Genomic DNA, 57,671 nt, shown 5'->3' on the forward strand with positions numbered 1-57,671 from the left:
TGATCGCATTACGGTCAGAGAAGGTGTACATATTCGAGATGTTAAGTCAGAAGACTTCGCCGAAGCACCATCACTCATTGTCATTGATGTCTCATTCATCTCACTCAGTATTGTGCTTCCAATAGCTGCTCAATTGCTTGCCCCGAAGGGCGACATTGTTGCGCTCATTAAGCCTCAGTTCGAAGTAGGAAAGGAAAATATCGGAAAGGGTGTCGTCCGCGACCCAGAGTTACACAAAGCCGTACGTGAGCGCATCGCGCTCCTCGGCAAAGAACTCGGATTCAAAGTACATGGCCCTGTCGATTCACCTATCGAAGGCGGAGACGGAAACATTGAGTTTCTTATCCATCTCGCAAGGTAATAAAAACACCGAACATCGTTCGGTGTTTTTATTCTGTTGGATGAGCGCTTGGTGGTCCAACGATTGCCTCTTCCTTTGCAAGGCAAGCATTATAGATAGATACTTCATCGTTGTATGCAGTAATGATGCCTTTGAGATTCACGAGAAGGTCATTATGCTGTCCTGCGGTCGTATTGTATTGTTCAATTGCGGCATTTGTTTCTGCACGAGAGGCCGTCCCCGCATCAATTGTTGCTTTAAGGGCATTAAGTTGTGCGGTCAGTTCATCAAGTTTTGCTTCAGAATTTTTGATGAGAGTTTCTTTTTTTGGATCAGGTAGAGCACAGTCTGGAGGTGGCCTACCGAATTCTTGTACCGCATACCAAACTTGTCTTCCCTCATAGGCTCCCATGATTGCAGCGACACCAATCTCTGTGTACGCTTTTTTGAGAATATTTGCACGATGTCCGGGAGAGTTCATCCATCCATCCATCACATCACTACTACTCTTGAAGTCACCAAGCGCGAGATTCTCTCCGACTAACGAATATGCATAACCATGAATGGCTGCAAGGTCGCTGACGTTTACGCCATCTGGGGATTTGTGTGCAAAGTATTGCTTTGCAATCATGTCCTTAGCCTTAGCAAGCGCCTCTTCTGCAAGTTTTGGATTCCATGTGAGCGCTTGTGCACCATCTTTTGCACGCTCTTGGTTTGTGATCACGATAATTTCTAGGGCATCTAGCTTTGATGGCGTAAGGGCACTTGGTTTCGGTGCAATCTTGACGATGGGTTGAGAAATCGCAGCCTTAGGAGCTTGGTTAGTTGTAATAGGGGTCTTTGGGGTTAGGGGGGCCGCGAGGGAACCATTGGTCGGGTCAGAAGTTTTGTTTGAATCTATTGTGCTGGTTGCAACGAAGGACGTCGTTGGTACTTGGACAACGATTCCAGGAGAAAATACCCCCACAACTGAGGTGAAAATAAAGAGTATGATTTTCGTAACCCAAGAGGAGAAATTCATAGAATTAAGTATAACATGCTATAATGCTAGCCATATGGCAAAGAATACAAAAGCAGCAGTACCGGCAGTTGCAGTAACAAAAGAGGCAGCACCGCTTACCATCATTAATAAGCCTGAAGCGAAAGTAGCACGTGATCCTCATACTCATGAAGATATTCTTGTCGGCGCAAAGCATCATAATCGCACTTCACGTATCGCATCGGAGTTTGAGAGAGGATTGCAATTCATCCGTCGTTATGAGAAGTCAGTGACGATTTATGGCTCAGCACGTTTCAAGCCAAACAATGTGCACTATAAGGATGCGCGCGCACTCGCCGCACGCTTTGCAAAGGAGGGTTATGCAGTCGTGACGGGAGGAGGTCCGGGTATTATGGAGGCAGGTAATCGCGGCGCACGTGAGGCGGGTGGTGCTTCGATTGGACTCAACATTGAACTTCCATTCGAACAGATCATCAATCCGTACGTCACTGATTCGATGTCGTTCTACTACTTCTTCTCACGAAAGACGACGATGTCATTTGCATCTGAGGCTTATATCTACTATCCGGGAGGATTTGGTACACTCGATGAGCTCTTCGAGATTCTGACACTCATTCAGACAGGTAAGATTCGTAAGATTCCGATCTTCCTTGTTGGTTCTGACTTTTGGGCACCACTTGAGGAATTTATCGAGAATGTCATTATGCGCGATCACGGTGCCATCGACAAGAAGGACTTGCAGCTTTATACCGTCACCGATGATCACGATCTTATCATCAAGTCGGTATTGTCTGCTCCAGTTTATCGATAGAAATTATAAAAACCGCATGACTGCGGTTTTTATAATGTATCGCGTAATCTTGCGGTGAAGAAGATGGTGAAGAGGATCGCAATACCAGAGAGCATCAAGAGCTGAGAAATATCTACAATACGCAAAGACAGTAGTGTCGCACCGATTGTGGGGACAATGAGCCAAGCAAGCGGGCGGGCGCGTCTATAGAATGCGATGAGCGAGGGATGCGCGTATTCAATGCGCTTAAAGAAGAAGGCGTCTGACATTGATTCCGTTGCAGTTGCACCGATGCGTGAAATGATGAGTACAAGTGCCCAGAGCCAGAAGGTCTGCTGGTGTTCCGCGAGCATTGGGATAGCAATCAGCGATACACCCATCAGCGAAATGCCAGTGATAATCATTTCCTTCTCTCCCATGAATTTGTCAGCGAGCCAGCCAAATGGAGTAGGAAGGATGACGAACATCGCGAGTGCAATTGTAATGATGTACCCAAATTTATCATAAGTGAAGCCAATATGTTCCACAAAATAGAGTGGAATATAAATGGTCATCATGACATAAAATGTTTGCAGTGCGAATTGTGCAGAAAAAACAGGAATCAAGTCTGGTGCTGCAGTATGAAGCTCCTTACTTGGTAGCAGTGGAACATCTTCATAGCCCGGATCACTGAAGTCCCTGAATGATGCCCAGATAATGAATGGAATCGGGAGTGCTGCGAGTGCAGCTGCTATATAAACATAGCTCATTTGATATCCCTCCGCGATCACTCCACTGAGTGCGGGGGAGAGCATAAAGCCCAACGAACACATTGCAAAGAAGATTCCATGGAGAAAGCCCATTTTTGCCTCACTCACATATCGTGATACATAGATATCTAGTGCAGCAAAGAGAATTGTTGTATCAAGGGTTATGAGGAGATAGGTAAGCACTGTCAGCGGGAGTGGAATAGGCAGTGCAATGAGTAGTAGTCCAAGTGGGAGTGTTATTGAGGCGAAGAGCGATACCTTCGTGTTTCCATATTTGCGAAGTAATCTTGGTGCGACGAGGAAAAACGCGAGCGCAATCGCAGCAGTTGCAGCAAAGATATATCCAACGAAGCGGTCAGGCTCTGGGGTGATTGGCATGAGCGCGCGTGCAAGATAGGATGAATCAATGAACGTTGTGAAGCCCACTTGAAGAGAGACGAGGAGGCCAATAACGGAGAGTACAATCAGAGATTTTTTTCCTGTCGGTGTGTTTTCCATTGGTGAATTATAGCATGAACATGCCTTAGAATATGGGGATATAGAGGCCATCTCATATGTTATACTAGAAGGGACATTTATGTTTGATTATTATATCCAGTCCTATAATGATTTTGTTGCATCGCCGTATTACGAGCCGACGTTGGTGTTCTTGGGCTATGCGTATAACGTAGTTACTGCTTTTGCATTCATTTGGGCGCCACTTTGGATGTGGGACGTGCTGGAGCCCATGCTCCAAAAGCTTAAGCGTGCAGAATTTCTCAAGAAGCTGGAATTTACGACATTGGAAATTCGCGTACCTCGAAACATAGATAAATCTCCGCTTGCTATGGAACTCGTTTTGCAGGCTTTGCATCAGCCATTCAAGCCAACTAACAGACTGGAGAAAATCACAAAAGGGAAGGTGAATTCTTGGTTTTCCTTAGAGATGGTCTCTACAGAAGGTGCGGTACATTTCTATGTCTACACTCCAAAGGAGTATGTGAAACTGATAACGACACATCTCTATTCTCAGTATCCTGATGTTGAGGTGCATGAAACTCCCGATTACGTAACGAAAGTTCCATTTGGTCGCGATAAGGAAGAATGGGATCTGCACGGTACCGAATTCATTCTTTCAAAGGCAGATCCATACCCTATAAAGACTTACGTTGACTATGGTCTTGATAAGCTTGATCTCAAAGAGGAGTTCAAGATTGATCCAATGACCGTTGTTCTTGAGTATCTTGGTTCTATTGGACGTGGTCAGCATGCGTGGATTCAGATTATGATTCAAGCGCACGAGGAGCGTTATGAAGTAAAAGGTCAGTCTCGCGATTGGGATAAGCTCATCATTTATCAGGATTATGAGGGCTTCAAAAAAAGTAAGCCTAAAGGAAGAGACTGGGGTAAATTCTTTGAAGGAAAGTGGTGGGAAGTTGGCAGTGAGGATTGGATGAAATTCGTTACGAATAATTGGTGGACTCCTGCAACTCAGGATTGGAAAAAAGAAGCAGACAGCCTTATTAAGGCGCTCAAGGAAAAAGCGGGAGATAAGATGTCTGCCGTGCAGCGAAAGGAGATAGAGGCTATGGAGCGCTCTGTTACAAAGAATGGATTTGATGTTGGTATACGTGCGCTTTATATTGCGCGCAAGGATAAATATGATCCATCAAATATTGCAGGTCTCATGGGCGTGCTTAAGCAATTTTCATCCGTAGAACTAAACGGTTTCAAGGATAATAATGTTACGAAGATCGACAAAAAGCAGAAAATCTATAACGATGCAGATCTTGTAAAAGCAAAAAAGAAAATGTTTGATAAGTATTTGCGCAGAGGATTCTTCTATGAAAAGGGAAAGCCTTTTGTTCTCAATACAGAAGAGCTTGCGACAATATTTCACTTCCCAGGAAGAGTGTCAGCAACACCAACATTCAGTCGCATCGAATCACGCAAGGCCGAGCCGCCAAGCAACCTTCCAATCTAGCTTCAAAGCTAGATTGTATTGCTCATTCAAGACCAATTATGGATAATATTGTTGACCTTTCCACAAATCTGCAGAATGGCGTGCCGTCAGTGCCGCCCCCAAAGCATGCTTCGCATACAGTGTTTTATGTTATTACCTCAATACTTCTTTTGTTAACATCGGCAGGACTCGGTGTGTTTTATGCATTTATGTTCACTCCACCGGTAGATTTCGTTCCTCGTACTATTGTGCGTATTCCCGATGGAGCAAGTGTCCAAGAAATTGCTACGGTGCTTACAAATGCACATATTATCAAGTCGCCAGAAGCTTTTGCTGTACTCGTGCGTATTAAGGGTGATGATACACGCATGCATCAAGGTGAGTATTATTTCGAATCGCCGACAGCACTTCCATATGTCATTGATCGTATTGCAGCTGCTGATTTTGGTATTGAAAATGTAAAAGTGCTCATCCCTGAAGGGTATACCAGGCAAGAGATGGCAAAGGTATTTGCGGCTGAATTCCCAGATTTTTCTGCTGACGCATTTATGAATGAGACCAAGGATATGGAGGGATATCTATTTCCTGACACTTACCGTTTCTTCCGTACCGCGACGAGCGGCCAGGTGGTAAGTGATATGAGAAAGACTTTTCAGCTCAAGACTGCGGACTTACAAAAGGAGGCACAGCTACAGGAAAAGAGATGGTCTGATATTGTAATTACTGCTTCTTTAGTAGAGCTAGAAGGGAAGACTGCTGAGGATCGTGCGAAGATCGCGGACATCATCTATCGAAGAATTGCGGCGAATATGCCCCTGCAGCTCGATGCCCCATTTCTATACATCATGAATAAAGCCTCGCTCCAGCTCACTCAGGAAGATCTTTATACGCAGTCTCCCTATAATACGTACCGCAATAAAGGTCTTCCGCCGACCCCGATTGCTTCGCCAGGACTTATGAGTATCAGTGCTGCACTGCATCCCATTGCGAATGAATATCTCTATTATCTTTCGGATAAGGCAGGCATAATTCACTACGCTAAGGATTTTAATGAGCACCGAAAAAATAAGCAGCTCTATTTGAAGTAGTGATAATACACCCATATGCTTGGGTGTTTTTGTTTTTCTGTGCACATCGGGCTGATATTCTTATGCTATAATTGAAGCATATATGTCCTTCTTTAGAGGTCTTTTCTCTGGTAATAGTGTTGCGCGGCACATACTTGTCGTCGATGTAGGCTCTGGTTCTATCGGAGTAGCTTTGGTGCGTTTGGAAAAGAGTGCAACTCCAATGATTTTGGGTACCGCACGTCAAGTCATACCATTTCAAGAGAAACTTAATGTACAGCGTTTTGTTACGCTCATGCAGGAGTCGCTCAATGCTGCGACCGATGCAGTCATGGAGCATAATAAGGATATTATCCCTCATACGGTTATGTTTGGACTTGCTTCTCCTTGGAATACATCCCAGACAAGGCTCGTTCATCTCGACCAGCCCGATGACTTTCTGGTTACCGAAAAAGGATTAAGACAGATCATTGAGAAAGAGGGAGGCATGTTCACTTCTGCGCCTTTTGACCCTAATGGACCAAAGGAGCTCATGAAGAACGTACTCATTGAGTCACGCGCAATGCAGATCAAACTTAATGGATACGAAGTTGATTCACCAATTGGACGACGGGCTCGAGAGCTTGATATCGCACTCTATTTGTCGGTGATGCCCGAGCGTATTAAGGATTCGTTCTCAGATACAATTGGTAGGCGTTGGCCGCATGCCGACCTACGTTTCCACTCATTCATGTATGCTGCTTTCAACGCAGTTCGCGATACATTTGCAGAGAGCGCCTCGTTTGTGGTGGTTGATGTTGCTGGTGAGGTAACCGATGTTGCCCTTGTGCGAGATAACGTTCTCCTTGAGTCGCTCTCTTTCCCGCTTGGCTATCATGCAATTACTCGAATGACGATGCGAGAGCTCGGACTTCAAAGCGCTGCGGCGGACACTGAAGTTGCACTCTATCTTGAGGGTAAGTCGAGTGTAGAACGAGCGAAGCAAATGGAGCAGATCTTTGCAAAAGTTGTGCGCGAATGGAAGCTTTTATTTATCGGCGCACTTACACAACTTGGAGAGCAATATCCGATTCCTCATGTTATTTACCACTTTGTGGATGAAGAATACGTTACTTATTACGGGGACGCTATGCGTGAATCAGGGAGTAGGGTATTTGGTGAAGAACAGGGTGACTTTACCGTTCATTCTCTTGATGAAGAGTTCCTTCTTCGCTTTATGAAGCTTGCTGAGGGTCAGCGTGCAGATATCTTCTTGTGTGTTATTATTATGATATTAGACAAGCTTCTTGAGGCTGATTTGAAGCATTAATTCTAAGCTATGATCAATCGTACTGATTCACTCGAAGGTGGTAATGAGACTCCGGCGCCAAAGCGTCGCATTATTCGACATATTGTAAGGCGAGTTCCAAAGCAGCAACCTGTTGCTGATGTTTTGCCGATGACTGCAGCTGATGCAGTTGCTGCACAGGTGCTTTCAAAGAATGCGCAGGCTGAGCAGAAAGAGCCAGAGGTAGTCTTGCCCTTGAGCCCCGTGCGTACACCAATGACGGGCCGCGTACTTGAGCCGAGTGAGGAGGCGCATGCATTACTATCTGCCGATGAAGATGAGAAGCCATTCCCGGTAATTGAGTATCCTGCAATGCCAACAATTGAGCCGAAGAATATGGTGCTCGAGCAGTTTGCTGCGCGCAAAGAGAAGAGTCGCGATGAGTTGAAAGCAGCGACACCTACTGTTCCCGCTGCAACGGGCCGCAGTCCTATTGAAAGCATTTGGCCATATATTGCCGCTGCAAAACAGCATACAAGTGAGTCTCGCGATGAGCGTGAGGTTGAAATGCCAAGCGCAAATGATCGTCAGCGTTCTGAGAGTGTCTCAGAGTTTGAACCGGAGCATAACTATTTTGCTTGGATACCTTGGGTACTTGGACCTATTATCGTTATTGCGCTCATTATTGCGGGAGTGTCATACTTTTCGGGTGCAACAGTTGTGATCACGCCGAAGACTGCGCAAGCGGATCTCCTTGCAGATCTTTCTACGGTAAAGAATGGTGATCCAGTAAAGGAATATCCACTTTCTGTGCTCGCAATCGAAGATAAGGTATTTGTTGATGTTCCTGCTACAGAGTCAAAGACATCAGTGGCAACAGCATCAGGCAAGGTGACTTTGTTCAACAAGCAGACTGTTGCCCAGAAGCTCATTAAGACTACTCGTTTTGAAGCCACAGATGGAAAGATTTACCGCATTCATGAGAATGTAACTATTCCTGCAGCAAAGGCAGGGAAGCCAGGTACTCTTGATGTTGTTGTTTATGCAGAATCATCTGGCCCAGACTATAATCGAAAGGGTCCAGCTGAATTTACGCTTCCTGGATTCAAGGGTAAGCCACAGTTCACTCAGGTAGGAGCAAATCTTACTGGCGAAATTTCTGGTGGTTCAGCAGGTGTAAAGAAGTCTGTTCCAAATGATGTGCTTGATGAGGTTGCTCAGAAGCTTAGAATTGAGCTTGAGAATAAACTCCGCGCTCGTGCGACACAGGAAATACTTCCAACACAGATTGGATATGAAGCCTTGTATCAGTTTACCTATAAGGAACCTGTACTCGAGGCGTCAGATGCGCCTGAGAAGGCACGAGCAGTGCTCGCAGGTACACTTTCCGCACCAGTATTTGATCGCGCAATGCTTACTAAGGCACTAGCGAAACTGGCGCTTAAGGATTATGTAGATGAGGACATTTCTCTTGCGCATATTGAGTTGCTTCCTATTAAGTATGTCGAGGGACAGAAGGTTGATCTCATGACCGATGAAAAGGTGACGTTCCATGTAGAGGGAAGTGCAAACTTCATTTGGAAGGTAGATACCGATACATTCACTCGTGCTTTGCTTAATGTTTCAAAGGATGATGTGAAGAAAGTGATGACGAGATTCCCAAGCATTGATCATGTTGATGCGACATTGAGGCCTTTCTGGAAGCAGTACTTCCCGGGGAGTGTGAAGGATTTCGTGGTGACGGTGAAATAGGATAATATAAATGCAAAAAGCGCCGAGCGGCGCTTTTTGGTTTTGATGCGAGGGGAGCCAAAAACCGTTCCGGTTTTTGACTCATTGAACGCTTCGCGTGCATGAATCAGAGTCGAGTTCCTCGCCCCTTCGTCTCTAAGTATTCTGCTCCAAGCATTCGCAGAATACTAAGAGCGAGTAGGGCCAGGGCTCACCGACCGTGCACGCGGCTGGATTTCTCACGGCCCTAGCAAGGGCCGGACAAATCAGCGCCGGGTGACGGTGCCCGGCTCCGCCCTTCGAGTTCTCGAGGGGGTGGCAGCACATAGCAAAAAAGACGCTTTCGCGTCTTTTTTGTATGCTGTCCCCCCTCGAGGACTCGAACCTCGGACCGTCTCGTTAAGAGCGAGCTGCTCTACCAACTGAGCTAAGGAGGGATGGGGATATAGTACCAAATCTACAAAATATTGCAAGTGTTTTACATAAAGAAAAAGGTGTACAACGCTGTGTTGTACACCTTTTGAGGTGGTCATGCGCGGCCTTATTCATCGAGGAATTCCTGCATCTTCCAGAGCTCGTCGCGCATGAGCGTGAGGATCTTGGGGTTCTCGATGCGGCCGTGGCCGTGGCGGTATTCACCGAGCTTGTCGGTGCAGATGTGCTCACCGGTGGTCTGATTCACGCGGTGCTTCTTCTTGACGAGGCACGAGCACTCATCCTTCTTTGGAATGAGGATTTCGACCGTAAAGGTCTCGGTCGGCTCACTCACATCGTCGGCGCGGGTGCGGGCGACATGGGTGACGAGGCCGACACGAAGCTTCTGGGTCTTGTGCTTTTTGGCAGCGTCGCGACTGAGCACGACGTTCATGCCGGCATTGATGGGGTCAAGAACGATGGGAAGCATGTGCACTCCTTTGATATGCGTGATTGAGGAACTGCTTGTCGCATAGTAACATACAGTATACAAATGTCAAGGAATGAAAAAGGCTCGCATTGTGCGAGCCTCGTTGGCCGGAGCCAGGGAAGTACTAGTCCTGATCCTCAGGAAAGGTGATCTCCGAGAACATTCCCGTGGGGATGTTCTGGACATCATGGGTCGGCGTGGCACCGAACCGCTTGCTGCACTCCTTGCACGTGGCCAGGCCATGGCGGTGATTGAAGCGGAGTTCTCCCTTGCAGGAGTCGCACTTCTTTTTGATCACAGGCTTGGCCATCGTGACGGTCGTGACGCCATCCCGATAGTGGGACTTCACGAAGCCGACGGAGCTCGAGAGCTTGAGCTTGGCGACGATCTCTTTCGAGAGGACGACCATGGTGCCGGGGGAGAGCTGAGAGTTCATCAGAACCCTTTCAAGGAAAATGGAACGGAACGTCCGATCCGTTGTTACAATAGCATGGATTAGGGTGGAAGTCAATAGGTGGGGATACGATACGAGGGGAGCCGAAAAACCCTGCGGGTTTTTGACTCATGGAACGCTTCGCGCACAGGAATCGGAGTCGAGAGACTCGCCCCTTTGTCACTAAGTCTTTTGGCGTAGTAACGCCAAAACGACTAAGTGCAAGTAGGGCCAGGACTCGCCGACTGCGCGCACGGCTGGATTTACCACGAGCGAAGCTCGGGTAAATCCGCGCCGGTGCGGCAGTAGCACCGGCTCCGTCCTTCGAGTCCCGCTCCGGGTCTCAGTGGTTAACAAAAAAGAGCTTACGCTCTTTTTTGAACCACTGTGCCCGGGGCGGGACTCGAACCCGCACGCCCGTGAGAGCGGGAGATTTTAAGTCTCCTGCGGCTACCATTACGCCACCCGGACAGTGCTTCTATCGTAACCGAAAATGAGCAATATTGCAAAGAAAAACCGCCCTGATGGGGCGGTATGATGCTTAGCAGACGGGATGTCCGAGGCGCATACGCACCGCTTCAATCACAGTCTGAATCGATGAATCTTCAAGGGGGTTACTAATGGTGAAATTGGCACGGCTACCAATGTCTGAGGTAAATTGTTCATTCAACGCTGAGTCTTCTTTGAGGAATTGTTCCCAAGTCATTGTATCCTCACCAGACTTCTCTTTTCTTTCAAGGAGGCGTTTGAAGCGCACTTCTTGGGGTGCGGTGACATAGATAATGAGGTTCTGCTTGAAGCTGCGCACTGCCTCCTCGTCGGTTAACCAGCGCACGCCATCTAGGAAAAGAATTTCCTCTGTCATATTCTTTGCACGCGCAACGAGTGCACGGGAAAGTGTTCCTTTCCCAAAGCCACTATCGAGAAGTTGTGCCATGACCTGAAGGTTTTCTCGAGACTCTGTGATGCCAAAAGTCTTAAGCCCTTCGGCGAGTATACTTGAAAATCGAAGTTCTTTGAATGAATGCGGAAAGATTGCGCTCCGAATGAGTCTCATGGCAGTGCTTTTGCCCGCACCGTTTTCCCCGACGAATCCAACACAGATCGGTTCAGACATAGATGCTCCTGTAGAGTACTTCTTTATCCAATATAGCGTGAATGATGTATTTTGCAATGGAATGTGTGATAGTGGTATACTATTGTATATGGATAACACTGCAAATTTCATTTTCGGGATTGATGTGACGCGTAATGATATTACTCCGACCGAGGTTCGTGATGCGCTTATTCCTTGCTTTGCTGCTGCTCATCGCATGGCGCTTTTGGAACAAGAGAAGCCTGGCAATCTTTCACCACGAGAGTTTGATGGAATGAGTCTCGCAAATGCGGAACTGGTAATCAAGAAATTCTTCTATGAGCTTGGTGCTGATTATGATCATCCGACAAAAAAGAATCTAGAGGATGTGATATTGAAACTAGCAGAGTATTCAAAGAATTTTAGAAGTGATGCGGTGATTAAGCAAAATAAGCAGGAGATGTGGAGGTTGATTGATAGGTTGAGTTAGAATACAGAATTACAATACAAGGGCACTCAAAAACCTTGGGGTTTTGAGTGAAGGAGCGCAAGAACGCGCGAAATCGGAGTTCGGGAATCGGTCACAAGTTTCTAAGTTTTCTTCTCCGCACTGCTCGAAGAAAACTAAGAACTCGCGACCCCGACTCGCCGACTGCGCGCACGGCTGGATTTATCACGGCTCAGAGAGCCGGATAAAATCAGCAGCCGGTGCGGCAGTAGCACCGGCTCCGTCTTTCGATTCCCGCCCGTGCTGAAAAATGAAACAATCCCAAAGCTTTCGCTTTGGGATTGTCATTTTGAGGCACGGGCGGGAATCGAACCCGCGCATGTCGGTTTTGCAGACCGAAGCGTTACCACTTCGCCACCGTGCCGTCCCGCTACTATAGCAGTTTTTAAGGAAAAAGCAAAAGAGGCCGAGGCCTCTTTTTACTTCTCTTCTGTAGTTAGTTCTTCTTCATCAAGGAGCTCCGTCACACGCTGTCTATTGTATTCACCTTCATCGATGAGAAAGCGTACATAAGGGATGACATGCAACTTTGCTCGCTTCTTCATGAAGTCGCGAAATTCTTCGCGACCACGGTTGAGGAAATCGAGTGCACCTTTTTCTGCAGTGCGAGGCATCACGGAGAGCATGATGTTTGCCTGCTTCAAGTCATTTGAAAGCATGATACGCGTCACTGTAAGGAGCGACTGCCTGTTGGTATGTCGTGCGACATACTGTGCGGCAAGGTCCTTGATGACGTGTGCCATACGCTCATCCTTGATTTGGTAGATCTTGTCTTTTTCCATTATTGTTTGCGTTCAATGATAAATGGAACAAGAATATCGCGTTCTGCAATGGTCATGCGAGCCTCTACCATGAGACCACAGTCATTGCCTTCAAGTACTTCGGGAGATTTCATCTTTGATTGCTGGAGCTCGAGTACGCGGCCTTCACCAATCTCTACGCCACGGCGCATGATTGTAAAACGTGCATCACGAGTGATCTTTCCAGACTCAACTCGTCCTCCAAGAACCTGCTTATCCTTCTGCTCAGAGAAGAAGCGCAGTACCTTTAGTTCGCCAAGCTTTGTCTTGACCTCGACATGGGGAGCACGCTCCTTGATGAGGCCATCGATGAACTCGGTGAGCTTGTAGATGATATTGAAATCGTGTGCAGGAACGTTATTGCGCAAGATGAGCTCAGCGGCAAGGGGATCGGTCTTAACGCCAAAAGCGATAATGACTGCACCTTCTGCGCCGACTGCGAGCTTTGCGTCGTTCTCACTGATATTTCCAACGCCCTTCGAGATGATACGGAGCTGGACTCGTTCATGGCTAAACTTCGCAAGTTCACCCTCGATTGCCTCGAGTGTTCCTGCAACATCCGTTCGGATGATAAGTGGAATGACCACGGTATCTTTGTTGCGATTTGCGGTGAATGTCTTACCTGCGGGTGCAACTGGAAGCGTTGCTGCTGCCTCGGCCTCTTTCTTCGTCATGACCATGGTGACCGTTGCGCCCACCTTTGGTACGCTTGACCATCCTGTAATACGAATAGGTGAAGAGAACGTTGCACTGTCGATTGGCTTACCGAGATAGTTCTCGATTACGCGGAGGGGGACATATGAACCTTCGCAGACTGCGAAGCCACCTTTCTTGATTGTTCCATTGAGGATAATGAGTGTTGCGGTTGCACCCTTCTTTGGATCCATACGTGACTCAATCACAACAGCTTCGAGGGGAGCATCATACTCACCAGTAAGCCCTTCGAGCTCTGCGGTAAGGAGGAGGAGGTCGAGAAGTGCATCGACGCCAGTACCGCTCTTGGCAGAGATTGGTGCGAACGAAATATCGCCACCGTAACCTTCAACGAGAATGTCTGCTTCGGCAAGTGTCTGCTTTGTCTTCTCGATATTTGCATTCGGCTTATCGATCTTATTTATCGCGACCACAAAAGGAATACCCGCTTCCTTGATGGCTTTGTATGCTTCGATTGTTTGTGCCTTCACTCCGTCCTCGGCAGAGACAACGAGTACTGCGATATCAGCAACCTTTGCGCCACGAGCTCGCATTCCGGTAAACGCCTGGTGTCCAGGAGTGTCGAGGAAGGTGATGCGCTTGATCTCGCCAGTAGGAGTCTTGTGGTCAACCTCATATGCACTAATGTGCTGAGTGATGCCACCAGCTTCTGTAGCGACGATATTGGTATTGCGGATATAGTCAAGAAGAGTGGACTTTCCGTGGTCCACATGTCCCATGATGACGATGATTGGTGGTCTTTCAGACATAATAAAATTGCGAGTAGCGGGTAATTAACGTGCAGTGATATTACCATATATATAACTATCTGTCGATGTTCGGAAACAAAAAAGAGCCCTTTGTTGGGGCTCTTTAGGCAAGAGGTGTGTTTACCAATACGCCGCGGGATTTCTCCAGTCGGGGTAAAAGGTATTCACCCAATTCAGAGCGAGCTCAATGGCCTTTGCGGCCATTTTCTTCCGCGAGGAAGGCAGTAGCGGGAAGGGGACATGTTCGCTTTCAAAGGCGAGCTTGTTCCCATTGAAGACTTTGCCGACCGCGTAATCGTGATTGTCTATCGTGATGATATCGAAGGTCACGCAGAAGCGCTGGAAGAGCTGGACTGCTCCTTCTTCGGTCGGGTCAGCACCAACGCTGATGTTTCCGCGCAGGTTGCCGTCGCTATCAAAGATGACTTGCAAGCGAGGGCTATCGCGGGAGATGGTCATAGTGTCGGGGACGATAATCTCGAAAAACCGATCGAGCTTCGAGCCGACGAATCTGACGCCCGCAGCTTCAAGGAGGGCTTTGCCTTCCTGGATGGTCATACCGACAAATCTGTTGGGAATGTAGTATTTTCCGCTCAAGTGAGCTCCCTGTGATGAACTTGACGATTGTACATTTTTATATCTCTATTCAATATTCTGCATACTCTATATAATATGTCAAGGAAATAAAAAGCACTCCAGGGGAGTGCTGTATATTTATTTCTTTGCAATGACCGCAGCTTCTTCCTCAGTGAGATCAATATCAGAAGTGTTATTTGTAACCGGTTTTGCGTAGGTGCTAACTTTTTCTCGGGTGTAAAGTGTCGAAATTACCGCACCATTCCCTTGTTCATCTAGAAAGGCAGCTGCGAAACTGTGATTACCGCCGGTACCAGCACCCTGAAATGGATTAAATCGTTTGAGGACTATGCCGTCAATCTTACGTAGGAGTCGAGCATCGATCTTGGCAAGCTCATCGCGCATCTCATCTTCAAAAGCATGATAATCCTGAATCTCTTCTTGATTTCGTGTGATGACATCCTCAAGTGAGCTCGCCGAACGTCCAGAAAGGAATGCGCTGAGGCGACGCTCGAGGATGATGACCCATGTGGTGAGTACAATGACTGCAAGTGAGAGCAGTCCAATAGAGATGACGGTGTAATGCATTGCTTTATGATACAGGATAAGTAGGCACTTTTGCAAATGCTAGTTGTGTGGCACAATATACGTATGAAACGATGCTACTTTGATCATGCGGCTGCAACTCCTGTATTACCAACCGTACTTGCAGCAATGGAACCTTATTGGTCTACGCAGTTTGCAAACGCGTCTGCAATTCATTCTGAAGGAGTTGAGGCTAGGAATGCTCTGGAGGCTTCGAGAAAGCGCATTAGTGAAACGCTCGGCGTGACTCCTGAGACGTGCATATTTACAAGCAGTACAACCGAGTCTGTGCAGCTTGCATTTATGGGCGCCGTCCACGCTTGGCAAAAGCAACACGAGGGTAAGCGACCTGAGATTATCATTAGCAGCATTGAACATGACGCAGTGCTCGAAACTGCTCGTCTACTTGAGGCCGAGGGTGCACTCGTGCACAGGCTTCCTGTGAACAGTGACGGTATCGTTGCTTTTGAAGAGCTTATGCCGCTCATCACAATGGAAACAGTGCTTGTTTCAGTGATGCTCGTAAATAATGAAGTTGGCACAGTACAGCCTATCGCCGACGTTGCGCATGTTGTCCGAAAGTGGAAGCGTGAGGTTCGTGGTGTACAGCGTGATCGTTCTCCTGCTCCAGAAGATATGTATCCACTTCTACATACCGATGCTACGCAGGCAGTGAATTATTATGAGCTGAATATCCCACAGCTTGGCGTGGATATGCTTTCATGCAATAGCTCAAAGATATATGGTCCAAAGGGTATCGGCTTGCTCTATCGTTCGATGAATACAGTGCTTCTTCCGACACTTGTGGGGGGTGGTCAAGAATTTGCCTTGCGCGCAGGTACTGAGCCGGTCATGCTTGCGGTCGGTTTTGCTGAGGCATTCGTACATGCGCAGCACACCGCAACCACGGAATCTGTACGTTTGATGCCACTGCGCATGCAGCTGTTTACCGCTTGTGTGGAAGCGGGGAAAAAGCATAATATTGAAATGTTCGTTAACGGTGAGCCTGAGTATGAGCGCGTGCCAAATAATGTGCATGTCTCATTTGCGAATACCGATCACGAATATCTCGCTATTCTCCTCGATAAAGAAGGTTTTGCTGTTGCAACCAAGAGCGCTTGTAATGAACGTGAGGCCGAGGAGTCACATGTGCTTCATGCTATAGCGCAAGCAAAGGATAGTAGTCCAGGTCAACCGCTTTCAGGATTACGCCTCACGCTCGGGCGAGGAACCACAGAAGAGGATATCAAGCTACTTGGAGAGGCGATAGCTCGCGTGCTTCCTCTTGCTCACGTGAATGCATAACAAACACCCCGGTGTTTGTTTTTCTTTTTACGCAAGAAAGTATATTTGACGCATTTGCAGTATGGAGGATAATTGGGTGAGAGATCTTGTCTATCTATTGGGGGAGAAGGAATGGACACCTCGGTTAAACTTGTGCTGCATAACGCAATACCCATGCTTGTCGTTCCTGCCACGATGGCAGAGAAGCAGCTGAGTGATTTTTCCACAGACTCACTCGACGTGTCAGTTTCGTTTCGAGAGTCCGGATTTGATGGGCCTGGTGTTCCGTGCACTGAATCGCATGCATGGTTCTACATGCTCAAAGTAGATGCCACGGTTGCCACGGCATACCGCTCTTTGGGAGATGACTTATTTTCGCTCGCATTCACTCCAGAACAGCTTGGGGCATTTGTAACCAAGCACAGAGCACTGCTCCACCTCACTGGGAAGTCATCGTTCTTTCTTCTTAAGGAGGGCGAGCATATTTCTGGAGGTATATTCGTCCCGTACCAAAGTCGCTATTTTGCGATTCGGTTGTATGTTTTCAATTCACCCTACGTCGTACGAGCAAAAGATGAATACCTTTTTCTTGTTCACGAGCAGTGACATGAGGCCCCATTTAAGGGGCCTTTTACTCTGTTTGTTTCTTGCTATAATAAGTATATGTATACAACACAAAATTTTGAAACCTTACTCGGAACTGCGGGCTTCTCGGATGCGCTGCTTAAGAATCACTTTACGCTCTATGAGGGCTATGTGAAAAATGCGAATTTGCTTGATGAGAAACTCACTACACTTGCAGCAAATGGAGGTTTTGGTACTCCTGAATACAATGAGCTGAAGCGTCGCTTTGGTTGGGAGTACAATGGTATGCGACTACACGAGCTTTATTTTGGTAACATGAAAAGCGGAGGTACAGTCGTCGAAGTCGAGAGTGCGCTTGCACGTACGATGTCGGCGCAGTTTGGAAGCGTTGATGCATGGATGGCAGACTTCAAAGCGACGGGCAGTATGCGTGGTATCGGTTGGACGATCCTTGTGCGTGAACATTCTGGTAAGCTCGCGAATATTTGGGTGAACGAGCACGACGTAGGACTTCTCGTCGATGCACATCCACTGCTGGTCATGGACGTCTTCGAGCATAGTTTCATGCTTGATTATGGCTTGAAGCGTGCAGATTATATCGCAGCCTTCTTTGCTGCTATTGATTGGCGAGTTGTCGAGAGTCGCTTCGGTGAGAATTAAGATTTTTACGGAAAATACACCACTTATTGCGGTGTATTTTCTTTACTTGGAACAATTTTTATCTTTAGCTTATCTGCTATATTTTTTGTGTATTCCTTATATTGACTGCGCACTTTTTGTAGTGTATTCTCATTATAAATCCGCTTACTTTTACTGAATATATGCCACCTTTTCAAAATTTTACCGCAAAAGCCCGTGACGCGATTCGCCGTGCTCATGAACTCGCAATTGAGCGTGAACAGACCCATGTAACTCCTATGCATTTGCTTGCAGGATTGCTCCTGCAGGAAGAAAGCATGGTACTCACTATTCTTGAGAAACTGGATATCGACAGTGCTTTTTTCACCGAGCAGGTGACCGAGCGTATTGACGATGGTTCAGAACGCGCAGGTGGCATGGCCGCTTCGTATCAACTCTATCTCACTGCTGAGCTTGCACAAATTCTCGAAAACTCTCAGCTCATCGGACAGGAGCTCAAGGATCAGTTTATTTCTACAGAGCATATGCTTATGGCCATGCTTAATGTGCCTTCGCCGGCAGAAAAGCTTCTCGCACAAAACAAGGTGACACGAGAGCGTATTCTTGGTGCACTCAAACAGATCCGTGAAAACACCGATGGCGCAGGGCAAGGCGCAGCACAGTCAAAGCAGCGTGCAATCACGAAGTATACACGCTCACTTACAAAACTCGCCCAAGAGGATAAGCTTGATCCTGTTGTGGGACGTGATGAGGAGACTGGTCGCTTGATTCAGATTCTTTCTCGTCGCACAAAAAACAATCCTATTCTTATCGGTGATGCGGGTACTGGTAAAACCGCAGTTGTCGAGGGACTTGCGCAGCGCATTGCGAAAGGCGATGTGCCTGAGTTCCTCCGCGACAAGGACTTGGTCTCTCTTGATCTTGGTCTTTTGATTGCAGGAACAAAATATCGTGGTGAATTCGAGGAACGACTAAAGGCGATCATGAAGGAGATTGAGCGCTCTGAAGGGAAGATTATCCTTTTTATCGATGAAATTCATACTATCGTTGGAGCTGGAGCTGCTGAAGGTTCGATGGATGCGTCGAATATGCTCAAGCCTGCACTTGCACGCGGGGAGCTCCGTGCCATTGGTGCAACAACGATAAAAGAGTATCAGAAACATATTGAAAAGGACCCCGCGCTCACGCGTCGTTTCCAGCCGGTATACGTGCAGGAGCCATCGATTGAGGATGCGGTCGCAATACTTCGCGGCCTTAAGGAGAAATATGAAATATTCCATGGCGTGAAAATCACTGACGACGCTATTCTTGCAGCAGTGAATCTTTCTTCTCGATATATTACTGATCGTGCACTTCCTGATAAGGCCGTTGATCTTATCGACGAAGCGGCTTCGAGCCTACGCATTGAGCTCGAAAATAAACCCGCAGTCCTTGAACAAGCACATCGAAAGATCATGCGTCTTGAAATAGAGAACGAGGCGCTCAAGAAAGATACTGAGGGTGAAGGTGATGCAGCAAAGCGAGCCAAAGAGCGAGTGAAGGTGATTAACAGAGAGATTGCTGATTTGCGTGAGGAGACAAGAGAGTTTGAGCTCAAATGGAACAATGAGAAGACGCTTGTCGTTGATCTCAAGAACATTAAGAAGGAGCTTGAGACACTACGTGTCGAGGCAGAAAACGCCGAACTTCGTAGTGATCTTTCGAAAGCAGCTGAGATACGTTATGGTCGTATTCCTGTGCTTGATAAGCAGTTGAACGACAAGACGAATAAGCTTAAGAAGCTCCAGTCGGGAAGGCGAATACTTCGAGAAGAAGTTGCGGAACAAGATATTGCAAAGGTGGTCGCACGTTGGACTGGTGTCCCCGTATCACGCATGCTTGAAGAGGAGGTTGCGAAATTAAGCCGTATGGAAGATGAACTTCGCGAGCGTGTTGTCGGACAGGATGATGCGATTGCAAAGATCGCAAATGCGGTGCGTCGCTCACGTGTCGGTATCGGTGACCCTCATCGTCCGATCGGTTCATTCCTTTTCCTCGGACCTACGGGTGTGGGAAAGACAGAGTTGACGAAAGCACTTGCTAATTTCCTTTTTGATGATGAAAAGGCGCTCATTCGTGTTGATATGTCTGAGTTCATGGAGAAGCACGCAGTATCAAAGCTCGTCGGTGCGCCTCCGGGATATGTGGGCCACGAAGAAGCAGGCTCACTTACTGAATCTGTTCGACATCGTCCATATTCGGTCGTCCTCTTTGACGAAGTGGAGAAGGCTCATCCTGAGGTCTTCAATATACTCTTGCAAGTTCTTGATGATGGTCGCCTCACCGACTCAAAGGGACGTGTGGTGAATTTCAAGAATACGGTGATTGTCATGACATCAAATATTGGTTCAGAGTTCATCGACAAGATGCAGAGCATGGGCTTTGGCACGGGCGATGTTAGCCAGGATGCAGAGTATGCAAATACAAAGGCAAAAGTCATAGAACACCTGAAAGATTACTTCCGTCCAGAGTTCATCAATCGTCTTGATGAAATCATCAGTTTCGATATTCTCTCACCTGAAGTGGTGCGCAACATCGTTGATGTGCAAATTAAGCGCATTGGGGAGCGTCTTGAGCAGAAGGAGATTTCATTAATTGTATCGAGCGATGCTCTTGATAAGCTTGCGAAGGAGGGCTATAATCCTCAGTTTGGTGCTCGACCACTGCGCCGCTTGATTCAAGAGAAGATCTTGAATCCCGTAGCAAATGCGATGATTAAAGAACGACTTCTTACTGGCGCAACGGTCACTGTTGTTCTCAAGAATGATGAGTTGGCAGTAAAAGTAGAGAAGAAAAAGGGACAGTCAAAAGCAAAGCGCGCAAAGGCGTAAACAAAAAGCACACGGTTGTGTGCTTTTTGTATTAACACATCCTCATTGTTGAGGTTGATTATTGCGCATCATCGGTGGGATCGCATCGTTTCGAAGTTGAATGGTCTTCGCATTGATGCTTCCATCAGGATTTGCATCACCACTAATAGAGACGTTCTTGTTTACTTCAAGGTCTACTGCAGCGCCTTCAACAAATTTCGTTATCGTAGTTAAAGGGGAGACGAATACTATTTTCGAGCCCCCGTCACTCATGGCAACGACGATATTCGAGTCATTCTTTGAAAGAATTTTACCAGTGAGGAAGCCGGAAAAAGACGCCTGATTACGCGGACGCGTACCTCCTTGTCGCAAATTAGTAGGGACGCCATCAGTTGTGCTCGTATTTTGTGGTTTTGCTTCTCGTGTTGCATATCGTGCACCACCATAGAAGGAAAGTGCAGAAGAGAGGAGTACGATAGCTAGTGTGAGATAGATATGTTTGTGTAATGTATTCATGAGAAATATATTTGTCCGCTAATAACTACTCGTAGCGCAATGCCTCAATAGGATTGAGTGCTGCTGCACGTCGCGCAGGATAATATCCAAAGACAATTCCAATGGTTGCTGAGACTCCAAATGCAAGAAGTATCGAAGTCGTTGATACCTCTGTGGCAATTCCAGACAAGCTTGTTACGAGCAGGGAGATAAGCCAACCAAGTAGTATTCCAATAAAGCCCCCAAGGAAAGTAAGCATTACTGCTTCGACAAGAAACTGAAAGCTAATATCTCTGCGCTTGGCACCAATCGCTTTGCGGAGTCCAATTTCGCGTGTGCGCTCAGTGACCGTGGTGAGCATCATATTCATAATACCGATTCCACCGACGATTAACGAAATTCCCGCTATCGCCGAGAGAAGCATCGTCATGGTGTTGGTGATAGCTGATGCCGTTGCAAGAATGTCTTGCTGATTGAGTACTTGGAAGTCTGCAAGTTTTGGGTCACTAATGTTGTGCTTGCGCAGCAAGAGAGTCGTGATTTCTTCCTGCACGGTTGCCATTTCATTTGGATCCTCAGCAGCGACACTTATGGTGGTGACATAAGTATCACCAGCAAGATAGCGCTGCGCTGTAGATATCGGGACAAAAATCATATCATCAGGGTTAGAAAATCCTGATCCGCCTTTGGCCTTAGTGATGCCAATGATCTTGAACTGAACATTTTTAATACGAACTGTTTCTCCGATAGCCTCTGCACCAATACCAAAGAGATCATCACGTGTTGTTGGTCCGATGACGGCAACTCGAGCGAGATCCTTAACATTCATATCGCTAATGAATGATCCAGACTCAATTTCGAGATTACGTACCACGGGGTAACTACTTACTGTCCCAACTATCTGGGTATTTGTATTCGTTCCTTTTGCGGTAACTTGATAGCGCTTGGATATTTCAGGCGCAATTGCTTTTGCGAGTGTCACTTCCTTTGCGATTGCATCCGCATCTTCCTGCTTCAGTGTGGTTGCAGATCCTCGTCCCGCACTTACTGGCCCAGCAGCAGCTCCACGCGCCTGACCAGGCATGACCAGCACAAGGTTTGATCCAATAGATTGAATACTTGATTGGATTGAGCCAGAGGCACCTTGTCCAATTGCAATCATTGCAACGACTGATCCAATACCAATAACAATTCCAAGAATTGTCAGCCCAGAGCGTGCTTTATTCGCAGAAAGCGCAGTATAGGTCTCATGGAGTGTATCTTCAATTTTCATATTAGAGGAGGTTTACCGCAAGACGTTGCGTATGTTGCTTACTGTCACTAACTATGTCGCCATCACGAATATGGATAATACGCTCCGCATGTTCAGCGATATCGGGTTCGTGGGTGATAAGTACGATAGTTCTCCCTTGCTCTTTGTGCAGTCGCTGGAAAGTCTCAAGTACCATATTGCCAGTTTTTGTATCAAGATTTCCAGTAGGCTCGTCAGCGAGAATGAGCGTGGGGTTATTTACGAGTGCGCGAGCAATTGCCACACGTTGCATCATGCCTCCCGAAAGTTGATTCGAGAAATGTCCCCAGAATTGTTCAGGAAATGCTGATGCGGCAAGGGCCTCTTTCGCTTTTGCAATACGTTCTTCTTCTCCTACTTCTGCATATATGAGAGGGAGCATGACATTACGCAAGACACTGGTGCGAGGGAGAAGGTTGAATGATTGAAATACAAAACCAATCTTTTCCATGCGAATATCCGCAAGTGCGTCATCGGAGAGCTGTGCAACATCTTTGCCATCGAGGATATATTCTCCACGGGATGGAGTGTCGAGACACCCAATGATGTGCATCAGTGTTGATTTGCCAGAGCCGGATGGCCCCATGATTGCCACGAATTCGCCATCATTGATAGTAAAAGACACGTCGCGGAGCGCATGGGTCTCCATGTCACCGTTCACGTAAGTCTTTCCGATGTGATTACATTCAATCATATGCTTAGCCTCTTCCTCCTAAACCTGGAAATCTTAATCCGCCTTGCTGGGTTCCAGTTGTTGCAGCTGCGGCACTCGAATTTATGGTTTGCACTACGATGGTGTCGCCTTCGCTGAGGCCAGAAATGATTTGTGTACGAGTGTCATTGGAAATACCGGTCTCAACGGTCACTGTTGTGGGGGAGCCGTTATTGTAAAGCTCTACTGATTTTGTCATTCCCTTGTTTTTTATCGCAGAACTTGGAATGAGTAATGCTTCCTGTTTTACGTCGGTAATGATAGCTGCAGAAACACTCATTCCTGGCTTAACTCGTTCATCTTGCGCGTCAAAAGAAATCTTTACTGCATAGGTGACAACACCTTGAGATATGGTACCAACGGAGTCAATTTCCGATACTGCACCTGCGATATTTAGGCCATCTATTGCATCAAATGAAAGAGTAACCTGTTGTCCTACTTTTGCTTTGGCGACATCAACCTCGTTGAGGGTAATTTCGGCAATGCGTTGTTTCGTGATAAGGGTTGCGATAGTCGTGCCTGAAGACACTGCATCTGCAACTTTAACGGGAATGCTTGCTATGACACAGTCAAATGGCGCACGTATGGTATAGTCTGCTAGTTTTTCTTGTGCGTCAGCAAGTGCATTTGCGCGCTGCTGCACAGAAAGTTTTTGTGATTGAACATCAAGTGGGTCCGCTCCACTGCGAAGCTTCGCGAGTGATTGTGTTTTCTCTGCGATTGTGCGTACTGCACTAGCAATCGTGTCTGTGTCACTGCGTAATGCATTTTTTGAATTGATCAATGCCTGTAGGTCAGCATTTAGTTTGTCTGTGTATGAGCTGAGTGTGGCAATATGGGTATCTGTCTTTGTATCTCGAGTCTGATTCGAGCTAGATATCTTCGACTGTATCGCACTGCTTACATTTTTAACCACAGTGGCGATGGTTTTTGCGGTCGAGTAAGTTTCATCAATAAGCATGCTCACCTGCGCATTGTCCGTGTAGAGTGTCGCATTCTTATAATCGAGAAGGTTTCTCTGATATGCACTATCAGCGATAGAGTATGAGTCATTGAGCGCATTGTACTCACTGATCGAGCTGGTGTATGCATCAAGGCCATGTTGCGAATAGAGAATGTCATGGAGTCCGGTGACCGTGCTTGAGAGGTCAATAAATGTACTTGCGACGGTATTGTATCCTTCGTTTCCCGCCTTCTTAAGATCCTCCTCTGCTCCTTTTTTTGCATCCACAGCTTGAGCGAGTGCATTTTCAGACTGCGTTATCGCAAGTTGGTCTGCAGGTTGAGTAAGTTTCTGAAGTGCGAGCTGTGCACTCTTTAAATTCGCTGATGCGTCTCGAACTGCTTTCTCGGCATCAATGGCATCAATTTTTGCGATGATAGTGCCAGCAGCAACCTCCTGTCCATTGGTCGCTAAGATCTTAGTAATCGTGCCAGACACTTTCGGCTTTAAGTCGAGCTGGTTTGATGCAGAAGTTTGGCCCGTTGCACTGACTGATGCGACGATCGTGCCCTTTGTGACTACACCGGTCACATAACGAACACCATTTGTTGTGGTGAAGAATTTCTTATATCCGTAGTAACCTGCGACAACAAGGAGAATGAGAATTGCCGCTGTTTTCTTTCTGTTTGCTTTAATAATGTCGAAAATCTTCTTATACATGATGTGCGTTATATTATTCGTAAATACGTGCGAATGAGCTCGCTTTTGCGAGTATGATTGCTCCATATATAGTAACACTTTAGAGGAGAGAGATGTAGAGAAGATGAAGAAGGAATGTAAGTTGGTTGCAGGGGAGGGGTAGGGAGAATCGGTCCAAGTCACAAAGTGTTTTGGCTGCGAAGCATCCAAAAGTACTAAGTGCTCGCAAAATTTCATGAGGGAGATATCTCACGAACTTTGCTCGCGCACTCCGGAGGAGCCTCGCACGGCAAAGTTCTTCGAGAACCCACGGTTCTCGACGGTATTCCTTTTCGGGGAAAAGGAATACCTGCTCTCCTCGACGGGAAAGGGCTTCCTTTCCCGACCCCTATCCGCTCGATTCTCCCTGGGTCGCCCAGCGGAAATTAAAAAGAGCTTTCGCTCTTTTATAAACCGCTGTGGACCTAGGGAGAATCGAACTCCCGTCTCTGCAATGCGAATGCAGCGTTTTACCACTGTACTATAGGCCCAGAATAATTCAGATGCACTCTGGCACTTCGTGTCGGAGTGCCGGGATATCGAACGAACTTTGCTCGCGCACCAGCACTTTGAGTCGGAGTGCGGGATATCGAACGTCGCATGCGGCGCACCCTGAAGGGTCCCGCACCGCATTGCTCCTCGGAAACCCACGGTTTCCGACGTTCGAGGACTCACTGCCTTCCTCCACGGGAAAGGTGTCCCTTTCCCGGCCCCTATCCGTTCGATTCACGGCACAAATGCGAATGCTTGTCGGAGTGCCGAGAATCGAACTCGGTCCTTACGAACCCGAATCGTAAATACTACCGGTATACTACACTCCGTATCGTAAACAGTTATAAATATTATCAAAAAAGCAGAGGAAAGCAAAGCGGGGAATAGTTGTGTAAGATACACTATTACTTTACATATTTTAATCAGGTAAATTACTTGCAATTGTTATTCACATCGAGATACTAACAACTCCTTGTGCACCCAAATATCACCTGTACAATATGGTTAATATCTTGGTGATGGTTCCGAACGGTGTCCTCGATATTTATCTGTGTAACAACACGTAAATATAATTTATGAATAACATAACGCGCGCATTCTGTTTTATTATTTTTTTTGGTTGGCTTCTGCCGTTTACATCAGCGCATGCTGCAACATATTACGTTGCTAATGCAGGAAATGATTCCTGTACTGGCACCGCAGCAACAATAGCCGCTTCGGGTACTTGTGCCTGGAAAACAATCGGCAAGGTCAATGCCGCATCGCTTCAAGCAGGTGACACCGTGTTATTTAACAAGGGAGACACTTGGAATGAACAACTGACGGTAAGCGGAAATGGTAGTTCTGGTAGCCCAATCACTTATAGTAGCTACGGCTCAGGTGCACTACCACACATTACCGGCCTCACGACACTTTCAGCGGGATGGGTGAATGAAGGTGGAAACATATGGAGGTACGATCTCTCCGCATATCCTTCAACTACCACTGTTCGTTATTTATTACTTAATGGAACAAATCAGCAGGTGGCTCAGTCCGCGGTTCGCTATGCTACAACTGGTACAACGGGTAGTTTCACTGACCCAACACTCGGAGGAACTGATGGAGATTATGTCGGAGCGGAGGTATTGATGCGCTCTACGTCATTTACTTGGGACATACGAACAGTGAGTGCATATACGAGTGCAACAGGAGTGGTCTCGTTTACTCCAAGCAATAGTTATGGACTTGGAACAACTGGAGATTCCGTTGGAGGGTATTTTTTCCAACATTCCTTGAAGGTGCTACAGCAAAATGCGGTCCAAAATGAATGGATTCACTCAGGCAATTCAATTTATATCTATTCATCAGTGGATCCAAGTTCCCTTGGCTCTATTCAAATAAGCACGATAAATAAGCTCGTGAATTTTGGCGCTGCACCATATATTTCATTCAATGATATACGATTGTCGTATGCAAACCAGTTTTGTATTTGGGGTGATGGTGGAAATAATAAAGTAATCACAAATAATACTTTTGATCATTGTAATACAGGTATATTCGAAAATAATAAAACTACCTCTAATCCACTGATTGATGGAAATACGTTCATGTCTATCGGAAGTATCGCGGTCTATCAGTACTATGTAACGAATCTCACCCTCACAAATAATAGTTTTACTGATATTGGTACGGAAATAGGAAGAATGCCATATATTGGTGATTTTGGTTCTGATTCGATGTGGTATACCGCAATCGCTGCGTTTCCAATTGGAGGATTGTTTGAGTATAACAATCTGCAAAATATCGGGTACTCAGGGTTTTGGCTTGAGCTCCCGACAAACCAAGTGCTCGTGCAACATAACTCCGTCGAAAATCCATGTATCGTGCTCACTGATTGTGGTGCCTATTATACTTATGGTCATATTGATGCAACAGCATCAAATATCAACAAGATCACATTCAGGAATAATGTAGCGCGAATTAGCAATTTTAGTACTACAAAGTGGCTGACGGGTTACCAGGGAAATTCTTACGGTTGGCTCGTTGAAGGTTTCTATAAGGATGGATATTTAAGGGCGACAAACTGGGATAATAATTTTGCCTACGGATTCAGGGATCAGTATTTTTCTAATCCGACAAAGTATTCTACGTGGACGAACAATGTTGGCGTTATGGTGCCGACAATCTCGGCGTCTTCGCGGGCCTTTTATATCAACGACATTCCCGGTGAGTCTCAGTACTCTACGAACAATCAAATAACTGGTAATACTATGGTGAACGCCATAGATAATAATCAAATATTCTTTCTCTACGATGCGCAGCTCGATGCTGCGGCAGGAGATGTGTTTGATTACAACACATTACTCAGGCCAACGAATTCCTGGAGGGGTGGCATGGTGTACACCTATCCTTCGCTTACAAATCTGACGTTCGAGCAGTATAAGGCGACAGGAACGGTTGGTATTCACGAGGATACAGGAAGTTTCTTTCTTAATCAGACAGGCCTCGCAAGCACCTCAGAAATGGTATGGATAGCAACGAATATCACGAAGGCTACATCCTCAGTGAGTTTTCCTGGTGGATACCGCTACTACACTCCGAGCGGAGATCTTGTTTCAAGTGATTCATTGCCTCCATATTCTGGGAGAATGTATTATCGAACCATCAATCAGGGTATGCCACAGGCAAGTAGCCTCTCTGTTTCCGGAGGAAGCTTGGTTGGCGATCAACAAACGGGGACATTTACTTATGCGCATACCGAAGGGAATACACAGTCAGGCACAACATACCAGTGGTATCGCTCAAGTGATGGAACGAAGAGCGCAAGAGTCCCAATCGCAGGTGCAACGAGCGCAACCTATACGACATCAGCATCAGACAATGGGCAGTCGATTATCCTTGGTGTCACTCCTAAGTCTGCCGCTGGTACCGGAAGTCTTCTCTCTGGGGTTGAGCGGTTTAGTGCCGCAAAGGCAATTGTAGGAGCCGGGTCCCAGAAGGCGATTACTGCTTTCTCAATCACCAATCCATCCGCAACAGGTGTAATCAATGAAGGTGCAAAGACAATCACGGTCAGTGTGCCATACGGTACAAGCCTTGTCGGGCTCATTCCATCGATAACAATCACTGGTGCGTCGGTGAGTCCTGCATCCGGAGCCGCGCAAACGTTCACTAGTGGCGTGCCGGTAGATTACACCGTGACCGCATCTGATGCTTCAACTCAAATATACGCAGTCACCGTAAATGTTTCGTCCAATCCCGATAAGCGTATCTTCTCATTTGATTTGAATGAGCTGAATCCAGTGGTGACTGGCAGTGTAAATGAAGGAGCAAAATCGATTTCGCTTACTGTTCCTTATGGCACACCACTTTCCGCACTAAAACCAACAATAAGTGTATATGGAGTGTCCCAGTTAACCTCAGGATCATATTCAGCCTATGCATTAAAAACGGATGGATCCGTTTGGTCGTGGGGTTACAATGGATACGGGCAGCTTGGAAATGGAACTACAACTAATAGTAGTCTTCCTACTATGCTCGCATCGCTTACTGGTGTATCTGCTTTGTCTGGTGGATATTATACGTCGTATGCACTTAAGTCTGACGGCACTGTTTGGGCTTGGGGGAGGAATGACTTTGGGCAGATTGGCGATGGTTCTATATCGCAGCGAAATACACCAACTGCAGTTAGTGTGTTGACGAATATTACTGCTGTGTCGGGAGGCTATGGTGCAGCATACGCGCGACGCTCTGATGGAACGCTCTGGGCCTGGGGTGCTAATGGAGCAGGGCAGCTTGGCGATAACTCAACCGCTACTTCTTCGATTCCAGTACAAGTTTCAAGTCTTACAAATGTAGCAACGACAACTGGAGGATATTATTCCGGTTATGCTATTCGCACCGATGGTACAGTGTGGTCATGGGGATATAACGCGGATGGTGAACTCGGAAATAACTCAACAGTAAATAGTAGTATTCCAGTTCAAGTAAGTGGACTTAGCGGTGTAGTGGCTGTAGCTGCGGGCCGATATTCTGCATACGCACTGAAATCAGATGGTTCTGTATGGGCGTGGGGAGGTAATGCCTTTGGTCAGCTTGGAAACAATTCTACTGCCACATCGACTGTTCCTGTACAGGTAAGTGGACTTTCAAATATTCGAGCTATTGCAGCGGGTAGGCACTCTGCCTATGCGTTGCACGCTGACGGAACGGTATCTGCATGGGGAGACAATACAAATGGACAGCTTGGAGATAACTCAACAACACAAAGCAACGTGCCGGTAAGTGTCTCTGGGCTTTCTGGAGTCATCTCTCTTGGTATGCATGGCGGCACATTCGGAGGTTATGTATTGAAGTCTGATGGTTCTATCTGGTCATGGGGAAGTGGTCTCTATGGGCAAATTGGCGACAATTTAACTACACAACAAAATGCACCTGTTGTAGTTACAACGCTTCAGGGTTCCACTGTCTCTCCAGTATCGGGAGTAGCTCATGTGTTCACTGATGGTGTTGCAGAAAATTATACAGTGACTGCGGCGGATACTTCGACGCAGGTGTATACAGTGACTGTAAACGTTGCGCCAGTTACAACCTATACGCTGAGTCTTGTGAGCTCAGGAGGCGTGGTCACAAAATCTCCAGATCAGACTACATACGCATCGGGTACTGCAGTCTCGCTCACCGCAACACCGACGAGTGGTTACAGTTTCTCTGGCTGGACAGGCGCAGCTACTTCGTCGTCAAACCCTATCGTAGTAACGATGGACGGAAATAAAACTATTACCGCAAACTACACGGTTATTCCAAGCGGTGGAGGTGGAGGTGGAGGTGGCGGAAGTAGTAGCAGTAGTAGTGGTGGAGGCTCGCTCCCTCCTGCAGTAGTACCAGCGCAACTTACACAAGGGGTGAGTACAAGCGAAAGCCCAGACGGCACAATATTGCGCTTTATCTACAACAAAGAAAGTTTGATTACGATAATTGGTCGTGATATTGGCTTTGATTCTCGTATTGTAATGCTCACGACAAACACACTTCTTTGGACAGATAAAACTACAGAAACATTATACGTGATGTACTGTACAATTACTGCAAAGTGCTCAAATCCTATTGTTGTGAAAGTAAATATGGGAAAGCTTGGAGTACAAGCGCAGCAGTCTGCTGTTCTGGAGAATGCAACGACTACAAAGCCTGCAGTCGTAGCAGCTCCTCAGTCTTCAGTAAATCAGAATGCCTTCTTCTTTAGCAGAGATTTAAGTTATGGCATGAAGCATCCGGATGTACTTAATCTGCAGCGTTTCCTTAATACACACAATGCAACAGTTATGAGTAGTGGCCCTGGCTCACCAGGAAAGGAAACAACATATTTTGGCTATGCTACTTTGCTGGCACTGAAGAAGTTTCAATTAGCTCACGCAAAAGAGCTTTACGGAAAGCCCGTTTCCTCAAAAAATGTGGGGGGCTTCGGTAGAGTTACACGTCAGTATATAAACAAAATGAGATGATAAAAACAATATCCCATAGGGATATTGTTTTTTTACAAAATATGTGTCATTATGCACGGACTAATGAAGAATTTTTGGAGTAACCTTCCTCGGCCTTTCTTTGCGCTTGCACCTATGGCGGATGTCACTGATCCGGCTTTTCGTCGTATGTTCGCTAAATATGGCAAGCCTGACGTTACGTGGACTGAATTTGTTTCTGCAGATGGCCTCATGAGTCCAGGTCGCGACCGACTAATTCGTGATCTTGCTTATACCGAAGCTGAACGACCTATTGTTGCGCAGATCTTTGGTAGTAAACCCGAGAATATCGAAAAGACTGCTGCACTTGTGCGCGAACTTGGCTTTGATGGTGTCGATTTGAATATGGGTTGTCCAGATAAGAATATTGAAAAGCAGAATTCTGGAGCTGCAATGATGAAAAGTCCGAAACTTGCGCAAGAGGTCATCGCTGCTGCAATGCGTGGAGCGAGGATGGGCGAGGAGGGAGGTATTCCTGTATCTGTAAAGACTCGCGTAGGATATAACAAAGTAGAGCTTGAGACGTGGATCCCTGCCATACTTGCCATGAAGCCTGCTGCACTTACGATCCATGCGCGTACGCGCAAAGAGATGTCACTCGTTCCTGCGCGATGGGAGCATGTTGCCGAGGTTGTCGAGATGGCAAAAGGAACAGGAGTTGTCATCATAGGTAATGGTGATGTGACTTCGATGGAGGATGGTGTGGAAAAGGCGACTGCAAGTGGTGCTGCGGGAGTCATGGTGGGCCGAGGTGTCTTTGGGAATCCATGGTTCTTCAATCGAGAACGCTCTATCGACGAGGTGACTTTTCGTGAACGTTTTGCTGTTATGGTCGAGCATACGGCTCTATTCCTTGAGCTTTCTGGTGACATTAAGAGCTTTGCGGTTATGAAGAAGCATTATAAGGCTTATGTGAATGGCTTCGATCATGCAAAGGAATTACGTGTCGCATTGATGGATGCAAACAGTCTCGATGAGATAAAAACACTGGTCGCACAATTCGCACAGGAACATCCTGAGCTGATGGATAAAACTCCGAAGGATCTCGTGTAAAATCATCTGTATATCCACAGATGATTTTTTTAGTCGCTAAATAGTGGTGTATAATAGTCTCATACACAAACGTGTAGCGCTATGAACGACTTTCTTAAAATGGATATCTTTTTCGTCGTCACGACATTTGTCGTGTTACTTTGGGGTATTATTGGAGCAGTCGTTCTGTACTATGTCATCCGTGTATTGAAGTACATCGAGCAGCTCTCACGCACTGTTGCGGAAGGGGCAGACGAGCTTCGAGGTGATCTAGATGAGGTGCGTGCGCAGGTACGAGAAGAAGGTGTGCGATTCAAGCACGTCATACAATTTTTCTCAGGAGCACTTTCGCAACCACCAAAGCGTTCACGAAAGAAGAGCGAATAATTAACCAGCGGGATTTTTGTGAAAATATTTACAGAAGTTCTAAAATAATCTTATATGGCAAAAAATAACAAAGCAGGTCTCGCAGTAGGCATCGCCGCAGCAGTGACCGGACTCGCAGCTGCAGGTGCTGCATCATATTATTTCCTCGGCGACAAGAATGCTGAGAAGCATCGCAGGAAGGCAGCAAAGTGGGCTAAGGACATGCAGAAGGATGTCATCAAGAATGCCAAGAAGCTCAAGAAGATCGACGAGCAGGCACTCCGTACTGTCGTTGATGAGTCAATGAAGGCATACAAGACACTTAAGGATGTAAGCACTGAGGATGTTGAGAAAGCAGCTGCGGAGCTCAAGAGTGGTTGGGAGCACCTCGCAAAGGAGGCTCGCCGTCTCGCTCGTGAGGATAAGGCAAAGGTTGCTGCTCGTGTCTCAAAGGACGTGAAGAAAGTAACGAAGGTGGTAAAGGCAGCTGCAAAGAAGGCGGCTCCTGTAGTAAAGAAGGCAGTTGCAAAGAATGTTGCAGTCGCAAAGAAGACAGTCAAGAAGGCTGTTAAGAAAGTAGCTGCAAAGAAGCCTGCAAAGAAAGTTGCAAAGAAGGCAGCGGGCAAGAAGAAGTAATTTACTTCATTGCGAACAAGAAAAACACTCCCATTGGGAGTGTTTTTCTTTTTGGAGGGCTCATGCTGTGCCATCGCTGTTTCTTTTTTGTGGCCTATCTTCATGATATAATACACGCCATGTACCGGCCACACACCGAATATCGTCATCGTCCGTACAAAGTCACGACTCGGTCAGCCGAGGATATCTTTTTTGTGTGCGCACAAATATACGTTGTTCTATTCACTGCATTTACGCTCACTCATTGGTTATCGGAAAGGACTGAACTGCAGTTTCATAATATTGTCATAAGAGGGAATCACGCTGTAGAAGTGGCAAATATTGAACGTTTAGTTCGTGAGCCGATGGAGGGGCGACTATTTTGGATCTGGCGAAGAAATAATGCGTTGCTTTATCCAGGGCGTGTGGTGCAGACACGTATCGAAGAAGCAGATCAGCGTATTGCGTCTGTTGCTGTAGTCACTTCTCGCACACAAGTGTTTGTTACGCTTAGTGAGTATGTACCAACATTTCGATATTGTTTGCCGAGGCTTACAAGGGGAGAATCAGGAGTACTTACTGTACCGACACAGTTACTTGATGGCTCAGATGTTGCATCGACTACCTCTACGTCTTCAGAGCAGTCTCATTTGAGTTGGGCAACGACGACGAGTACGTCCTCAGGTGTATTTTTTGAGGGTGACGAGCAGCTTACTGAGGGCCTCCTTGAGCTCCCGCGTCCCGATGATGTTGCCATTGATACACATGACTGCTATTGGGCAGATGATAGAGGATACTTATTTGCACGGGCTCCGCAGTATAGTGGCTCTCCACTTCTTACAATCACCGAAAGTGACACTTCTCGTAATGCTTCACTTGGCACTAAGGCTCCAATTGGAACATTCATATTCAGTGATGACGAATTTACACATCTTACTCATGCTATCGAACAACTTAGGGCTGCAAATTTCGCACTACGACGTATCGTACGCATGCAAAGCGGCGATGTCTTGCTCGATGTTGGTTACCCATGGAATCTTGCTTTAAATATAAAGCATGACCCAAAAGAATCATTACATAATTTTTTCTTGGGTCTCGCAGAGTTGGGCATTGTTGCGACAGGGGATAAGAGTCAGCTGAAGGTGATAGACGTACGCTTTGGCAACAAAGTCTTCTATAGATAAAACGCATATTTGAGCGAATTTGCCCTCACGCTTCGACGTGTCGCCTCGTCGCCGTAGAACACCTACGTCTCCGTCGGTCGACACATCTCCAGCGAGGGCAACTTCATCTCAAATCTGCGTTTTATTAATGCATAAAATAATTTGGCTGTGGATAACTTTTTGTAAAGTACATAAATATCTCAGAAAAGAGAGGAATAGGGCCATATACTAATACACTGGATAGTATACAATATGTGCATAACTACGTTTGCTTGTTTTCGCTATAATGCAATAATATAACTATCACGTGAGTAAGACGTACAGTTTGCGCGTTTACTGTGGTCTTCTGTCCGTGAATGTTTGAAATACAATTTGGTGTGTGTATGTGTGTCAACGAAACGAGTCTATATGGCTCGCTTCGTTGTTTTTGGTTCTCTCATGCTAGAAAATTTCTGAGTCACATGTGTTATAATATTTCAATATGAACGCGTTCTCATTATTGTGGAACTACCTGCGCTGGCATTATGGAGCTGCTTATAGAGATATGTTTTTTATTGCAAAGAACTACCTCTGGGGAGTGGCACATCTTTTCTCTGTGAGTACCTTGTTACGCACATTGTTTGTTCCCTGGAGGCGTATGTCTTCGCACACCGCAAAGTTCTTTCAGCACCCATTTGATTTCCTTGGGGACATGCTCATCAATGTCACAATGCGCTTATTTGGTTTTTTCGTACGTGTGTTGATTCTTCTCCTGTCGTTGATCGTATCGTTTGTTGTCGTTGGTGTCTTTGTTGTAGTATTTGTATCTTGGACTATGCTTCCGCTTGCGCTCATTTCAATTCTTATTCAAGCCATTAGCTTGCTCTTTTTATGATTAAGGATCAATTGAAATTAGCTTCCTTGTCTGCTCGACCCGTGGTATTCCTCGATATTTTTTTAGGCCAGAAGGTGCGCTATTGGCTTGCTAAAGTATTCGGTGGCGCCGCTTTTATTCTTCTTTGTGCGACGATTGCCATTAATACAACAAGTGCGGCCTTTTCGACCATTTTTGTGGGGCCGCTGGGTGTATTTCTTTCGTTCATAGGACGTCTTCCGGGGGTTGATTTGGCGCGTAGCGGGGTGGTAAATATATCGTTGTTTCCAGGTTATGATGCGGTGCAACTTCACCTCTCTTCAAGTTTGGGACAGTGGAATGGTGTCCTCCTCTTGTCGTTGTCTCTTTATATGGTCATAAAAATGCTCAATGCATTTGCACGATCAAGCTATTATTCTGGTTTCGTATCTGCAGAACGAGGAGGAGTTGCGCAAAGGAGCTATGATGTTCAGGCGATTTTTGCCCGTTCACCGCTTGGTGATCTTGTGTATGGTGTATTTTCTAGCGCTCTTGGTCGGGAAGTCTTGCTTCGATCAGGTATTTCTCTTGAGCTTTTTGCCTCATATAGAGATACGCGCTCAGTGATTGTCGACTATCGCGAGGATTCTGCAGTTCTTTCGATATTCTCATTTTCTGCACTTGTGCGCTATGTTGTGAATGACAAAAGTCTTCATGCTTGGTTTGATGCTCAGACAATTGCGATTGAAGATGTTATTGCTGCTGCAGAGTGGGTGGAAGCAAGTGATGCATTCTTTCGCTTGAAAGAGCGCTCGTGGGGGAAAGCTGCGCTCTCGCGTATTCCTGCGCTTGCGGGGGATCTTGCTTATGGGCAAGGTTTTAAACTGAAACAGTACGCCTCGGAGATTATTGGACCTCCTGCGGAGCTTGGTCAGGCATATGGTGGCCCTGACGTGCTACGACTCGAACAATCACTTTCGCGTGACAAGGGAGCAAATGCATTGCTTATCGCGCCAGCTCCGCATGTAGCAGAAGAGGTGGTCAGACAGTTTACGCGAGATATCGTATATCACTTTAAGCATCCTTTCATTGCCAAAAAACACTGCTTTCTGTTTGATGTACAGTATTTTTGCAAAGATATGGATGATGCTGGTGAGTTCGAACGAGAGCTCGGTGATATTCTTGCTGACGCCGCAAATGCAGGGAATGTAATATTCGTTATCAGTGATCTTCCCGCACTCTATATTCGTGCGCGCCAACTCGGCGCAGATGTTGCTGGGACGATTCGTCCGTACCTTTCAAATAATATCTTACAGATAATCGCCATCAGTGATACTGCACAGTACCACGAAGTGCTTGCTCCGCAGGCATTACTCTCAGAGTACCTTCACGATATCCATATTACTGAGCCAGAGAATGACGTCCAACTCCTTGCACTAGAGTCAATTGCAAATCGCATTGAAAGCACACACAATCTATTCTTTACCGTACCAGCATTACGTGAGGTTATACGCGATGCCGAGCGTACCCTCGTACACGGATTACTTGTCGATCGTGCTGAAGAGATTCTTGAGGGTATACCTGCATACCTCGCACAAAATAAAGTTGTTTATGTTCTTCCAGTGCACATTGATGAATATGTGTCCCAAGCTTCGAAAATTCCGATTGGAAAGGCCGACAAGAAAGAACAAGAGCGCTTGATGAATATTGAAAGCCTGCTTCATGCGAGTGTAATCGGTCAGGATGTTGCAATTCGCTCAATCGGTGATGCGCTTCGAAGGAGTCGTTCGGGTGTACGTAATGAAAAGCGTCCCGTTGCTTCGTTCTTCTTTTTCGGACCAACAGGTGTTGGAAAGACTGAGGTCGCTAAAACTCTTGCTCGAGTATTCTTTGGTGGAGAGGAGAAGATGCTTCGTTTTGATATGAGTGAATTTGCTGATGGAAGTGCCCTTGCACGGCTTATTGGTACGATCGGTGGAGGGCAGGGCGCACTAGCACCAGTAATGCGCGAGCATCCCTATGGCGTGTTGCTTCTTGATGAATTCGAGAAGGCGGACAGTGCGGTACACGATTTATTCTTGCAGGTGCTTGATGAGGGTATATTCCATGATGCACAGGGGCAAATAGTGAACTGTCGTAATGCAATCATTATCGCAACGAGTAATGCTGGTGCGACGCAGATATTTGAGCGCACAAAGCAGGGTGCAAAATTTGATAATGCATTTTCCCACGAGGTATTGCAGGGGATAATTTCTGAAGGCGCCCTTCGTCCCGAGTTACTCAATCGTTTCGATGCAAGTGTACTCTTTACGCCGATTGAGGAGACTGGTTACCGAAAGATTGCCACTCTTATGCTTGAAAAGCTTGCATCGCGTTTGCGTGGTCAGGGAATCGTTCTTGTTATTAATGATGCGCTTATTGACGTCATCATGGAAAAAGGAGTTGATCCGGTATTTGGCGCACGCCCAATGCAGCGCGCAATTCAAGACATTGTTGAAAAGCGTGTTGCAGAAAAAATACTTCAAGGAAAGACAGGACCAGGCGTTCCGCTTGAGTTTACAAAGGTGGAGCTTACGACATAGGAAAAGCGCCGAAATTTTCGGCGCTTTTGGATTAACGAATGCGACAATCAACGAGGCCGATATTTGGATCGGCTTTCCCCCAAAGCGCATCGAGGGTAACTTTGTAGACTGTACGGCCAAGGAAGCGAAACCAGGGTTCTTCTTTCGTTCCTGCAAAACACTCTGGTTCAAGTGTTTCACTATTGAATTGGATATACAGCGCGCGAGCACGCTCCTCATTATGGTGCCGCGTCGATTCATCAGCAGCCCAGAAGTGGTGGAAGGCAATCAGATTACTGCGGCACTTCCAGACTCTGAACTGACCAACGCGAGCTTTTCTCCCAAGCTGAAGATCACTATCCTCATACTCTTCTCCATCTCTGTGGCTAATGGAGACGTCTCCAAGTTCAGGAGTATGACCCATAATGATTTTGTCCTCCTTGAGGTTCTCATTGCGCTCAGCCACGGCACGTTCTCGTGTGATACGTAACCCGTGAGCAAACGCGATGACCGACCGCATGGGCCCCTCAGGGTCCATCTCCTCATACATCAGTTTGTGCAGAGACGCATTAACTTCGATACGAGAAACTCTTCGAAGATTGCGTAGGCGAAGTTTTGCATTTGCCGCTTGCTGCAGCACATCCTCAATCTGTCGATTGATCTCTCGCTCGTAGCGTGCACGTGAGGAGAAGAGCGCTATAAGAAAAATAATAGCACCCACAAAGCATGCAGCGTAACCAAATACTGTCATCCAGAGAAGTGTACGCTGGAGATGATCCCACGTATACGGGCGATCTGCTCTTTTGTGCCCGATCCAGGCACCAAGGAGTGCGAGGACTCCTCCAAGAAATCCAAGTGAAAACCATGATGCGAGAAATACTCCGCAGCTCATATGACCTCCCAAAGTTCTATTCGTGTTATACCGCAGAGGATGTCGTCTGACAAGCATGCAGCGCCTGCTTGCAAAATCACTAAAATGCGATATGATACGAGAACAAAATATGCGTCGGTGGCGGAGCGGTCAATCGCAACAGACTGTAAATCTGTCGTCTTCGGGCTACGTAGGTTCGAATCCTACCCGGCGCACAAAAGGTAAGAAAAAGGGCTATGAGCCCTTTTTTCTTTTACCTTTTGTAGCGTCGGTAGGATTCGAAGGACGGAGCCGGGGCTACCGCCGCCCCGGCTGCAGATTTTATCCGGCTCTACGAGCCGTGATAAATCCAGCCGGGCGCGCGGTCGGCGAGTCCTGGCCCTACCTGCACCCCGTAGTTTCGGAGCGGAGCGAACGAAAATACGGAGGTGACAGAGGGGCGAATCCTACCCGGCGCAAGCCCCTCCTTGCATCTCCTCCTTACTCCTGTAGTATTTGCCTAGAATCTTCTTTCCGGAGCCCCCATGTCCCCGAAAGCCTCTCTCCGTACTTGGATCGAAATCGACAAAGGTGCAATCCTTTACAACATCACTAAGTTTCGTTCTCTTGTAAAACATCCCACAAAGATCATGGCGGTCGTGAAGTCAAACGCCTACGGGCATAATATTCACGACTTTAGTAAGCTTGTGCTTGCTGCTGGTGCTGATTGCCTTGGAGTCGACTCCATCACGGAAGCAATTCCTCTCTGCAGGGAGGGGGTGCAACAGCCTATCCTTGTCCTCGGATATACGCTTCCCGAGAATTACTCCCTCGCGCGTGCCGCAGGTGTTTCGATTACTATTTCAAGTGTCGAACAACTTCGCGCACTACTTGCAACTGATTTTTCGCGAAGCTGGCAGTTTGAGCCTTTGCGCATTCATTTGAAAGTTGACACGGGCATGTGTCGCCAGGGCGTTATCTATGACTTCGAGCACAGGGAAGTGTTAGATCTAGTGCGCGAAGGCATTCATAATAAAAAATTCATTCTCGAAGGACTTTATTCACACCTTGCATCAGCGAAAGCGCCTGGTGTTAGTGGTGATACGGTGCAGCAGCTCAAAGAGTTCCGGCATTGGGTGGAGATATTCAGACTCCACGACATTCATGTGCCCATCGTACATTGCGCAGCATCAGCAGGCACACTGCTGTATCCGTCAGCGCACTTCGATATGGTGCGTATAGGAATGGGCTGTTATGGGTACTTCCCAAGCACGGGGATAGCAAAGCACTTCAAGCGCAAAATGACACTTCGTCCAGTGCTTTCCTGGAGGTCGATTGTGTCAGAGACCAAGTCCGTGCCCGCGGGCATGAAGGTCGGATATGATGGCACATATGTCCTCAAAAGGAACAGTACACTCGCAGTTATTCCTGTCGGTTACTGGCATGGCATAGGACGTGCTTTTTCAAATAATGGGCATGTGCTCATCAACGGTCAATTTGCGCGCATCTTGGGTCGTGTGTCCATGGACATGATTACGGTGGATGTCACTGATATCGAAGATGTTCAGATGGGTACGAGGGTAACACTTATTGGAAAGGACGGTGAATCATTTCTTTCTGCAGAGGAGCTCGGAAGGTTATCCGGGACCACTGCGTACGAAATTTTGACACGCCTTAATCCACTCATCGAACGTGTAGTTGTTTAGTTTCTGAGCCCCACAATGTGTGGGGCTTTTCTTTTATGTGAAGATGCAGAAAATTTGCAAAGGCATTGCTCATGTCCACAGGACGTTTGGCCATATCTATTGTATAATGTAAGGGAATATGGAAAAAAGTCCGCTTACTACCGGTAAAGCGCAAATCTCAAAAGTGGCTGCTCCACATGGCGGAACACTTTTGATTGTCCTTGCACCTATTTTGCTCCTCGTTGTTACGGTAGTTATTACATTTCTTGCGTATTGGTTGCCACAAACAGTATATGCTCCATTTACTGCAGTTGTTTGTGGTGTTCTTTTGCTTATATTTTCTGCAGTCATTTGGGTAATGATACACATCACGCTTACTCCTTACATTGCATATTCAAATAATGCTGGTGAGGCAATTCAGGTAGTAGCGGTGGCGAGTGATCGTCATGTGCGCGCCATCATAGGATCTGGATTAGGCTATTGGGATTACGATATCATTTCAGGAGATGTGTATTTTTCTGGACACATGATGGCACTCCTTGGTTACGGTGAACAGGAACGCACTGATCGTATCGACTTTTGGTATAGCCTCATTCATCCTGATGACATAGAAGGCGTTCGTCGCACGATGACCTATCATTTTGATAAGCGCACACCTGAATATTCTATCGAATATCGTATTAGACGTGCAAATGGCGAGTATATGTGGGTTGCAGATAGAGGGCGTGCTGAATACGGTCCAGATGGTAAGGCAACAAAGCTTTCAGGCGTCACACAAGATATGACGAATATGAAGCGTGTGCAGGAGGTGCTTGATTCTCGTACGCATGAGCTCGAAGTCGCGACCCGAAAGGTCGTTGAGGAGTCACGAAATGTACTCAAGTTCAAGATGGCAACAGATGGTTCGGTACAAGCAGTTGCAATCACAAATCCTGATGGAAAGATCATATACGTAAACCCAGCATGGTGTGCGCTCAATGGATATTCTGAAGCAGAAGCAATAGGGCAGACACACCATCTCCTCAAGAGCTCTGATACTCCTCCTGAATTATTTGCCCGTATGTACGAGCAAATTACTCAGGGAAATCCTTTCACTACAGAAGACATCATAAATGTAAAGCGTGATGGGAAGACCTACCATGCTGCATTGTCGATAGTTCCAATCAAAGAAGGCAAAGATATCCTCTTTTATGTTGGACTTTCTGAGGATATTACGCAGCGTAAGGCTGTCGATCAGGCAAAGACTGAATTCGTCTCTCTTGCTTCACATCAACTTCGTACGCCGCTTTCCGCGATTCGCTGGTATTCAGAGATGCTTCTTTCGAAGTATGTCGGTGAGCTGAACGAGAAGCAGAGACAATATGTGAAAGAGATCTATCATGGAAATATTCGTATGGTTGATCTTGTTAATGCGCTGCTCAATACTTCTCGTATCGATCTCGGGACATTCGCAGTTGAGCCAGAGCCGGTCAATCTTGTTGAAATTTGTGAGTCAGTTCTTCTGGAACTCAACCCACAGATACTTGAGCGTCAGGAAAAAGTAGAGCGTAACTTCGCCGGGGCACCCGCGACATACAATGGGGATCCAAAACTACTACGTATTGTATTCCAAAATCTCTTGTCAAATTCAGTCAAATATACGCAGGTTGGTGGTACAATTGGAGCCGAAATTAATACGCGAGGCAATGATCTCTATATCAGTATTTGGGATAATGGCTATGGAATTCCAAAGCATCAACAGAGTAGTATGTTCCAGAAACTGTTCCGTGCTGACAATGTTCGTCAGAAGGATACGGAAGGAACGGGATTAGGCATGTACATCATCAAGGCCATCGTGGAGTCCGCTCAAGGCAAGATCTGGTTTGATTCGGAGGAAGATAAGGGGACGAAGTTCCATGTACTTATGCCTTTATCAGGCATGATCAAAAAAACTGGGGCAAAAGGTCTAACCTAAAGCCCATATTTCGGCGCATATTACCTTACTTCGACATGCGACTCGCTCAATGTACGACCAGTACATCTCGCTTGAGTTCGCATGTCTCCAGTAAGGCAATCTGCATCCGAAATCTGCGCTTTAATGACTTTTGGTTCTAGTTGCGAGATAATAGCCTCGGATAGTGCAATATTCATACTTTCTGCTACAATAGTTTTATAACGCCTATGGAAGAAACACAGAAATCTCAAAAAACAGTACTTGTTGTCGAGGATGAGCGCCAGCTCGCAAATGCCGTAAAAGAGGCGCTTGCTGTCCATGATTTCAACGTTGTTATGGCGCGTACGGCAGAAGAGGGAATTGCGCAGCTGAAGAATCTTAAAACAGTTGATGCGATTTGGCTCGATCATTATCTGATGGGAACCTCCAATGGACTCGATTTCGTTATTCAAATTAAGAGTGATCCCGAATGGAGCAAGATTCCTGTATTCATCGTTTCTAATACAGCATCGCAGCAGAATGTCCACTCCTATATTAGACTTGGCGTGACCAACTACTATACGAAAGCCGACTACGATATCGGGCAGATCATCAATGACCTTAAGTTTACACTTGATAAGGGTGAGCACATACCAGTCACTCAGTAATCAATACCACAATGACAACATTATTGAACAAAAAAATATTGGTTACCGAAGACGAAGCACCACTTCGTAATGCGGTTTCAGACATCCTCAATTTTGAGGGATTCACTGTCTTTCAGGCGAAGAATGGTCAAGAGGGATTGGAGATCGCACTTCGCGAACATCCTGATCTTATCCTTCTCGATCTCATCATGCCCGTTATGGATGGTCTGACTATGCTTGAAAAGCTCCGTGAGGATGAGTGGGGAAAAACTGCAGCAGTCATCTTGCTTACGAACATTAATGACCCTGAGAAGGTCGCCCAAGCAACTGAAGCGGGTACCTACGACTTCCTTGTGAAGTCTGATTGGAACATTGAGGATGTGGTGGGGAAGATTAAGACACGCTTAGGAATTACAACAGCTTCATAAATTGACGAACTTCTTCTGAAGCTATAAAAAACGACCCTCTTGGTCGTTTTTTGATTAATAATACCTAAGCCTTGAAGAGTTCCTGACCCTGAGCAGTATCTTTTACAATGATGCCGTGCCTAGTGAGAAGTTCATCACGCAGCTTGTCTGCGGTTGCCCAATCCTTGCTGTCACGGGCACGCTTACGCTCTGCAAGTAGGTGGTCGACTTCATTGCTTGTCTGTATTTTCTCCTCTTTCCACTCCAGAAGCTTGAGGCCAAGTAGGCCATCGATAGCCCTAATTGTTGATTTTATCTCAGTAGAGTGTACCGTTGTGTCGATCATTAGGTCGTGAATAAGCGCGATGACACGAGAAGTATTGAGATCATTGTTGACATAGAGTGTCGCTCTTTCCAGGGCTTTCAAATTAGGGGAGTTATTTCCTTCTGGAAGAGAAGCGATTTCCTTACGAAGGCGATCATATGCGCGTTGTGCGCCGAGTACTGCTTCAAAGGTGAAGTTTGCCTGTGTGCGATAGTGGCTGGTAAGTAGCCAGTAGCGATATCCAAGTGGACTAATACCGTGACTTGCAAGGTCGCCTACGCGATAGGTGTTACCGAGTGACTTACTCATCTTCTGGTTGTCGACATTCATGAAAGCAGCGTGCATCCAAATGTTCGCAAATGGTTTTCCTGTAGAGCACTCACTCTGCGCAATCTCATTGGTATGATGAACGGGAATATGATCCACACCTCCCGTATGAATGTCGAGTGTCTGTCCAAGATATTTCATTGCCATTGCAGAGCACTCAATATGCCAGCCCGGAAATCCTCGTCCCCATGGAGCATCCCACTCTTGCGCTCTTGAACCTGTGCCTCCGTGGAACTTCCAGAGTGCGAAGTCGGTAGGGTTACGTTTTTCACCTAATTCGACACGCTCTCCGGCCGAGAGCCCAGCGATATCTAAGTGTGCGAACTCACCATAACGAGGGAATTTTGCAGTATCGAAGTAGACTCCATCACTCGTCTTGTAGGTATATCCTTTTGATTCCAAATCAAGGATAAGCGCAATCTGCTCAGCAATGTGTTGTGTCGCTCTAGGGAAGTGGTGAGCGTGTTTTATATTAAGCGCATCAAGATCTGCCATGAATGCATTGGTATAACGCGCGATAATGTCTTCGATCGCAATACCTTCCCGTTTTGCACCAAGCTCCATTTTATCTTCACCCTCATCGCCATCAGAGACAAGGTGTCCGACATCAGTAATATTAATGATTTGAAGCGTCTCTAGCCCATTCCATTCCAGCATGCGACGAAGCGTGTCTGCAAAAACATACGCACGCATGTTTCCAATATGTGCATAGTTATAGACCGTCGGCCCACAATGATAGAGCGTCACTTTCGGTGGATGTATAGGCTTAAGCTGTTCAGTTGTTCGTGATTTCGTATTGTAGAGCTGGATTTGCTGCATAGAATTAGTCGTTATGCTTTCGATAGTAGCGGAGTGCGATTCCGGTCATGAGTCCGACAGTGAGGATAATAGAGAGCACAAGCCAAAAACCAAAGCGATGATCGACGAGCGGCATGAACTCTGGCCTCATACTGAAAACTCCTGCGGTGAGTGTTGCAAGAAAGACAGGGAGAGAAAGCGTGGTCAGCGAGCGCATTGCTGTGCTTGTTTTGCCGGCAAGGAGTGAGTCATTTGTGCCACGGAGTGCAACAACCATTTCCTTACGGTCTTCGAGCTTCTCCTCGACTTTGAGATATTCTGTAGTGAGCTCGTGCGCCCAATGTCGATAATCTTCTCCAAAGAAGGCGACTGACTCATTCGCGAAGGAGTTGAGCATGCTGCGGTGGTTACGAAGGGCACGATGATAGAGGAGTACATCACGTTGAATCAGAGATAGTTCCTTGACCATGTGATATTCGTGCCCAGCAAAGATTTTCTCCTCCGCATGCCCAATACGCTCACCAATCAAGGAAAGTGCGATAGAAGTTGATTCATAGAGTTTTCGGAGCATGAAAAAGAGGATGAAACCCGCGTGTTCATTTGGTGGATTTTTCTCAAGGATTGCATTCACTTCGAACGCCTTTGCGAAGTAGTGCAATGGATCGAGTGCGTCATAGCGTGTCGTGATAAGGAAATTCTTACCAACAATGAAGTCGACTTCGTGAATTGCATGCGCACGCTCATGGTGAGGGACTGGGAAGTGGAGAATGAGGTAGATACAGTTTTCATAGCTATCCACTTTTTGCCTCAGTGAGGCAGTAAGGAGGTCGTCACGCAAGATAGGGTGTAGTGAAAACTCTTCGCCGAGTATATGTATCTCTTCACGTGAAGGTTTGTCGACATCTATCCAGGTGATTTCACCATATGTATATCGTGTGATCATACAAGCATCATTATAACATACGATAATGAAAATACGCTTTGTTTTGCTTGTGAATCCGGAGATTCTTGTAGTACTTCATGAATGATAATTATTATCCTCTTGTGTATTGACGGTTCATGCCTTTTTCTACATAATGTAGGTATAATGAAACAGCTAAGAGAGCGCCTGAGTACGCGCACTGGAATATATATTCTCGTAGGAATTTCTTTGTTTGTTGGAGGAATAACCATTGGATACTACCGTGCACCTGAAGTAAGTAAGGTCGCTGGAGTCATTAACGTGACCTCACCTATCAGTACTTCGCCTGCGGAGGCATCTTCAGGCACAGTCAAATGTACTGATGCAAAAGGGAAGGATGTGCCATGCACGGATACGTCACTCGTCAAAGAACAGACAGTTTCTATTCCTGGCTCATCGGTTGCAGACTTCAATCAATTTTGGAGGGCATGGAATATGATTAACGATCGCTATGTTCCCGTAAAGGGCAAAGAGGCGACGAATCAGGAGAAAGTTTGGGGTGCTATTGCTGGTCTTACGCAGTCGCTCCAGGATCCCTATTCATTCTTTTTGCCACCAAAGGAAAAGACATTGTTTGAGCAGGATGTGAATGGTTCTTTTGGGGGTGTGGGGATGCAGATTGGACTTAAGGATAATATTGCCACGGTTATAGCACCTCTTAAAGACTCACCAGCAGAACGTGCAGGTATCTTGAAGGGAGACAAGATCTTGATTGTCGACGGAGCAACAACTTCGGAGATGACCCTTGATTCAGTGCTTGCAAAGATCCGTGGAAAGATTGGTGAGAAAGTACATTTGGTCATTCGACATCCAGACGCGACGAATAATTCAAATATCGATATTGTGCGAGAGGAAATTCAGGTACCTACGATTGATACCGAAAAGAAGGATGGTGTATTCATTATTCACCTTTATGGTTTTCCTCAGACTGGCCCAAAGCTCTTCCGTAATGCTTTGAAGGAATTTGCAAACTCAGGCACTGAAAAGCTGATTATCGATGTGCGTGGTAATCCTGGAGGATATCTTGAAGTTGCTGTAGACATGGCATCATGGTTCCTGCCTTCTGGAAAAACAGTTGTTGAGGAGCGTGGCCGTGGTGCAGAGTCACAGGTGTACCGCAGTGCAGGTTATGATCCATTCCCATCAAATTTCAAGATAGCAATGCTTATCGATGGTGGATCTGCCTCGGCAGCAGAGATTCTTGCGGGTGCGTTGCAGCAAAATGGTGTTGCGACACTTATTGGGACAAAGTCATTTGGAAAGGGAAGCGTACAAGAGCTCATTCCGATTTCACCTGAGACTTCCTTGAAACTCACTATTGCTCGATGGATAATGCCTAATGGTAAGACATTGTCTGATGGTGGCATTGACCCTGATATTGCAGTTGAGATCTCTAAGGATGACGTTGCAAAAGGACGTGACCCGCAGCTTGATCGTGCAATCTTGTTTATGAACACAGGGAAATGATTAAACATAGGCATATATTTGCCTATGTTTTTTTGTGCAGACATCCACTTGCAAATTTACAAAAGCATGGTATCTTAACCCTACCACTATGTGCCCCGTGGACATTTTATTTTGTCTATAAAAGCACTAGATAATAAATCAATACATATATGAAGGTAATACTTTTGCAGAATGTCCCAAAGGTGGGAAAGAAGTACGAGCTTGTAGAGGTTGCCCCAGGTTACGCACGCAACTTCCTTGTTGCTCGTGGTCTCGGTGAAATCATCACTCGTGTCAATGTTGGTCGCGTAGAAGAGCTCCAGAAGCGTCGCTCACTCGAGGCAGTTAAGGAAGCTGCTCGTCTTGAGAAGGCCCTCGCTACGCTCGCAGCTACAAAGCTTTCATTCGCTAGAGAGGCAAATGAAGAAGGTCATCTTTATGCACAGGTCACCATGCATGATATCGCTGAGGCAATCGAGAAGGCAACTGAAGTTGCTATCCCAGTTGCGCAGATCCATGCAGCGCACCAGATCAAGTCAGTTGGTGAGCACCAGGTAAAGGTACAGGTAGGGGAGAAAACGGTAGAAATCACCCTCGACGTTACTGCGCTTGCAGCATAATCCTTAAAACCACGGTTCCCGTGGTTTTTTGTATCAAAAAGTATAGGCGTAAAATTACGGCAAGTTATAGCCATGACAGAGCTATTGACAATATAGAAATAAGTGATATAATGTTCACAGAGTTCGTAGTGTAGATGGGACCGTCTCATCTAGCTATCGTTCTTCAACATTCAGTACAATCTTCCCTTATGGAGGAATACCATGAAGAAGTTCATGACCATCTGCGCACTCGTTGCGCTGTCCGCCATTTCCGCCTTCGCCCAGGCCCAGCCCAAGAAGTGGGTGCTCCCGAGCGCGTTCCCGGCCGCCAGCAACAGCTCGGCGTCCGTGAACAACACGAAGAAGCAGTCCGTCTTCGCGACGAAGGAAGAAGCCCGTGCCGCCTACCGGTCCGGAAACTTCTCCTTCTACGTCCCGACGCATCTCGGCATGACCGAGAGGCGGCCAATCGACGGCGTCCACACGAAGGCCTACTCGCTCGAGCGTGATACGCTCGCCGAGCTCTTCGTCTTCGGCAACAAGTACGCCTGGGTAGTGCTCCAAGAGGGCACTGTCTGCCGGTTCGACCTGGACAGCAATGGCCAGCCGCTTCCGACGCCCTATGCGCATCACTCCTGTGGGAACCCGATCAAGTCGATCGACTACCCCGAGGCGAAGGTGACGACGCAAGTCGTTCCTGCTGCTCCTGCTACTCCGGTTGTCGTTCAGGCTCCGGCCCCGCAGGTGTTCGTTCAGGTGCCCGCGCCCCAGATCACTCTGGTGCCCGCGCCCCCGACCTACATCACTGCGCCGGCTCCTCAGGTGACGGTGCAGCAGCAGGCTCCCGCTCCGATCTACGGACCTGCGCGGCCTTCCGTGCTGCCCAACGATCGTTTCTATGATCGGAAGCCCATGTTCCAGGAGCCGATGCCGGCTGTCCCCGAGGTCAAGAAGCTTCACTGGGGCTGGAAAGCTCTGGGTGCTGCCATTCTCGGGTTCGCGGTCTACAAGGCCCTGGACCACAAGAAGGACACCCCGCAGCAGCGTGCGGTCGTCACTGACCCCCCGACTGGTGCGGCAAACGGTGGATTCTCCATCGTCTTCTAGGAATTGTACTGTTCAAGATCTGCCCCCGTCCCGCTATGCGGTACGGGGGTATTTTTTTTATATGTAATATGTACAAAAATGAAAATATATCAAAATAACTGGACATTAGGGTACATTTTGATAGTCTTCTGAGACAGAGTATTACTTACCCTTTGGGGTCTTGACAATATAGTATTATCTGGTACAATACTTACACTATGCAATTCACCGCAAAGATCAACAAACTCGCACTTAGTCTCCTTGTCGTAACGGGACTTTTTGCGCATACTTCCGCAGCACTTGCAGCAACGTCCTCTGTGACCTGCAATGCAGCTACGCTTAATGGTCATACCGCAACAACTGTTTTCCCAGTAACCGTATGGTTCGAGTGGGGAACAAATTCAAGCGCGGTTACAGGAGGTAACGGAACAAAGACCGCATCGCAAACACTTTCTGCGAATGCTTCTTTCAGTGCGCCTCTTTCTGGCTTGAATGAGAATACAACTTATTACTACCGTGCGATGGCACAGGATCATATTGGTCCTCTCGCTGGTGCGGTCGTGTCATTTACGACTCCTCCATGTGGTGGACAGGGTCAGCTTCCAAGCGTTACTACAAATAGTGCTTCGAATGTTGATAACTACTCTGCGACACTCAATGAATACGTCGATCCCCGTGGCTCAAACGGCTCACGTTGGTTCGAGTATGGAACAAGTCAGGGTAATCTTTCAAACTCAACTTCACGCGTAAATATTTCTGCACCAGGAAATGGCTCAGCATATATTTCGAACTTGAGTACGAATACAACCTATTACTTCCGTGCAGCAGGATCAAACGATCAGGGTACGGTGTATGGACAGATTCTCTCGTTCACTACTAATGGTGGCACGAATGGTCAGCGTCCAACAGCGTCAACAAATAGCGCTTCTGGCGTATCTTTGAGTGATGCAACACTTAATGGCTATGTGGATCCTAACGGAACAAACGATACTGTTCGTTGGTTCGAGTGGGGTTCAGGTTATTACGGTTTCGACAACTCAACTTCGCAGGTGAATATAAGCAATGCAGGAAATGTTTCTGCATATCTCCCAAATCTTTCTGCAAACACAACCTATCGTTTTCGTGTGGTTGCACAGAATAGCTACGGTACTTCATATGGTACAACCATGACGTTCAGGACCAATGGTGGCTCGAATGGTCAGGTTCCTACTGCTACGACTCGTAGCGCATCAAGCGTTGATAATTATTCAGCAACCCTGAATGGTTATGTTGATCCAAATGGTGCAAGTGATACTGCTCGTTGGTTTGAGTATGGTACAAGTCAGGGGAATCTCTATAATTCAACCTCTCGCGTAAATATTGGTTATGCAGGTGATGCGTCAGCATATATCTCAAGCCTTTCAGCGAACCGTACATACTACTTCCGTATCGTTGCCCAGAACAGTCAGGGTACGACCTATGGTCAGGTGCTTTCATTCACTACGAACAACGGTGGTGACAATAATGATCAGCTTCCTACGGTAAACACAAACAGTGCTTCGAGTATCGATAACTATTCAGCTACACTGAACGGTTACGTGGGTACAAATGGTTCATCATACAACACGACACGTTGGTTTGAGTATGGCACAAGTCAGGGAAATCTCTATAACTCGACTTCTCATGTCAACATGAGTAATTCGGGCAGTATCTCTGCATACATCTCGAATCTTCAGACGAACACAACGTACTACTTCCGTGCAGTTGCTCAGAATAGTCAGGGTACCGTCTATGGTCAGGTGCTTTCATTCACGACAAATGGTGGAGGCGGTGGTGGATATTCAAACTTGCCTTTGGTGACGACACGCTCCGCAAATAACGTATTTGCTTCAGCCGCACTCATCAATGGTTATGTTGATGCAAATGGTTCAGGTAGCGCATCAGGTTGGTTCGAGTGGGGTACCAATCAAAACCTCTCGAATACAACTTCGCGTACCTCAATCGGTAGCGGTAGTTCAAATATTTCATCAAACCTCACCGGTCTTTCACAAAATACAACCTACTACTACCGTGCAGTAGGACAAAATGATCAGGGTACAGTACGTGGAAGCATCTTGTCATTCACGACTTCAAACACAGGAAATACAGACGATGGTGCTGCTCCAACAGCAATCACTACACTTCCTACACAGATTACGGGAACGAGTGCAATGCTCAATTCACTTGTCTTGAATAATGGTAACGATGTCGCACGTGCATGGTTTGAGTGGGGAACTACTCAGGCGCTCGCACGTACAACAAGCCCCGTAAGCATTGGTACCGCACCATCTGCGCGCCATGCTGAGACGGTCTATGGTCTTGTGAGTGGTACAACATACTACTTCCGTGTAGTTGCAGAGAATAGCCATGGTAAGAACTATGGAATCATTCGCAGCTTCGTTGCGCGTAGTCCAGTAGTAGTGGTTACCCCAAAACCAACTCCAAAGCCTACAACACCAGTAAGGATTGTTGAGCGTATTGTCGAGAAGCCAGTCTTGGTACATGCAGAAGGCGTAAATAGCCTCGTCATGCTCACTATCACTGGTGGATCAGATACAATCACAAAGGGCGAGGATCGCACCTATCATGTCACCTGGACAAATGACAGCACTCAGAATTTGAGCAATGTCGTCCTCCGTGTACTCGTTCCTCAGACCATGACGTTCAAGAGCTCAGATGATGGTACGTTCTCGAAAGCGGACAGTACGCTCACGCTTGAACTTGATAAGCTCAGCGTTGGTGAGTCTGGAGAAACGAATCTTGTCCTGAATGGTGGTGGCACACTCAAGGTTGGTGATCTCGTGGTGACAACTGCGAATATGGTCTATACCGATGAATCAAGTGTTCAGGGTGATGCACTTGCATATACAACGCAGCGCGTTGTTGAAGGCGGTGCAGTACTCGGTGCAAGTGTCGGTGCAGCTTCATTCCCAATGATGCTTCTCGGCTGGTTGCTCCTCATCATCCTTGTCATGATTCTTATCATCCTCACGATGCACCTTTATAGGAAGCTCAAGGAGGGAGGTGAGTCATCTTCAAACTAAACAAAAAACTCACACGCAAGTGTGAGTTTTTTGTTTCGCATCGTGAATTTGCAAACAAAAGATTTGGGATGAAGTTGTGCTCGCTGGAGGTGTTCCGACCGAAGGAGACGTAGTTGCCTACGGCAACGAGGCGGAGCGCCGAAGCGTGAGCGCAAATTCGCCCAAATATTTTCGTTTAATTTTAAACTCCCCAAGAGGGGAGTTTAAAATTATGCTGCGAGATATGCCATCTTATGGCTCTTACGGTTACCGTCGAAACCGATCTTGCGAACGGTCTTGAACTTAACGGTGCCATCCTTCACTGCATAGAGTGTGTGATCCTTGCCCACTTTGACACCCTCACCGGCTACAACGCGAGTACCACGCTGGCGAACAATGATGTTGCCAACGATTGCCTTCTGTCCGTCATGGAGCTTAACGCCAAGATATTTTGGCTTTGAGTCGGTGAGGTTTCTAGCGGTACCTCCGGCCTTTTTGGTCGACATGGTGTATTGGGGTTATGGATAAATTACGCCTTACACACGAGGTGCACAACGTGATGACTAGTATAGCAGAAAGTTAGAAAATATCAAGTGGATAGGCCGGGTAATAAGCAAAAACACAGCGGATGGCGATTTGGCAAAAAATATCCCTAAATAGCGTAGTCCTGAGAGCTTACGCGCAAATGCACCTATGGGAGCGTATTCATCTCACTGCGTCACAAGGATATTGATCTCAGAGGAAAAATATTTTCATTACTATTTCCTAAATATGATTATGGAAATGAAATATTGCAGCAGGCAATATATTTTGCGTGAACGCAAGTGTAAGGCATTTTACACTATACTTTGAATAGTGGCTCTGTTGAGAGGTTACTTTAGTGTTCGCTATATACTTATGTAAATAAGATAGATATCCACATAATTTGCACATAAGTTACAATTGACACTGTAGTGCAGTTTGTGTATACTAACCTAGCTTACCAGTCATTAATGACAACAATTTCATTGTCATTGGTGGTATGTTAATAATAAAATAACGCGTAATGAAAAAGTACACGAAGAAGAACATTCATTCTCCAATTGAGAATACTCTTCAGGTTATCGGCAGCAAGTGGACAGTATTGATTATCCGCGAGCTCATGGACGGCACACGTCGTTTCGGTGAACTCGAGCGCGCCCTGACCGGTATCAGCCCACGTACACTCTCAATGCGCCTCGGTGACATGGAGGGCCATGGCATTATCGAGCGTAAGGTCTTCCCAGAAGTACCACCACGCGTAGAGTACAAGCTCTCACCACTTGGCAAGACTCTTGAGCCAGTCCTCAAGACCATGTCAAACTGGGGTTCAGCAGTCAAGAAATAGTTTTACTATCGTTGACGCACACACACGCAACAATAAACATACAAACAGATGCGCCGTAAGGCGTTTTTTGTTTTGGCCTTGTAATTCGTTCATTTTTGCTTTACTATGCCCCTATATGTCACTTTCTATTGGTATCGTCGGCTTACCGAATGTCGGCAAATCGACGTTGTTTAATGCGCTCACGAAGAAAGGCGCTGAAACTGCAAACTATCCATTCTGTACGATTGATCCATCGGTCGGCGTTGTCACTGTTCCTGATGAGCGACTTTATAAACTCGCAGATTTTTCGAAGACCCTACGTACGATCCCTGCAATCGTTGAATTTGTTGATATCGCAGGGTTAGTGAAAGGTGCATCTGAGGGTCAAGGTCTTGGGAATAAATTTCTCACAAATATTCGCGAGACTGATGCAATCGCAGAGGTAGTCCGAATTTTTGAGGATAGTGAAATCATTCACGTCGATGGAAAGATTGATCCGGTGCATGATATTGAGGTCATCAACATGGAGCTTATTCTTGCTGACTTGCAGACCGTTACGAATCGTGAGCAGAATCTTCTTCGTGATGTGAAGCGAGGTGACAAGCTTGCAATCAAGGAAGATGGACTCGTGAAGCAGCTTCGTGCAGTGCTTGAGTCTGAGAAGCTTGCAAATACACTTGTACTTACTGATCCAGAGGAGCAGAAGATCGTGAAGCAACTCAACTTGCTGACCATGAAGCCTTTTCTCTATATTCTCAACAAGAAGGCGGGGGGACGTAATCTCGATGAGATGGATGATCCACGATTTGCTGCCTTGCTCGCATATCTTAAGGAGCATCATGCAACATATGTTATTGTGGACGCGCGTATTAGCGAGGAGCTCAACGCATTCGAAGGAGAGGAGCGCAAGCAGTTCGCTGATGAACTTGGTGTAAAGGACGATGGTATTGATAAGCTCATTCGTGCAGGATATGACCTTCTAGGTCTCATGATGTACTTCACGACAGGGGTGCAGGAGACGAGAGCCTGGACAATTAAACGCAATTCAACTGCACCTGTTGCGGGAATGGCGATCCATACCGACTTCAAAGATAAGTTTATTCGTGCGGAAATCGTGAACTGGGAGGCACTCATTAATGCAGGTTCATATGCAGCAGCGCGCGAGAAGGGACTTGTGCGCACTGAAGGGAAGGAGTATGTCGTTCAGGATGGAGATGTTATAGAATTCAAAATTTAAGAAAAAATCACACTTTTGTGTGATTTTTTCTTTTACTGCATGGATTACACTAATGAAACTAACAACATTTGTGGAATATCTGTAGTTGTCACCCTTATGCACATGTATTTTCCTAATTTCACATGTTATACTTGTGCCAGCACGCGACGCGCGTTTTTCTACATGCCACGAGTTCCACGTATATTAATGTTGGGTTGGGAGTTGCCACCATACAATAGTGGTGGTCTTGGGGTGGCCTGTGAGGGCCTCACTCGAGGACTCGCTGAGCAAGGAGTAGAAATTCATTTCCTCCTCCCGTTTTCTGGTAAAGATGACACTCATGGCTATATGAATGTGCACTCAATGGTGAATGCACAAACAACCGACAAGGAAACACTCAAAGCATATGCAAGACTGCTTGCATCACCATATATGACTGAGAAGGAGTATACGGAATTACTCCTTCGAACTCCCGGGCTTTCTCTTTACGGTGCTTCACTTTTTCAACTCGTGGAGCTTTTTGTCGATTATGCGGACCGCATGTCGAAGTCAATTGATTTTGATATCATCCATGCTCACGACTGGTTGACCTACCTTGCAGGAGTGAAGATTAAAGAACGCACGGGAAAACCACTTGTTGTCCATGTTCATGCTACGGAGTATGACCGAACCGGAGATAATCCTAATCCACGTATTCGTGATATTGAGCTCATGGGGCTCCATGCTGCGGACGCGGTCATCACCGTGTCTGGTCATACGAAAAACATAGTACAAATGCGTTATGGCGTCCCAGGAAGCAAGATTTACGTTGTGCATAATGGTGTGCTGCCTGTTGTTCCCGTAAAGAGACTTCCTCCAGGAATCGGTTTACTGCGTGCTCAAGGAAACAACATTGTGCTTTTCGTCGGTCGCATCACGATTCAGAAGGGTCCTGAGTATTTCATCCAAACGGCAAAGCGCGTACTTGAGTACGTACCAAAGACCATCTTTCTCGTTTCTGGATCAGGTGACATGGAGCACCAAATGATGAATCTTGCTGCAGAGCTTGGTATTTCATCTCAGGTTTTGTTTACAGGATTTCTGCGCGGAGACGAACTCATGGAAACCTATGGAAGCTCCGATATTTATATTATGCCTTCCGTATCTGAGCCGTTTGGTATTACTGCACTTGAGGCTGCGCAGCATGGAGCAGCGCTACTACTCTCAAAGCAGTCAGGTGCACGTGAGGTTATTGCAGGAGCATTTACTGCTGACTTCTGGGATATCGATGAGATGGCGAATGCAGTGGTGGCCATATTGCGTAGTCCAGGTCTTCGCAAAACAATGCGTGAGCATGCCAAAGATGATGCATCTAGGGCAACCTGGGATCTTGCTGCGGAAAAGACGAATGAGGTCTATCGTTTGTTTCTCTAGTTTTCATTAAATAATTCTCTACTTATAAACTGACCATGCCCTCAATTTGCTTCTATTTTCAGATTCACCAGCCGTATCGTGTCAAAAAGATGCGTGTTTTCGATGTCGGAGAGACTGATAACTATTTCGATGAGGAAGGGGATACTCTTCGCAATAATCGTGCTATAGCAGAAAAGGTTGCGCGCAAATCGTACATTCCAATGTTGCGTGTTTTGCGTGATCTTTTAGTGCAGTACCCAGAATTCAAGTTCACATTTTCTATCTCAGGTGTCGCTTTACAGCAATTCGAGGCATGGATTCCTGAGATCATCGACATGTTACGCGACCTTGCGCTTACCGGAAGGGTTGAGTTCCTTAGTGAAACCTCTCATCACTCGCTATCATTCCTCTATTCACCAAAGGAATTTCGTAAGCAGGTAGAATCGCACCGCAATCACATCGAGCGTCTTTTTGGGGTCACACCAACATCATTCCGAAACACTGAACTTATCTATAACAATGCACTTGCAAAGGAAGTGGAAGACATGGGTTTCACTGCAATCCTCGCGGAAGGTTGGGATCCACTTTTGGGAGATCGTACACCAAACCAAGTCTATCAGGCTCCAAATGTCTCACGTATTGTCACGCTCGTGAAAAACTATCGACTCTCTGATGATATCGCTTTTCGCTTCAGTAATCAGGGTTGGACGAGCTGGCCACTTACTTCAGAGAAGTTTGCAAATTGGGTGCATAGTGTTGCGGGTAATGGGGAGCTGATTAATCTCTTCATGGATTTTGAAACTTTTGGTGAGCACCAGTGGGAGGACACGGGAATCTTTAATTTCATGCGTGCACTTCCTGGTGCCATTCTCCAGCACCCTGACTTTGATTTTGTGACCGTGACCGAGGCAGCGCAGCGATATCCTGTGCGAGGTATCTATGACGCACACGCTCCAGTCACATGGGCTGACACCGAACGTGACCTTACTGCATGGATGGGTAATCCAATGCAGCTTGAGGCTCTTCGCTCTGTCTACTCACTTGAAGATGCAGTACATGAGTCAGGTGATGCTGCTGTGCTCGAAGATTGGCGCAAGTTGCAGACTTCCGATCATTTCTACTATATGTGTACGAAGTATTTCGCTGATGGCGATGTGCATAAATACTTCAGTCCATTCGACACACCTTATGAGGCATTTGTCGCATATAATAATGCGCTCGCGGATCTCCGTAGTCGACTCCACATCCATTTACGTTCGAAATAATAGTATAATACATATACATGCGTTCTTTTGCATACGGAAACGGCACCACACTCATTATGCTCGACAATTACGGAAGACTCCGTGATTGTTATTTTCCGTACGTTGGACTCGAAAACCATATCGGCGGGGGATTGCTCCATCGTATTGGAGTCTGGGTTGATGACACATTTTCATGGACAGATGATGATACTTGGGAAATTGTCTGCGCATCTGATGCCGCTAATACTGGGCATATTGCAATGTATTCGGCGCGCCTCCAGCTTGAGTTGCAATTCACTGATGTGCTCTATAACGGTAAGGAGATATTCATTCGCCGCATTGCGATACTGAATAAGAATGAGCGCTCTCGTACGGTGCGTCTCTTTTTCAACTCGCAATTTGAGATAGCAGCAACTGCACGTGGCGATACGGCATATTATGACCCTCAAGCAAATGCAATCATTCACTATGAAGGATCGAGAGCATTTCTTGTTTCTGGAGTTGTTGATGATAAAGGACCCTCAGATTGGACGGTTGGTATTTTCCAAATAGAAGGCAAGGAGGGTACATATAGAGACGCAGAAGATGGAATACTTTCAAAGAATCCCATCGAACATGGACGGGTCGACTCAACATTCGCTCTCGAGGCACAGATAGGGTCTCATTCTTCAAAGATATATACACAGTGGCTCTGTATGGCTGAGTCGGTTGAAGCTGTTGTCGACATGCATCATGATGTTATTCAGCGCACCCCTGAGTACATTTCGCTTTCCGCAAAGAACTACTGGCATGCATGGGTTTCTCGTACGAAGTGGGATTATTATGCGCTTCCTACTTCTGTAATTGATCTCTTCATTAAGTCACAATTTCTCATTCGCTCACATGCAGACAAGAATGGAGGAGTCATCGCTTCGGGTGATACTGACATGCTTCAAGGTGGACGTGATACGTATTGCTATATTTGGCCGCGTGATGGTTCTTATATCTCAAGTGCATTTTCTCTTGTTGGTGATTTTCCTGCATCACGAAGGTTCTTCGAGTTTTGTGCAAAAGCAGTAACGGAGG

General features: G+C 46.6%; 49 protein-coding genes and 5 tRNA genes (2 of these 54 cut by a window edge). 33 read left to right on the forward strand and 21 right to left on the reverse strand.

Features of this window, described 5'->3' with window-relative positions; genetic code table 11:
* Positions 1 to 361, forward strand: the end of a protein-coding gene (locus tag VJ579_00620; GenBank protein ID HXK37560.1) for a TlyA family RNA methyltransferase. Its footprint begins 365 nt before the window's first position; the window shows 361 of its 726 coding nt (coding positions 366-726); its start codon lies off the left edge, out of view; its stop codon occupies positions 359 to 361.
* Positions 362 to 389: 28 nt separating this feature from the next.
* Here VJ579_00620 and VJ579_00625 read toward each other — a convergent pair whose 3' ends face one another.
* Positions 390 to 1,361 (reverse strand): CAP domain-containing protein, encoded by a 972-nt coding sequence (locus VJ579_00625; GenBank protein ID HXK37561.1) that lies wholly within the window; start codon positions 1,359 to 1,361, stop codon positions 390 to 392.
* A 34-nt stretch (positions 1,362 to 1,395) separates the two neighbouring features.
* On the opposite strand from VJ579_00625, the gene VJ579_00630 reads away from it, so the two are divergent.
* On the forward strand, positions 1,396 to 2,151 hold the full coding sequence (locus VJ579_00630; protein HXK37562.1) for a TIGR00730 family Rossman fold protein: 756 nt from the start codon (positions 1,396 to 1,398) through the stop codon (positions 2,149 to 2,151).
* Between the two features lie 29 nt (positions 2,152 to 2,180).
* On the opposite strand, the gene VJ579_00635 is transcribed toward VJ579_00630, so the two are convergent.
* A complete protein-coding gene (locus VJ579_00635) occupies positions 2,181 to 3,377 on the reverse strand; it encodes an MFS transporter (protein ID HXK37563.1) in 1,197 nt (398 codons plus the stop codon).
* Between the two features lie 79 nt (positions 3,378 to 3,456).
* On the opposite strand from VJ579_00635, the gene VJ579_00640 reads away from it, so the two are divergent.
* The 4 genes from VJ579_00640 (at position 3,457) to VJ579_00655 (ending at position 8,907) form a co-directional block, all read left to right on the forward strand.
* On the forward strand, positions 3,457 to 4,842 hold the full coding sequence (locus VJ579_00640; GenBank protein HXK37564.1) for a hypothetical protein: 1,386 nt from the start codon (positions 3,457 to 3,459) through the stop codon (positions 4,840 to 4,842).
* Between the two features lie 38 nt (positions 4,843 to 4,880).
* The gene (gene mltG / locus VJ579_00645; protein ID HXK37565.1) at positions 4,881 to 5,909 is read left to right on the forward strand and encodes an endolytic transglycosylase MltG; all 1,029 of its coding nucleotides are present in this window, start codon (positions 4,881 to 4,883) and stop codon (positions 5,907 to 5,909) included.
* An 82-nt stretch (positions 5,910 to 5,991) separates the two neighbouring features.
* A complete protein-coding gene (locus VJ579_00650; GenBank protein HXK37566.1) occupies positions 5,992 to 7,197 on the forward strand; it encodes a hypothetical protein in 1,206 nt (401 codons plus the stop codon).
* A gap of 9 nt (positions 7,198 to 7,206) precedes the next feature.
* Positions 7,207 to 8,907, forward strand: a complete 1,701-nt coding sequence (locus tag VJ579_00655; protein ID HXK37567.1) for a hypothetical protein — start codon at positions 7,207 to 7,209, stop codon at positions 8,905 to 8,907.
* Positions 8,908 to 9,250: 343 nt separating this feature from the next.
* Here VJ579_00655 and VJ579_00660 read toward each other — a convergent pair.
* Together VJ579_00660 and VJ579_00665 are read right to left on the reverse strand one after the other, a co-directional pair.
* Positions 9,251 to 9,323: transfer RNA gene (locus VJ579_00660), tRNA-Lys, on the reverse strand.
* 104 nt (positions 9,324 to 9,427) lie between these two features.
* Positions 9,428 to 9,790 (reverse strand): hypothetical protein, encoded by a 363-nt coding sequence (locus VJ579_00665; GenBank protein HXK37568.1) that lies wholly within the window; start codon positions 9,788 to 9,790, stop codon positions 9,428 to 9,430.
* A gap of 187 nt (positions 9,791 to 9,977) precedes the next feature.
* On the opposite strand from VJ579_00665, the gene VJ579_00670 reads away from it, so the two are divergent.
* Entirely contained in the window at positions 9,978 to 10,289 is a 312-nt protein-coding gene (locus VJ579_00670; protein ID HXK37569.1) for a hypothetical protein, read from the forward strand.
* A 322-nt stretch (positions 10,290 to 10,611) separates the two neighbouring features.
* Here VJ579_00670 and VJ579_00675 read toward each other — a convergent pair.
* Positions 10,612 to 10,694: transfer RNA gene (locus VJ579_00675), tRNA-Leu, on the reverse strand.
* Positions 10,695 to 10,764: 70 nt separating this feature from the next.
* On the reverse strand, positions 10,765 to 11,340 hold the full coding sequence (locus VJ579_00680; protein ID HXK37570.1) for an AAA family ATPase: 576 nt from the start codon (positions 11,338 to 11,340) through the stop codon (positions 10,765 to 10,767).
* 88 nt (positions 11,341 to 11,428) lie between these two features.
* On the opposite strand from VJ579_00680, the gene VJ579_00685 reads away from it, so the two are divergent.
* On the forward strand, positions 11,429 to 11,788 hold the full coding sequence (locus tag VJ579_00685; protein HXK37571.1) for a hypothetical protein: 360 nt from the start codon (positions 11,429 to 11,431) through the stop codon (positions 11,786 to 11,788).
* A gap of 310 nt (positions 11,789 to 12,098) precedes the next feature.
* On the opposite strand, the gene VJ579_00690 is transcribed toward VJ579_00685, so the two are convergent.
* The 5 genes from VJ579_00690 to VJ579_00710 all read right to left on the reverse strand — a co-directional run bounded on the left by VJ579_00690 (position 12,099) and on the right by VJ579_00710 (position 15,233).
* Positions 12,099 to 12,170: transfer RNA gene (locus tag VJ579_00690), tRNA-Cys, on the reverse strand.
* Positions 12,171 to 12,225: 55 nt separating this feature from the next.
* The gene (locus VJ579_00695) at positions 12,226 to 12,588 is read right to left on the reverse strand and encodes a ribosome-binding factor A (GenBank protein ID HXK37572.1); all 363 of its coding nucleotides are present in this window, start codon (positions 12,586 to 12,588) and stop codon (positions 12,226 to 12,228) included.
* Entirely contained in the window at positions 12,588 to 14,069 is a 1,482-nt protein-coding gene (infB, locus tag VJ579_00700) for a translation initiation factor IF-2 (protein ID HXK37573.1), read from the reverse strand. Before infB ends, VJ579_00695 begins: the two co-directional genes overlap by 1 nt.
* Positions 14,070 to 14,189: 120 nt before the next feature.
* Positions 14,190 to 14,627 (reverse strand): hypothetical protein, encoded by a 438-nt coding sequence (locus VJ579_00705; GenBank protein HXK37574.1) that lies wholly within the window; start codon positions 14,625 to 14,627, stop codon positions 14,190 to 14,192.
* A 156-nt stretch (positions 14,628 to 14,783) separates the two neighbouring features.
* Positions 14,784 to 15,233: a DUF4446 family protein gene (locus tag VJ579_00710; GenBank protein HXK37575.1), complete on the reverse strand. Its 450-nt coding sequence runs from the start codon at positions 15,231 to 15,233 to the stop codon at positions 14,784 to 14,786.
* 63 nt (positions 15,234 to 15,296) lie between these two features.
* On the opposite strand from VJ579_00710, the gene VJ579_00715 reads away from it, so the two are divergent.
* From VJ579_00715 to VJ579_00730, 4 genes are all read left to right on the forward strand, one after another.
* On the forward strand, positions 15,297 to 16,535 hold the full coding sequence (locus VJ579_00715) for a cysteine desulfurase family protein (protein HXK37576.1): 1,239 nt from the start codon (positions 15,297 to 15,299) through the stop codon (positions 16,533 to 16,535).
* Positions 16,536 to 16,646: 111 nt separating this feature from the next.
* Positions 16,647 to 17,120, forward strand: a complete 474-nt coding sequence (locus tag VJ579_00720; GenBank protein ID HXK37577.1) for a hypothetical protein — start codon at positions 16,647 to 16,649, stop codon at positions 17,118 to 17,120.
* A 57-nt stretch (positions 17,121 to 17,177) separates the two neighbouring features.
* On the forward strand, positions 17,178 to 17,759 hold the full coding sequence (locus tag VJ579_00725) for a Fe-Mn family superoxide dismutase (GenBank protein HXK37578.1): 582 nt from the start codon (positions 17,178 to 17,180) through the stop codon (positions 17,757 to 17,759).
* A 161-nt stretch (positions 17,760 to 17,920) separates the two neighbouring features.
* Positions 17,921 to 20,608, forward strand: a complete 2,688-nt coding sequence (locus VJ579_00730; GenBank protein ID HXK37579.1) for an AAA family ATPase — start codon at positions 17,921 to 17,923, stop codon at positions 20,606 to 20,608.
* A 42-nt stretch (positions 20,609 to 20,650) separates the two neighbouring features.
* Here the strand turns inward: VJ579_00730 and VJ579_00735 are convergent, their stop codons facing one another.
* From VJ579_00735 to VJ579_00755, 5 genes are all read right to left on the reverse strand, one after another.
* On the reverse strand, positions 20,651 to 21,103 hold the full coding sequence (locus VJ579_00735; GenBank protein ID HXK37580.1) for a hypothetical protein: 453 nt from the start codon (positions 21,101 to 21,103) through the stop codon (positions 20,651 to 20,653).
* Positions 21,104 to 21,128: 25 nt separating this feature from the next.
* Positions 21,129 to 22,355 (reverse strand): ABC transporter permease, encoded by a 1,227-nt coding sequence (locus VJ579_00740; GenBank protein HXK37581.1) that lies wholly within the window; start codon positions 22,353 to 22,355, stop codon positions 21,129 to 21,131.
* 1 nt (position 22,356) lies between these two features.
* Positions 22,357 to 23,067 carry an ABC transporter ATP-binding protein gene (locus VJ579_00745; protein ID HXK37582.1) on the reverse strand — a complete coding sequence of 237 codons (711 nt, stop codon included), beginning with the start codon at positions 23,065 to 23,067 and terminating at the stop codon, positions 22,357 to 22,359.
* A 4-nt stretch (positions 23,068 to 23,071) separates the two neighbouring features.
* Positions 23,072 to 24,748 (reverse strand): efflux RND transporter periplasmic adaptor subunit, encoded by a 1,677-nt coding sequence (locus VJ579_00750; GenBank protein HXK37583.1) that lies wholly within the window; start codon positions 24,746 to 24,748, stop codon positions 23,072 to 23,074.
* Positions 24,749 to 25,186: 438 nt separating this feature from the next.
* Positions 25,187 to 25,257 (reverse strand) — tRNA-Ala (locus tag VJ579_00755).
* A 576-nt stretch (positions 25,258 to 25,833) separates the two neighbouring features.
* On the opposite strand from VJ579_00755, the gene VJ579_00760 reads away from it, so the two are divergent.
* From VJ579_00760 to VJ579_00790, 7 genes are all read left to right on the forward strand, one after another.
* Positions 25,834 to 30,738, forward strand: coding sequence for a hypothetical protein (locus tag VJ579_00760; protein HXK37584.1), 4,905 nt, complete (start codon positions 25,834 to 25,836; stop codon positions 30,736 to 30,738).
* Positions 30,739 to 30,789: 51 nt separating this feature from the next.
* A complete protein-coding gene (locus VJ579_00765; GenBank protein ID HXK37585.1) occupies positions 30,790 to 31,809 on the forward strand; it encodes a tRNA-dihydrouridine synthase in 1,020 nt (339 codons plus the stop codon).
* A gap of 81 nt (positions 31,810 to 31,890) precedes the next feature.
* Positions 31,891 to 32,175: a hypothetical protein gene (locus VJ579_00770; GenBank protein ID HXK37586.1), complete on the forward strand. Its 285-nt coding sequence runs from the start codon at positions 31,891 to 31,893 to the stop codon at positions 32,173 to 32,175.
* A gap of 54 nt (positions 32,176 to 32,229) precedes the next feature.
* Entirely contained in the window at positions 32,230 to 32,790 is a 561-nt protein-coding gene (locus tag VJ579_00775; GenBank protein ID HXK37587.1) for a hypothetical protein, read from the forward strand.
* A 311-nt stretch (positions 32,791 to 33,101) separates the two neighbouring features.
* The gene (locus tag VJ579_00780) at positions 33,102 to 33,953 is read left to right on the forward strand and encodes a hypothetical protein (protein ID HXK37588.1); all 852 of its coding nucleotides are present in this window, start codon (positions 33,102 to 33,104) and stop codon (positions 33,951 to 33,953) included.
* Positions 33,954 to 34,413: 460 nt separating this feature from the next.
* Positions 34,414 to 34,806: a hypothetical protein gene (locus VJ579_00785; protein HXK37589.1), complete on the forward strand. Its 393-nt coding sequence runs from the start codon at positions 34,414 to 34,416 to the stop codon at positions 34,804 to 34,806.
* A complete protein-coding gene (locus VJ579_00790) occupies positions 34,803 to 37,346 on the forward strand; it encodes an AAA family ATPase (GenBank protein ID HXK37590.1) in 2,544 nt (847 codons plus the stop codon). The genes VJ579_00785 and VJ579_00790 overlap by 4 nt, the downstream gene beginning before the upstream one ends.
* Before the next feature lie 31 nt (positions 37,347 to 37,377).
* On the opposite strand, the gene VJ579_00795 is transcribed toward VJ579_00790, so the two are convergent.
* A complete protein-coding gene (locus VJ579_00795) occupies positions 37,378 to 38,217 on the reverse strand; it encodes a hypothetical protein (protein ID HXK37591.1) in 840 nt (279 codons plus the stop codon).
* Positions 38,218 to 38,328: 111 nt separating this feature from the next.
* Between VJ579_00795 and VJ579_00800 the strand changes: the two genes are divergently transcribed.
* From VJ579_00800 to VJ579_00810, 3 genes are all read left to right on the forward strand, one after another.
* Positions 38,329 to 38,411, forward strand: a tRNA-Tyr gene (locus tag VJ579_00800).
* Positions 38,412 to 38,720: 309 nt separating this feature from the next.
* On the forward strand, positions 38,721 to 39,881 hold the full coding sequence (alr, locus tag VJ579_00805) for an alanine racemase (GenBank protein HXK37592.1): 1,161 nt from the start codon (positions 38,721 to 38,723) through the stop codon (positions 39,879 to 39,881).
* 118 nt (positions 39,882 to 39,999) lie between these two features.
* Positions 40,000 to 41,814 (forward strand): PAS domain S-box protein, encoded by a 1,815-nt coding sequence (locus VJ579_00810; GenBank protein ID HXK37593.1) that lies wholly within the window; start codon positions 40,000 to 40,002, stop codon positions 41,812 to 41,814.
* A 20-nt stretch (positions 41,815 to 41,834) separates the two neighbouring features.
* On the opposite strand, the gene VJ579_00815 is transcribed toward VJ579_00810, so the two are convergent.
* Entirely contained in the window at positions 41,835 to 41,990 is a 156-nt protein-coding gene (locus VJ579_00815) for a hypothetical protein (GenBank protein HXK37594.1), read from the reverse strand.
* Between the two features lie 30 nt (positions 41,991 to 42,020).
* Here VJ579_00815 and VJ579_00820 point away from each other — a divergent pair, with 30 nt between their 5' ends.
* Both VJ579_00820 and VJ579_00825 read left to right on the forward strand, forming a co-directional pair.
* On the forward strand, positions 42,021 to 42,440 hold the full coding sequence (locus tag VJ579_00820) for a response regulator (protein ID HXK37595.1): 420 nt from the start codon (positions 42,021 to 42,023) through the stop codon (positions 42,438 to 42,440).
* 11 nt (positions 42,441 to 42,451) lie between these two features.
* Positions 42,452 to 42,847: a response regulator gene (locus VJ579_00825; protein ID HXK37596.1), complete on the forward strand. Its 396-nt coding sequence runs from the start codon at positions 42,452 to 42,454 to the stop codon at positions 42,845 to 42,847.
* 64 nt (positions 42,848 to 42,911) lie between these two features.
* Here VJ579_00825 and cysS read toward each other — a convergent pair whose 3' ends face one another.
* Both cysS and VJ579_00835 read right to left on the reverse strand, forming a co-directional pair.
* The gene (gene cysS / locus VJ579_00830) at positions 42,912 to 44,297 is read right to left on the reverse strand and encodes a cysteine--tRNA ligase (protein HXK37597.1); all 1,386 of its coding nucleotides are present in this window, start codon (positions 44,295 to 44,297) and stop codon (positions 42,912 to 42,914) included.
* Between the two features lie 4 nt (positions 44,298 to 44,301).
* Positions 44,302 to 45,219 (reverse strand): CorA family divalent cation transporter, encoded by a 918-nt coding sequence (locus VJ579_00835; protein ID HXK37598.1) that lies wholly within the window; start codon positions 45,217 to 45,219, stop codon positions 44,302 to 44,304.
* A gap of 144 nt (positions 45,220 to 45,363) precedes the next feature.
* On the opposite strand from VJ579_00835, the gene VJ579_00840 reads away from it, so the two are divergent.
* From VJ579_00840 to VJ579_00855, 4 genes are all read left to right on the forward strand, one after another.
* Positions 45,364 to 46,704 carry a S41 family peptidase gene (locus tag VJ579_00840; protein HXK37599.1) on the forward strand — a complete coding sequence of 447 codons (1,341 nt, stop codon included), beginning with the start codon at positions 45,364 to 45,366 and terminating at the stop codon, positions 46,702 to 46,704.
* Between the two features lie 149 nt (positions 46,705 to 46,853).
* Positions 46,854 to 47,303: a 50S ribosomal protein L9 gene (gene rplI, locus VJ579_00845; protein ID HXK37600.1), complete on the forward strand. Its 450-nt coding sequence runs from the start codon at positions 46,854 to 46,856 to the stop codon at positions 47,301 to 47,303.
* Between the two features lie 201 nt (positions 47,304 to 47,504).
* On the forward strand, positions 47,505 to 48,389 hold the full coding sequence (locus VJ579_00850; protein ID HXK37601.1) for a hypothetical protein: 885 nt from the start codon (positions 47,505 to 47,507) through the stop codon (positions 48,387 to 48,389).
* A 197-nt stretch (positions 48,390 to 48,586) separates the two neighbouring features.
* Positions 48,587 to 51,430 (forward strand): fibronectin type III domain-containing protein, encoded by a 2,844-nt coding sequence (locus tag VJ579_00855; protein HXK37602.1) that lies wholly within the window; start codon positions 48,587 to 48,589, stop codon positions 51,428 to 51,430.
* A 209-nt stretch (positions 51,431 to 51,639) separates the two neighbouring features.
* Here the strand turns inward: VJ579_00855 and VJ579_00860 are convergent, their stop codons facing one another.
* On the reverse strand, positions 51,640 to 51,915 hold the full coding sequence (locus VJ579_00860; GenBank protein ID HXK37603.1) for a 50S ribosomal protein L27: 276 nt from the start codon (positions 51,913 to 51,915) through the stop codon (positions 51,640 to 51,642).
* A gap of 539 nt (positions 51,916 to 52,454) precedes the next feature.
* Between VJ579_00860 and VJ579_00865 the strand changes: the two genes are divergently transcribed.
* From VJ579_00865 to VJ579_00885, 5 genes are all read left to right on the forward strand, one after another.
* Positions 52,455 to 52,775, forward strand: a complete 321-nt coding sequence (locus tag VJ579_00865) for a helix-turn-helix domain-containing protein (protein HXK37604.1) — start codon at positions 52,455 to 52,457, stop codon at positions 52,773 to 52,775.
* Positions 52,776 to 52,890: 115 nt separating this feature from the next.
* Positions 52,891 to 53,991 (forward strand): redox-regulated ATPase YchF, encoded by a 1,101-nt coding sequence (gene ychF, locus VJ579_00870; GenBank protein ID HXK37605.1) that lies wholly within the window; start codon positions 52,891 to 52,893, stop codon positions 53,989 to 53,991.
* Positions 53,992 to 54,153: 162 nt separating this feature from the next.
* Complete coding sequence (locus VJ579_00875; GenBank protein HXK37606.1) at positions 54,154 to 55,383, forward strand: glycosyltransferase family 4 protein; 1,230 nt, start codon at positions 54,154 to 54,156, stop codon at positions 55,381 to 55,383.
* Between the two features lie 35 nt (positions 55,384 to 55,418).
* On the forward strand, positions 55,419 to 56,627 hold the full coding sequence (locus VJ579_00880; GenBank protein HXK37607.1) for a glycoside hydrolase family 57 protein: 1,209 nt from the start codon (positions 55,419 to 55,421) through the stop codon (positions 56,625 to 56,627).
* A 17-nt stretch (positions 56,628 to 56,644) separates the two neighbouring features.
* A protein-coding gene (locus VJ579_00885; protein HXK37608.1) for a glycoside hydrolase family 15 protein crosses the window boundary here: on the forward strand, positions 56,645 to 57,671 show its 5' portion. 947 nt of this gene lie beyond the right edge of the window; only the first 1,027 of its 1,974 coding nucleotides appear in the window; it begins with the start codon at positions 56,645 to 56,647; the stop codon falls past the right edge of the window.

It is taken from the genome of Candidatus Paceibacterota bacterium (assembly GCA_035583355.1).
Lineage (GTDB): Bacteria > Patescibacteriota > Minisyncoccia > Phycocordibacterales > UBA6899 > JAJZQJ01.

Coding starts and splice junctions, on each gene's coding strand:
- VJ579_00820 (HXK37595.1), top strand. CDS start 42,021: ATGGAAGAAACACAGAAATCTCAAAAAACAGTACTTGTTGTCGAGGAT.
- VJ579_00735 (HXK37580.1), bottom strand. CDS start 21,103: ATGAATACATTACACAAACATATCTATCTCACACTAGCTATCGTACTC.
- VJ579_00740 (HXK37581.1), bottom strand. CDS start 22,355: ATGAAAATTGAAGATACACTCCATGAGACCTATACTGCGCTTTCTGCG.
- VJ579_00750 (HXK37583.1), bottom strand. CDS start 24,748: ATGTATAAGAAGATTTTCGACATTATTAAAGCAAACAGAAAGAAAACA.
- VJ579_00720 (HXK37577.1), top strand. CDS start 16,647: ATGGACACCTCGGTTAAACTTGTGCTGCATAACGCAATACCCATGCTT.
- cysS (HXK37597.1), bottom strand. CDS start 44,297: ATGCAGCAAATCCAGCTCTACAATACGAAATCACGAACAACTGAACAG.
- VJ579_00850 (HXK37601.1), top strand. CDS start 47,505: ATGAAGAAGTTCATGACCATCTGCGCACTCGTTGCGCTGTCCGCCATT.
- VJ579_00745 (HXK37582.1), bottom strand. CDS start 23,067: ATGATTGAATGTAATCACATCGGAAAGACTTACGTGAACGGTGACATG.
- VJ579_00710 (HXK37575.1), bottom strand. CDS start 15,233: ATGCATTACACCGTCATCTCTATTGGACTGCTCTCACTTGCAGTCATT.
- VJ579_00655 (HXK37567.1), top strand. CDS start 7,207: ATGATCAATCGTACTGATTCACTCGAAGGTGGTAATGAGACTCCGGCG.
- VJ579_00760 (HXK37584.1), top strand. CDS start 25,834: ATGAATAACATAACGCGCGCATTCTGTTTTATTATTTTTTTTGGTTGG.
- VJ579_00695 (HXK37572.1), bottom strand. CDS start 12,588: ATGGAAAAAGACAAGATCTACCAAATCAAGGATGAGCGTATGGCACAC.
- VJ579_00860 (HXK37603.1), bottom strand. CDS start 51,915: ATGTCGACCAAAAAGGCCGGAGGTACCGCTAGAAACCTCACCGACTCA.
- VJ579_00795 (HXK37591.1), bottom strand. CDS start 38,217: ATGAGCTGCGGAGTATTTCTCGCATCATGGTTTTCACTTGGATTTCTT.
- VJ579_00630 (HXK37562.1), top strand. CDS start 1,396: ATGGCAAAGAATACAAAAGCAGCAGTACCGGCAGTTGCAGTAACAAAA.
- VJ579_00670 (HXK37569.1), top strand. CDS start 9,978: ATGGGTCGGCGTGGCACCGAACCGCTTGCTGCACTCCTTGCACGTGGC.
- mltG (HXK37565.1), top strand. CDS start 4,881: ATGGATAATATTGTTGACCTTTCCACAAATCTGCAGAATGGCGTGCCG.
- VJ579_00715 (HXK37576.1), top strand. CDS start 15,297: ATGAAACGATGCTACTTTGATCATGCGGCTGCAACTCCTGTATTACCA.
- VJ579_00825 (HXK37596.1), top strand. CDS start 42,452: ATGACAACATTATTGAACAAAAAAATATTGGTTACCGAAGACGAAGCA.
- VJ579_00810 (HXK37593.1), top strand. CDS start 40,000: ATGGAAAAAAGTCCGCTTACTACCGGTAAAGCGCAAATCTCAAAAGTG.
- VJ579_00855 (HXK37602.1), top strand. CDS start 48,587: ATGCAATTCACCGCAAAGATCAACAAACTCGCACTTAGTCTCCTTGTC.
- VJ579_00705 (HXK37574.1), bottom strand. CDS start 14,627: ATGACCATCCAGGAAGGCAAAGCCCTCCTTGAAGCTGCGGGCGTCAGA.
- VJ579_00640 (HXK37564.1), top strand. CDS start 3,457: ATGTTTGATTATTATATCCAGTCCTATAATGATTTTGTTGCATCGCCG.
- VJ579_00875 (HXK37606.1), top strand. CDS start 54,154: ATGCCACGAGTTCCACGTATATTAATGTTGGGTTGGGAGTTGCCACCA.
- VJ579_00765 (HXK37585.1), top strand. CDS start 30,790: ATGCACGGACTAATGAAGAATTTTTGGAGTAACCTTCCTCGGCCTTTC.
- VJ579_00775 (HXK37587.1), top strand. CDS start 32,230: ATGGCAAAAAATAACAAAGCAGGTCTCGCAGTAGGCATCGCCGCAGCA.
- VJ579_00635 (HXK37563.1), bottom strand. CDS start 3,377: ATGGAAAACACACCGACAGGAAAAAAATCTCTGATTGTACTCTCCGTT.
- infB (HXK37573.1), bottom strand. CDS start 14,069: ATGTCTGAAAGACCACCAATCATCGTCATCATGGGACATGTGGACCAC.
- VJ579_00790 (HXK37590.1), top strand. CDS start 34,803: ATGATTAAGGATCAATTGAAATTAGCTTCCTTGTCTGCTCGACCCGTG.
- VJ579_00865 (HXK37604.1), top strand. CDS start 52,455: ATGAAAAAGTACACGAAGAAGAACATTCATTCTCCAATTGAGAATACT.
- VJ579_00730 (HXK37579.1), top strand. CDS start 17,921: ATGCCACCTTTTCAAAATTTTACCGCAAAAGCCCGTGACGCGATTCGC.
- VJ579_00770 (HXK37586.1), top strand. CDS start 31,891: ATGAACGACTTTCTTAAAATGGATATCTTTTTCGTCGTCACGACATTT.
- VJ579_00685 (HXK37571.1), top strand. CDS start 11,429: ATGGATAACACTGCAAATTTCATTTTCGGGATTGATGTGACGCGTAAT.
- VJ579_00650 (HXK37566.1), top strand. CDS start 5,992: ATGTCCTTCTTTAGAGGTCTTTTCTCTGGTAATAGTGTTGCGCGGCAC.
- VJ579_00725 (HXK37578.1), top strand. CDS start 17,178: ATGTATACAACACAAAATTTTGAAACCTTACTCGGAACTGCGGGCTTC.
- VJ579_00785 (HXK37589.1), top strand. CDS start 34,414: ATGAACGCGTTCTCATTATTGTGGAACTACCTGCGCTGGCATTATGGA.
- ychF (HXK37605.1), top strand. CDS start 52,891: ATGTCACTTTCTATTGGTATCGTCGGCTTACCGAATGTCGGCAAATCG.
- VJ579_00835 (HXK37598.1), bottom strand. CDS start 45,219: ATGATCACACGATATACATATGGTGAAATCACCTGGATAGATGTCGAC.
- VJ579_00665 (HXK37568.1), bottom strand. CDS start 9,790: ATGCTTCCCATCGTTCTTGACCCCATCAATGCCGGCATGAACGTCGTG.
- VJ579_00840 (HXK37599.1), top strand. CDS start 45,364: ATGAAACAGCTAAGAGAGCGCCTGAGTACGCGCACTGGAATATATATT.
- rplI (HXK37600.1), top strand. CDS start 46,854: ATGAAGGTAATACTTTTGCAGAATGTCCCAAAGGTGGGAAAGAAGTAC.
- VJ579_00880 (HXK37607.1), top strand. CDS start 55,419: ATGCCCTCAATTTGCTTCTATTTTCAGATTCACCAGCCGTATCGTGTC.
- VJ579_00815 (HXK37594.1), bottom strand. CDS start 41,990: ATGAATATTGCACTATCCGAGGCTATTATCTCGCAACTAGAACCAAAA.
- alr (HXK37592.1), top strand. CDS start 38,721: ATGTCCCCGAAAGCCTCTCTCCGTACTTGGATCGAAATCGACAAAGGT.
- VJ579_00625 (HXK37561.1), bottom strand. CDS start 1,361: ATGAATTTCTCCTCTTGGGTTACGAAAATCATACTCTTTATTTTCACC.
- VJ579_00680 (HXK37570.1), bottom strand. CDS start 11,340: ATGTCTGAACCGATCTGTGTTGGATTCGTCGGGGAAAACGGTGCGGGC.